The 52,497-nt window shown below is 71.4% G+C and carries 73 protein-coding genes and 2 tRNA genes (1 of these 75 only partly in view); 16 read left to right on the top strand and 59 right to left on the bottom strand.

What is annotated here, in order from left to right:
- Positions 1–431: the 5' portion of a nucleoside/nucleotide kinase family protein gene (locus tag AC3ERT_RS07630; protein WP_335981075.1), read on the bottom strand. 205 nt of this gene lie to the left of the window's left edge; only the first 431 of its 636 coding nucleotides appear in the window; its start codon is at positions 429–431; its stop codon lies off the left edge, out of view.
- A gap of 67 nt (positions 432–498) precedes the next feature.
- Between AC3ERT_RS07630 and AC3ERT_RS07625 the strand changes: the two genes are divergently transcribed.
- Positions 499–1,158: an O-methyltransferase gene (locus AC3ERT_RS07625; RefSeq protein ID WP_435173334.1), complete on the top strand. Its 660-nt coding sequence runs from the start codon at positions 499–501 to the stop codon at positions 1,156–1,158.
- A gap of 16 nt (positions 1,159–1,174) precedes the next feature.
- Positions 1,175–1,399: an FmdB family zinc ribbon protein gene (locus AC3ERT_RS07620; RefSeq protein ID WP_435173333.1), complete on the top strand. Its 225-nt coding sequence runs from the start codon at positions 1,175–1,177 to the stop codon at positions 1,397–1,399.
- Positions 1,400–1,635: 236 nt separating this feature from the next.
- Here the strand turns inward: AC3ERT_RS07620 and AC3ERT_RS07615 are convergent, their stop codons facing one another.
- Complete coding sequence (locus AC3ERT_RS07615) at positions 1,636–2,877, bottom strand: hypothetical protein (RefSeq protein WP_435173331.1); 1,242 nt, start codon at positions 2,875–2,877, stop codon at positions 1,636–1,638.
- A gap of 219 nt (positions 2,878–3,096) precedes the next feature.
- Between AC3ERT_RS07615 and AC3ERT_RS07610 the strand changes: the two genes are divergently transcribed.
- Together AC3ERT_RS07610 and AC3ERT_RS07605 are read left to right on the top strand one after the other, a co-directional pair.
- Positions 3,097–3,168, top strand: a tRNA-Val gene (locus AC3ERT_RS07610).
- Positions 3,169–3,697: 529 nt separating this feature from the next.
- Positions 3,698–3,937, top strand: coding sequence for a helix-turn-helix domain-containing protein (locus AC3ERT_RS07605; RefSeq protein ID WP_435173330.1), 240 nt, complete (start codon positions 3,698–3,700; stop codon positions 3,935–3,937).
- Between the two features lie 22 nt (positions 3,938–3,959).
- Here AC3ERT_RS07605 and AC3ERT_RS07600 read toward each other — a convergent pair whose 3' ends face one another.
- The 4 genes from AC3ERT_RS07600 to AC3ERT_RS07585 form a co-directional block, all read right to left on the bottom strand.
- Complete coding sequence (locus AC3ERT_RS07600; RefSeq protein ID WP_435173328.1) at positions 3,960–4,121, bottom strand: hypothetical protein; 162 nt, start codon at positions 4,119–4,121, stop codon at positions 3,960–3,962.
- A gap of 124 nt (positions 4,122–4,245) precedes the next feature.
- The gene (locus AC3ERT_RS07595; RefSeq protein WP_435173327.1) at positions 4,246–4,635 is read right to left on the bottom strand and encodes a hypothetical protein; all 390 of its coding nucleotides are present in this window, start codon (positions 4,633–4,635) and stop codon (positions 4,246–4,248) included.
- Entirely contained in the window at positions 4,632–4,847 is a 216-nt protein-coding gene (locus AC3ERT_RS07590; protein WP_435173325.1) for a hypothetical protein, read from the bottom strand. Before AC3ERT_RS07590 ends, AC3ERT_RS07595 begins: the two co-directional genes overlap by 4 nt.
- Positions 4,844–5,083 (bottom strand): hypothetical protein, encoded by a 240-nt coding sequence (locus AC3ERT_RS07585; protein WP_435173323.1) that lies wholly within the window; start codon positions 5,081–5,083, stop codon positions 4,844–4,846. The genes AC3ERT_RS07590 and AC3ERT_RS07585 overlap by 4 nt, the downstream gene beginning before the upstream one ends.
- Positions 5,084–5,347: 264 nt before the next feature.
- On the opposite strand from AC3ERT_RS07585, the gene AC3ERT_RS07580 reads away from it, so the two are divergent.
- From AC3ERT_RS07580 to AC3ERT_RS07570, 3 genes are read left to right on the top strand one after another with little or no spacing between them, the layout of a single operon-like run.
- Positions 5,348–5,584: a hypothetical protein gene (locus AC3ERT_RS07580; protein ID WP_435173322.1), complete on the top strand. Its 237-nt coding sequence runs from the start codon at positions 5,348–5,350 to the stop codon at positions 5,582–5,584.
- Positions 5,562–6,074, top strand: coding sequence for a DUF6879 family protein (locus AC3ERT_RS07575; RefSeq protein WP_435173320.1), 513 nt, complete (start codon positions 5,562–5,564; stop codon positions 6,072–6,074). The genes AC3ERT_RS07580 and AC3ERT_RS07575 overlap by 23 nt, the downstream gene beginning before the upstream one ends.
- Positions 6,075–6,083: 9 nt before the next feature.
- Positions 6,084–6,935 (top strand): helix-turn-helix domain-containing protein, encoded by an 852-nt coding sequence (locus AC3ERT_RS07570; RefSeq protein WP_435173319.1) that lies wholly within the window; start codon positions 6,084–6,086, stop codon positions 6,933–6,935.
- 106 nt (positions 6,936–7,041) lie between these two features.
- Here AC3ERT_RS07570 and AC3ERT_RS07565 read toward each other — a convergent pair whose 3' ends face one another.
- The 26 genes from AC3ERT_RS07565 to AC3ERT_RS07440 form a co-directional block, all read right to left on the bottom strand.
- The gene (locus AC3ERT_RS07565; RefSeq protein ID WP_435173317.1) at positions 7,042–7,302 is read right to left on the bottom strand and encodes a hypothetical protein; all 261 of its coding nucleotides are present in this window, start codon (positions 7,300–7,302) and stop codon (positions 7,042–7,044) included.
- A complete protein-coding gene (locus AC3ERT_RS07560) occupies positions 7,299–7,583 on the bottom strand; it encodes a holin (RefSeq protein ID WP_435173315.1) in 285 nt (94 codons plus the stop codon). Before AC3ERT_RS07560 ends, AC3ERT_RS07565 begins: the two co-directional genes overlap by 4 nt.
- 35 nt (positions 7,584–7,618) lie before the next feature.
- Entirely contained in the window at positions 7,619–8,542 is a 924-nt protein-coding gene (locus AC3ERT_RS07555; protein WP_435173314.1) for a glycoside hydrolase family 25 protein, read from the bottom strand.
- A gap of 17 nt (positions 8,543–8,559) precedes the next feature.
- Positions 8,560–9,549, bottom strand: coding sequence for a hypothetical protein (locus AC3ERT_RS07550; RefSeq protein WP_435173312.1), 990 nt, complete (start codon positions 9,547–9,549; stop codon positions 8,560–8,562).
- Positions 9,550–10,653 carry a hypothetical protein gene (locus tag AC3ERT_RS07545; RefSeq protein WP_435173310.1) on the bottom strand — a complete coding sequence of 368 codons (1,104 nt, stop codon included), beginning with the start codon at positions 10,651–10,653 and terminating at the stop codon, positions 9,550–9,552.
- Positions 10,650–11,675: a hypothetical protein gene (locus AC3ERT_RS07540; protein WP_435173309.1), complete on the bottom strand. Its 1,026-nt coding sequence runs from the start codon at positions 11,673–11,675 to the stop codon at positions 10,650–10,652. Before AC3ERT_RS07540 ends, AC3ERT_RS07545 begins: the two co-directional genes overlap by 4 nt.
- Positions 11,676–11,682: 7 nt before the next feature.
- A complete protein-coding gene (locus AC3ERT_RS07535; RefSeq protein ID WP_435173308.1) occupies positions 11,683–12,546 on the bottom strand; it encodes a phage distal tail protein in 864 nt (287 codons plus the stop codon).
- 11 nt (positions 12,547–12,557) lie between these two features.
- Entirely contained in the window at positions 12,558–17,900 is a 5,343-nt protein-coding gene (locus AC3ERT_RS07530) for a phage tail tape measure protein (RefSeq protein WP_435173306.1), read from the bottom strand.
- A 27-nt stretch (positions 17,901–17,927) separates the two neighbouring features.
- Positions 17,928–18,200 (bottom strand): hypothetical protein, encoded by a 273-nt coding sequence (locus tag AC3ERT_RS07525; RefSeq protein WP_435173305.1) that lies wholly within the window; start codon positions 18,198–18,200, stop codon positions 17,928–17,930.
- Positions 18,201–18,238: 38 nt separating this feature from the next.
- Complete coding sequence (locus AC3ERT_RS07520) at positions 18,239–18,850, bottom strand: hypothetical protein (protein ID WP_435173304.1); 612 nt, start codon at positions 18,848–18,850, stop codon at positions 18,239–18,241.
- A 2-nt stretch (positions 18,851–18,852) separates the two neighbouring features.
- On the bottom strand, positions 18,853–19,374 hold the full coding sequence (locus tag AC3ERT_RS07515; protein WP_488180725.1) for a phage tail tube protein: 522 nt from the start codon (positions 19,372–19,374) through the stop codon (positions 18,853–18,855).
- Position 19,375: 1 nt separating this feature from the next.
- The gene (locus AC3ERT_RS07510) at positions 19,376–19,624 is read right to left on the bottom strand and encodes a hypothetical protein (protein WP_435173301.1); all 249 of its coding nucleotides are present in this window, start codon (positions 19,622–19,624) and stop codon (positions 19,376–19,378) included.
- A gap of 31 nt (positions 19,625–19,655) precedes the next feature.
- The gene (locus tag AC3ERT_RS07505; protein ID WP_435173299.1) at positions 19,656–20,066 is read right to left on the bottom strand and encodes a hypothetical protein; all 411 of its coding nucleotides are present in this window, start codon (positions 20,064–20,066) and stop codon (positions 19,656–19,658) included.
- Positions 20,063–20,443, bottom strand: a complete 381-nt coding sequence (locus AC3ERT_RS07500; protein ID WP_435173297.1) for a hypothetical protein — start codon at positions 20,441–20,443, stop codon at positions 20,063–20,065. Before AC3ERT_RS07500 ends, AC3ERT_RS07505 begins: the two co-directional genes overlap by 4 nt.
- Positions 20,440–20,838, bottom strand: a complete 399-nt coding sequence (locus tag AC3ERT_RS07495; RefSeq protein WP_435173296.1) for a DUF6093 family protein — start codon at positions 20,836–20,838, stop codon at positions 20,440–20,442. Before AC3ERT_RS07495 ends, AC3ERT_RS07500 begins: the two co-directional genes overlap by 4 nt.
- Entirely contained in the window at positions 20,826–21,185 is a 360-nt protein-coding gene (locus tag AC3ERT_RS07490) for a Gp19/Gp15/Gp42 family protein (protein WP_435173295.1), read from the bottom strand. Before AC3ERT_RS07490 ends, AC3ERT_RS07495 begins: the two co-directional genes overlap by 13 nt.
- Positions 21,186–21,193: 8 nt before the next feature.
- Positions 21,194–21,400, bottom strand: a complete 207-nt coding sequence (locus AC3ERT_RS07485; RefSeq protein ID WP_435173294.1) for a hypothetical protein — start codon at positions 21,398–21,400, stop codon at positions 21,194–21,196.
- Positions 21,400–22,356 (bottom strand): SU10 major capsid protein, encoded by a 957-nt coding sequence (locus AC3ERT_RS07480; RefSeq protein WP_435173292.1) that lies wholly within the window; start codon positions 22,354–22,356, stop codon positions 21,400–21,402. Before AC3ERT_RS07480 ends, AC3ERT_RS07485 begins: the two co-directional genes overlap by 1 nt.
- Positions 22,357–22,409: 53 nt before the next feature.
- Positions 22,410–23,045 carry a hypothetical protein gene (locus AC3ERT_RS07475; protein WP_435173291.1) on the bottom strand — a complete coding sequence of 212 codons (636 nt, stop codon included), beginning with the start codon at positions 23,043–23,045 and terminating at the stop codon, positions 22,410–22,412.
- Between the two features lie 46 nt (positions 23,046–23,091).
- Positions 23,092–24,141: a VG15 protein gene (locus tag AC3ERT_RS07470; RefSeq protein ID WP_435173290.1), complete on the bottom strand. Its 1,050-nt coding sequence runs from the start codon at positions 24,139–24,141 to the stop codon at positions 23,092–23,094.
- Entirely contained in the window at positions 24,138–25,586 is a 1,449-nt protein-coding gene (locus AC3ERT_RS07465; protein WP_435173288.1) for a phage portal protein, read from the bottom strand. Before AC3ERT_RS07465 ends, AC3ERT_RS07470 begins: the two co-directional genes overlap by 4 nt.
- The gene (locus tag AC3ERT_RS07460) at positions 25,586–27,238 is read right to left on the bottom strand and encodes a terminase (RefSeq protein ID WP_435173286.1); all 1,653 of its coding nucleotides are present in this window, start codon (positions 27,236–27,238) and stop codon (positions 25,586–25,588) included. The genes AC3ERT_RS07465 and AC3ERT_RS07460 overlap by 1 nt, the downstream gene beginning before the upstream one ends.
- A gap of 4 nt (positions 27,239–27,242) precedes the next feature.
- Complete coding sequence (locus AC3ERT_RS07455; protein ID WP_435173284.1) at positions 27,243–27,845, bottom strand: hypothetical protein; 603 nt, start codon at positions 27,843–27,845, stop codon at positions 27,243–27,245.
- 209 nt (positions 27,846–28,054) lie between these two features.
- Positions 28,055–28,267 carry a hypothetical protein gene (locus AC3ERT_RS07450; RefSeq protein WP_435173282.1) on the bottom strand — a complete coding sequence of 71 codons (213 nt, stop codon included), beginning with the start codon at positions 28,265–28,267 and terminating at the stop codon, positions 28,055–28,057.
- Complete coding sequence (locus AC3ERT_RS07445) at positions 28,264–28,656, bottom strand: holin (protein WP_435173280.1); 393 nt, start codon at positions 28,654–28,656, stop codon at positions 28,264–28,266. Before AC3ERT_RS07445 ends, AC3ERT_RS07450 begins: the two co-directional genes overlap by 4 nt.
- Complete coding sequence (locus AC3ERT_RS07440) at positions 28,656–28,889, bottom strand: hypothetical protein (protein ID WP_435173279.1); 234 nt, start codon at positions 28,887–28,889, stop codon at positions 28,656–28,658. Before AC3ERT_RS07440 ends, AC3ERT_RS07445 begins: the two co-directional genes overlap by 1 nt.
- Before the next feature lie 147 nt (positions 28,890–29,036).
- Between AC3ERT_RS07440 and AC3ERT_RS07435 the strand changes: the two genes are divergently transcribed.
- The gene (locus tag AC3ERT_RS07435) at positions 29,037–29,489 is read left to right on the top strand and encodes a hypothetical protein (RefSeq protein ID WP_435173278.1); all 453 of its coding nucleotides are present in this window, start codon (positions 29,037–29,039) and stop codon (positions 29,487–29,489) included.
- 1 nt (position 29,490) lies between these two features.
- On the opposite strand, the gene AC3ERT_RS07430 is transcribed toward AC3ERT_RS07435, so the two are convergent.
- The 21 genes from AC3ERT_RS07430 to AC3ERT_RS07330 all read right to left on the bottom strand — a co-directional run bounded on the left by AC3ERT_RS07430 (position 29,491) and on the right by AC3ERT_RS07330 (position 43,362).
- Positions 29,491–29,907 (bottom strand): DUF6221 family protein, encoded by a 417-nt coding sequence (locus tag AC3ERT_RS07430; RefSeq protein ID WP_435173276.1) that lies wholly within the window; start codon positions 29,905–29,907, stop codon positions 29,491–29,493.
- A gap of 391 nt (positions 29,908–30,298) precedes the next feature.
- Positions 30,299–30,988, bottom strand: a complete 690-nt coding sequence (locus AC3ERT_RS07425; protein WP_435173274.1) for a PP2C family serine/threonine-protein phosphatase — start codon at positions 30,986–30,988, stop codon at positions 30,299–30,301.
- A 110-nt stretch (positions 30,989–31,098) separates the two neighbouring features.
- Complete coding sequence (locus AC3ERT_RS07420) at positions 31,099–31,806, bottom strand: hypothetical protein (protein ID WP_435173272.1); 708 nt, start codon at positions 31,804–31,806, stop codon at positions 31,099–31,101.
- Positions 31,803–32,306 (bottom strand): hypothetical protein, encoded by a 504-nt coding sequence (locus AC3ERT_RS07415; protein ID WP_435173271.1) that lies wholly within the window; start codon positions 32,304–32,306, stop codon positions 31,803–31,805. The genes AC3ERT_RS07420 and AC3ERT_RS07415 overlap by 4 nt, the downstream gene beginning before the upstream one ends.
- Before the next feature lie 8 nt (positions 32,307–32,314).
- Positions 32,315–32,470 (bottom strand): hypothetical protein, encoded by a 156-nt coding sequence (locus AC3ERT_RS07410; protein WP_435173270.1) that lies wholly within the window; start codon positions 32,468–32,470, stop codon positions 32,315–32,317.
- The gene (locus AC3ERT_RS07405) at positions 32,470–33,201 is read right to left on the bottom strand and encodes a helix-turn-helix domain-containing protein (RefSeq protein WP_435173269.1); all 732 of its coding nucleotides are present in this window, start codon (positions 33,199–33,201) and stop codon (positions 32,470–32,472) included. The genes AC3ERT_RS07410 and AC3ERT_RS07405 overlap by 1 nt, the downstream gene beginning before the upstream one ends.
- A 201-nt stretch (positions 33,202–33,402) precedes the next feature.
- Entirely contained in the window at positions 33,403–34,086 is a 684-nt protein-coding gene (locus AC3ERT_RS07400) for a hypothetical protein (RefSeq protein ID WP_435173268.1), read from the bottom strand.
- Positions 34,087–34,112: 26 nt separating this feature from the next.
- Positions 34,113–34,289 (bottom strand): hypothetical protein, encoded by a 177-nt coding sequence (locus AC3ERT_RS07395; protein WP_435173267.1) that lies wholly within the window; start codon positions 34,287–34,289, stop codon positions 34,113–34,115.
- Complete coding sequence (locus tag AC3ERT_RS07390) at positions 34,286–34,858, bottom strand: hypothetical protein (protein WP_435173266.1); 573 nt, start codon at positions 34,856–34,858, stop codon at positions 34,286–34,288. The genes AC3ERT_RS07395 and AC3ERT_RS07390 overlap by 4 nt, the downstream gene beginning before the upstream one ends.
- A 45-nt stretch (positions 34,859–34,903) precedes the next feature.
- Entirely contained in the window at positions 34,904–35,380 is a 477-nt protein-coding gene (gene ssb, locus AC3ERT_RS07385) for a single-stranded DNA-binding protein (protein ID WP_435173265.1), read from the bottom strand.
- 23 nt (positions 35,381–35,403) lie between these two features.
- Positions 35,404–36,744, bottom strand: a complete 1,341-nt coding sequence (locus AC3ERT_RS07380) for an AAA family ATPase (RefSeq protein WP_435173264.1) — start codon at positions 36,742–36,744, stop codon at positions 35,404–35,406.
- Positions 36,744–37,607, bottom strand: a complete 864-nt coding sequence (locus tag AC3ERT_RS07375; RefSeq protein ID WP_435173263.1) for a hypothetical protein — start codon at positions 37,605–37,607, stop codon at positions 36,744–36,746. Before AC3ERT_RS07375 ends, AC3ERT_RS07380 begins: the two co-directional genes overlap by 1 nt.
- A gap of 74 nt (positions 37,608–37,681) precedes the next feature.
- Positions 37,682–37,888, bottom strand: coding sequence for a hypothetical protein (locus AC3ERT_RS07370; RefSeq protein ID WP_435173261.1), 207 nt, complete (start codon positions 37,886–37,888; stop codon positions 37,682–37,684).
- A gap of 29 nt (positions 37,889–37,917) precedes the next feature.
- Positions 37,918–38,403, bottom strand: a complete 486-nt coding sequence (locus AC3ERT_RS07365) for an Lsr2 family DNA-binding protein (protein WP_435173260.1) — start codon at positions 38,401–38,403, stop codon at positions 37,918–37,920.
- 185 nt (positions 38,404–38,588) lie between these two features.
- On the bottom strand, positions 38,589–40,058 hold the full coding sequence (locus AC3ERT_RS07360) for a UvrD-helicase domain-containing protein (RefSeq protein ID WP_435173258.1): 1,470 nt from the start codon (positions 40,056–40,058) through the stop codon (positions 38,589–38,591).
- A 72-nt stretch (positions 40,059–40,130) separates the two neighbouring features.
- The gene (locus AC3ERT_RS07355; protein ID WP_435173256.1) at positions 40,131–41,372 is read right to left on the bottom strand and encodes an AAA family ATPase; all 1,242 of its coding nucleotides are present in this window, start codon (positions 41,370–41,372) and stop codon (positions 40,131–40,133) included.
- Complete coding sequence (locus AC3ERT_RS07350) at positions 41,369–41,599, bottom strand: hypothetical protein (protein ID WP_435173254.1); 231 nt, start codon at positions 41,597–41,599, stop codon at positions 41,369–41,371. The genes AC3ERT_RS07355 and AC3ERT_RS07350 overlap by 4 nt, the downstream gene beginning before the upstream one ends.
- 103 nt (positions 41,600–41,702) lie before the next feature.
- Positions 41,703–42,101: a hypothetical protein gene (locus AC3ERT_RS07345; RefSeq protein ID WP_435173252.1), complete on the bottom strand. Its 399-nt coding sequence runs from the start codon at positions 42,099–42,101 to the stop codon at positions 41,703–41,705.
- A gap of 91 nt (positions 42,102–42,192) precedes the next feature.
- On the bottom strand, positions 42,193–42,798 hold the full coding sequence (locus AC3ERT_RS07340; protein ID WP_435173251.1) for a hypothetical protein: 606 nt from the start codon (positions 42,796–42,798) through the stop codon (positions 42,193–42,195).
- Between the two features lie 85 nt (positions 42,799–42,883).
- Positions 42,884–43,153, bottom strand: coding sequence for a hypothetical protein (locus AC3ERT_RS07335; RefSeq protein ID WP_435173249.1), 270 nt, complete (start codon positions 43,151–43,153; stop codon positions 42,884–42,886).
- Positions 43,150–43,362 (bottom strand): helix-turn-helix domain-containing protein, encoded by a 213-nt coding sequence (locus AC3ERT_RS07330; protein WP_435173247.1) that lies wholly within the window; start codon positions 43,360–43,362, stop codon positions 43,150–43,152. The genes AC3ERT_RS07335 and AC3ERT_RS07330 overlap by 4 nt, the downstream gene beginning before the upstream one ends.
- A gap of 213 nt (positions 43,363–43,575) precedes the next feature.
- Here AC3ERT_RS07330 and AC3ERT_RS07325 point away from each other — a divergent pair, with 213 nt between their 5' ends.
- The 4 genes from AC3ERT_RS07325 (at position 43,576) to AC3ERT_RS07310 (ending at position 45,851) form a co-directional block, all read left to right on the top strand.
- On the top strand, positions 43,576–44,109 hold the full coding sequence (locus AC3ERT_RS07325) for a helix-turn-helix domain-containing protein (protein ID WP_435173245.1): 534 nt from the start codon (positions 43,576–43,578) through the stop codon (positions 44,107–44,109).
- Between the two features lie 127 nt (positions 44,110–44,236).
- Entirely contained in the window at positions 44,237–44,398 is a 162-nt protein-coding gene (locus AC3ERT_RS07320; RefSeq protein ID WP_435173243.1) for a hypothetical protein, read from the top strand.
- A 90-nt stretch (positions 44,399–44,488) separates the two neighbouring features.
- Entirely contained in the window at positions 44,489–45,739 is a 1,251-nt protein-coding gene (locus AC3ERT_RS07315) for a hypothetical protein (protein WP_435173241.1), read from the top strand.
- A gap of 34 nt (positions 45,740–45,773) precedes the next feature.
- Positions 45,774–45,851: transfer RNA gene (locus tag AC3ERT_RS07310), tRNA-Val, on the top strand.
- Positions 45,852–45,909: 58 nt separating this feature from the next.
- Here AC3ERT_RS07310 and AC3ERT_RS07305 read toward each other — a convergent pair.
- The 4 genes from AC3ERT_RS07305 to AC3ERT_RS07290 form a co-directional block, all read right to left on the bottom strand.
- On the bottom strand, positions 45,910–46,245 hold the full coding sequence (locus AC3ERT_RS07305; RefSeq protein ID WP_435173239.1) for a hypothetical protein: 336 nt from the start codon (positions 46,243–46,245) through the stop codon (positions 45,910–45,912).
- 187 nt (positions 46,246–46,432) lie between these two features.
- On the bottom strand, positions 46,433–47,275 hold the full coding sequence (locus AC3ERT_RS07300; protein WP_435173237.1) for a helix-turn-helix domain-containing protein: 843 nt from the start codon (positions 47,273–47,275) through the stop codon (positions 46,433–46,435).
- The gene (locus AC3ERT_RS07295) at positions 47,272–47,805 is read right to left on the bottom strand and encodes a DUF6879 family protein (RefSeq protein ID WP_435173235.1); all 534 of its coding nucleotides are present in this window, start codon (positions 47,803–47,805) and stop codon (positions 47,272–47,274) included. The genes AC3ERT_RS07300 and AC3ERT_RS07295 overlap by 4 nt, the downstream gene beginning before the upstream one ends.
- Complete coding sequence (locus AC3ERT_RS07290) at positions 47,802–48,011, bottom strand: hypothetical protein (RefSeq protein WP_435173233.1); 210 nt, start codon at positions 48,009–48,011, stop codon at positions 47,802–47,804. Before AC3ERT_RS07290 ends, AC3ERT_RS07295 begins: the two co-directional genes overlap by 4 nt.
- A 312-nt stretch (positions 48,012–48,323) precedes the next feature.
- Between AC3ERT_RS07290 and AC3ERT_RS07285 the strand changes: the two genes are divergently transcribed.
- On the top strand, positions 48,324–48,662 hold the full coding sequence (locus AC3ERT_RS07285; RefSeq protein WP_435126483.1) for a hypothetical protein: 339 nt from the start codon (positions 48,324–48,326) through the stop codon (positions 48,660–48,662).
- Between the two features lie 105 nt (positions 48,663–48,767).
- Here the strand turns inward: AC3ERT_RS07285 and AC3ERT_RS07280 are convergent, their stop codons facing one another.
- Both AC3ERT_RS07280 and AC3ERT_RS07275 read right to left on the bottom strand, forming a co-directional pair.
- A complete protein-coding gene (locus AC3ERT_RS07280) occupies positions 48,768–49,415 on the bottom strand; it encodes an HAD family hydrolase (protein ID WP_335981084.1) in 648 nt (215 codons plus the stop codon).
- Positions 49,416–49,490: 75 nt separating this feature from the next.
- On the bottom strand, positions 49,491–49,805 hold the full coding sequence (locus AC3ERT_RS07275; RefSeq protein WP_335981085.1) for a hypothetical protein: 315 nt from the start codon (positions 49,803–49,805) through the stop codon (positions 49,491–49,493).
- A gap of 123 nt (positions 49,806–49,928) precedes the next feature.
- Between AC3ERT_RS07275 and AC3ERT_RS07270 the strand changes: the two genes are divergently transcribed.
- The 3 genes from AC3ERT_RS07270 to AC3ERT_RS07260 all read left to right on the top strand — a co-directional run bounded on the left by AC3ERT_RS07270 (position 49,929) and on the right by AC3ERT_RS07260 (position 52,448).
- The gene (locus tag AC3ERT_RS07270) at positions 49,929–50,474 is read left to right on the top strand and encodes a flavoprotein (protein WP_335981086.1); all 546 of its coding nucleotides are present in this window, start codon (positions 49,929–49,931) and stop codon (positions 50,472–50,474) included.
- Between the two features lie 1,071 nt (positions 50,475–51,545).
- Entirely contained in the window at positions 51,546–51,668 is a 123-nt protein-coding gene (locus AC3ERT_RS07265) for a hypothetical protein (RefSeq protein WP_335981087.1), read from the top strand.
- 21 nt (positions 51,669–51,689) lie between these two features.
- A complete protein-coding gene (locus tag AC3ERT_RS07260) occupies positions 51,690–52,448 on the top strand; it encodes a bestrophin-like domain (RefSeq protein WP_435126478.1) in 759 nt (252 codons plus the stop codon).
- Positions 52,449–52,497: the final 49 nt, after the last annotated feature.

Raw genomic sequence — 52,497 nt, 5'->3', positions numbered from 1 at the left:
ATCTCGGACCAGCCGTCCGCGTCGTCGGCCAGGTAGTTCCCCTCGGTGACCACCAGCCGTACGGCCGCGGGCACCACCAGCTCGGCGGCGACCGGCTCGTCCAGGCGCCGGTCGAACCCGGGCGCGTAGACCGGCCCGGTGCGGGGCGTCGCGCGCAGGCGCCGCAGCAGGTGCAGATAGCCGTCGACGTCGAACGTCTCCGGCGCGCCCTTGCGCCCGCGCAGCCCCAGCCGGTCCAACTGGGCGTTGGACAGGTGGAACCCGTCCATCGGCACGTACGACGCCGTGTCCGGGCCGAGTCGGCCATTGACCCCGCTGACCAGCCGCTGCGCGAGCGTCGACTTCCCGGCGGCGGGCGGGCCGGCCAGCCCCAGCAGCAGCCTGCGACCTGGAATGCTGGGCACCATGGCGACCACGTCATCGACGAGCATCCGGCCAGCCTAGGCCAGCGCCGACCGGGTCAGGCCAGAGCTTCACACCCCCGACGGGAGACGAGCGTTGTACGAGACGAAGAACCCGCAGCTCACGCCGGAGCTCTACGCGTACGTCCTGGCGCACAATCCGCCGCTGAGCCCCACCCAGCGCGCCCTGGTGGACACCACGCACCGGCAGTACGCCGACGTCGCCGGGCTCCAGACCGCCGAGGAGCAGGGCGCCCTGCTGGCGTTCCTGGTCCGGCTCACCGGCGCCCGCCGGATCGTGGAGGTGGGCACGTTCACCGGCTTCTCCACCCTCTCGATGGCCGCGGCCCTCCCCGCCGGCGGGCAGGTCATCGCCTGCGACGTCTCCGAGGAGTGGACCTCGGTCGGGCGCGCCGCCTGGGCCGACGCCGGCGTCGCCGACCGCATCGACCTGCGGATCGCCCCCGCGATCGAGACCCTCCGCGCCCTGCCCGACGGCCCCTGGATCGACTTCGCCTTCCTCGACGCCGACAAGGGGTCCTACGTCGACTACTGGGAGGAACTGGTGCCCCGCATGACCCCCGGGGGCCTCCTCGTCGTGGACAACACCCTCTTCCACGGTGACGTCACCGACCCGGCCAAGGGCGGCGGCGCCGCCGCGATCCGCGCCTTCAACGACCACGTACGCGCCGACGACCGCGTCGACGACGTCCTCCTCACCATCGCCGACGGCACCACCCTCGCCCGCAGGCTCTGACGGCTACTCTGAAGCCATGCCCCGTTACGAGTACCGCTGCAAGGCCTGCGGCTTCACCTTCGAACTCCGCCGCCCCATGTCCCAGTCCGACGCCCCGGCCCCCTGCCCCCGCGGCCACGCCGACACGGTCAAACTCCTCTCCACCGTCTCCGTCGCCTCCTCCTCCACACCCGCCTCCGGCGGCGGCGAAGCCGGCGCGGCAGCCGGCGGCGGCTGCTGCGGAGGCGGCTGCTGCGGCTGACCCTCCGGGGCGCCGCGGCGTGCCCGGGTGGGTCCCGGGCGTGCCCAGGGGCGCGGGGAACGGCGCGACCAGCCACTCACCGGCGGGTGGTCGCGTGTCGGCGGGTGCGTACCCCCGTGGCGTCGGGGTGCCCGGGTGGGTCCCGGGCGTGCCCAGGGGCGCGGGGAACGGCGCGAGCAGCCGTCCACCGGCAGGTGGTCCCGGGGTGGGGGCCCGTACCCGTGCGGCGGGTCCGTTCAACGCCCCGCCGCGCGGTCCTCCCTGATGTTGGACACCACCCGGTTCGCCGTCTCCCGCACCGCGGCCGTCTCCGTGAGGAACGCCCAGTAATCCGGGTGCCGCCCCTGCAACGCCCCCACCGCCCGGTCCAGCCGCGCCACCGCCTCGTCGAGCGGCCGCGCGTGCCTCGGCTCGGGCGTACTGCGCCCCTGCATCGCCAGCCGCTGCGCGTCACGGATCGCGAACCGCGTCTTCTCCACCTCGCCGCTCGGGTCCTTGCTGACCTCGTTGAGCCGGCGCAGCCGATCCCCGGCGGCGGCCACCGCCCCGTCCACCTCGTCCATCTGGGCCCGTACGGTCGCCAGCCGCGCGGTGGCGTCGGCCCACCGCTGCTCCGCCCGCGCCGCGCGGGCCTCCGCGAGGGCCTGCTCGGCGCGCCGGACCGCCTGCGCGGCCTGGTCCGGCACCTGTTGCAGGTCCTGCCAGCAGGCCGTCGAGAAACGCCGCCGCAACTCGCTGAGCACGGGAGCGACCCCCTCCGCCCGGGTGCCGAGCGCCTGCACCCGGGTGCGCAGCGACACCAGCCGCTTGTCGATCTCCTTCGCCCGCTCGGGCAGCCGCTCGGCCTCGGCCCGGACCGCCTCCGCGGTGCGCCGCATCTCGTCGGCGCGGCGGACCGTCGCCTGGACGCCGTGCTTGCTCGCACCTTCGTTGAGCTTCGTCAGCTCCGGGCCGAGCGTGGCCAGCCGGGCCGCGAGGTCGTCCGCCTTGAGCCCGGCGGCGCGCACCGCGTCCAGCGCCTGGCTCGCCGCGAGCAGCGACTGCTTGGCGCGCTCCCGGGCCGGCGCGAGCTGGGCGAGCTGCGTCTCGGCCTTGTCGAGCAGCGGGGCGAGGCCGGACTTGTAGCGTTCAAGCTCCTTCTTCGCGCTGGCCAGCTCGTGCTTCGCCTGGGTGAGCGCGGCCACCGCGCGTGAGGCCGCCGCGTGGTCCAGGTCGTCCCGGTCGATGTCGTTGGCGTCCACCGTCTCGATGTACGCCGCGCTGACCCGGTCGATCTTCTCCCCGAGGGCGCGGAAACCGTCCAGCGCCTGCCGCGCCTGCGGGGTGTCGTCGACCGCGGAGATCGTCTCTATCGCGATCTCCAGGTCCCGCTGGGCCGTGTCCAGGTCGTAGAACTCCTGGGCCGCGGCGTCCTTCGCGGCCTGGGCCTCCGCACGCAGATCGTCGCCGCGCCGCCACCACGAACGTGCCGTCGTCACAGTGACTCTCTCTCCCCGTGTTCGCTGCTCACCGTCTTTCCGCCCATCCTCCCACCCACCCGGCCCGAACACACGGTCCCCTGCCACCCGCCCCGGGCCCGCGGGACGGCCCCGGCCGATCCGTGGCCGGGCCCCCGACCGATCCGCGGCCGCGCCCGGAACGCCTCGCTTGCCGAGCACGCCCCACCCCGGGGTAACCTGTGTCGTCGCAGATCCCGCGGGCGTGTAGCTCAGTGGTAGAGCGCCGCCCTTACAAGGCGGATGTCGGCGGTTCGAAACCGTCCACGCCCACCCCGTGTATCAGCGATGACGTGACGAAGGGCCAGGTCAGGGAGTATTTCCCGGACTTGGCCCTTCGTCTTGCCTGGAATCCGGAGACCCTCTTCCGGAATCTGCTGGAACCTGTGTCGCTCCAGGCGTCTCCCAGATTTCTCCCAAAAGATCATGGCGGACCCGCAGGTCAACGCCCCATCCACACCCACGACACGGCCCCCGTCTCCCATGGAGACGAGGGCCGGTCTGCGCCAGGGGTACCGACTGGGGGCGCCCGGGTCGGCCCCCGACGCGTCTGGGGGTTGCTGAATACGACTACTGCACTGTCCAACGAGTTGCAGGGGAGGCGGTAGTTCACTCGATCGGGTGAACATACGTTCGAATCTCGCGCAGCGATTCTAGCCCCGCGGCGTCTGACCTGGGCCGCAGGGCTGACTCGCGGTGGTCGCCCGGGGAGATACCCCGGACGAGCGCCGGTCAATCATGATCACAGAAAGCGTCTGCACCGGCGCAGACACATGATCATCCGCGCCTCGACCGTGGGCGAATGCCCTCGATCCCCGACGAGCGCCAAGTCATCGGCGACCGCATCCGGCACCTACGACTCCACGCGAACCTCACCCAGGACGAGATCGTGCGGCGGACCGGACTCGACCGACGCACCGTGCAGAGGATCGAGCGGGCCGAAACCGACGCCCGCCTCTCCTGGCTCCTCGCCATCGCGGCCGCCCTCGACGTACCGCTCGCCGAGCTGGTCGCGGACGCGCCGCTGCCGCCCCGCGGATGACGGGGCGGCAGCGAGGCGGGACCTACTGCTGCTGCCCGCCGTTCAGTCTCCGGATCGTAGCCGCGGCCATCAGGCGGATTTCCTCGTCGTGGGTGGGGTCGGCGGCGACCCGTCCGAGGTACGCCGTGTCGCTGATGTCGTCGTCCTCGTCAGGCCCGGGCGTGGGGGTCTCGGGGTCGGCCATGCGCGTCTCCTCGGTGATGGGCGGTGGGTGGCCCCGGCGTGCGGTGGACAGCACACCGGGGCCGGTTGGCCGTCGCCGGGGGGTACGCCGGCGGCGGCCTGCCGCGGACGGGGAACCGCGGCAGTCAGGAGCCCGGTAGGGACATACGGGCGAGCTGGGCGCGAGCCACGTCCAGCAGGGGGTCTCTCACCTGCCAGGTGTGGCCGCCGACGTGCCCGTCCGGCTCGGTGCACACGTCCATGCCCGTATCGGACCGGCCCGGGCAGGCCGGTATCACGATCAGGTGCGGTCCGCCGCCGTGCAGCCACACCGCCCACACCGCCGAGCCGTCCTCCGCCTCCAGGTCCAGCGCCAGCCCATAGTGCGGGCCGCGGTGCCGGGCCTGGAGGTAGCAGGTGGGCGTCCCGACGAGGTCGCCCGGCGTGACGGGGCTGCCAGCGCCGAGACGGAGGGCGGCGTCGGTCAGAGACGGTCCGAGGCAGGTGGTCGTCGCGCAGGTGAGCGGGCGGCTCATGTCGGCTGTCCGGGCCGTATGGGCGCGGCGTCCCGGCGGCCGACGAACGCGGCGCCGGTGCCGAGGCGCGGTACAGCGCCGTGCTCGCGGACGTGCGTGGTGCAGCCGTAGACGGGGATCTCGCAGCCGCCGCCCGGCTGGGCCTCCCAGTGGAGCAGGGTCATCTCCCGGTCGGGCATGGAGTGCTGCCCGAGCTGGCACCAGGCGCTCACCGATGGGGCTCCGCCTCGGGCGGCGCCGGCAGCAGCCGCACGAGGTGCTGAACGACCTCCATCGGGAGCGGCGGCATGTACACGTAGTCGTCGCCGGCGAGGCTGCCCATCGGGGTGACGCGCTGAACGCGGTCCTCCGGGGCTCCCAACGCTCGCAGCAGGGTCCGCAGTTGGAGCGCCGCGTGCTGTGCCTCGGTCAGCTCCCACTCGGCGGGCGGGTGCAGTAAGGTCCCCATGTCGCGCCCCTTTCCGGCGTGGCCGCACCCCGGACCGGTCGGACGGTTGCGGGGCTTTCTGCTGCCCGCCCCACCACGTCGGTGCAGTGGGACAGGAGCGGAACTCGACGGTAGGACCCGGGCCCTTGCGCGCGCGATCAACTTGCACCAACTTGCACCCGAGTTTCTGGCCAGGTCCCTTACTCTCAGGCCCTCTTGACGGGGCATCACGGTGGAAGGACCGTGGTGCAAGTCCGTGAAAGCAACCCGACGAGGGAGTTCGTCATGGCCCTACAGTTCATCGGCATCGACCCCAACACCGACAAGGACCACTGCCCGACGGTATGGGTCGACGACGAGACGCAGGAGATCGTCATCCAGGGCTGGAAGGCTGGCCCCGACCTCGAAGCGCAGGCCCGAGCCGCTGGCCCCCTGCCGGACACCGAGGCGGTCGTCCGCATCCCGGCCCGTATGGCGCAGATCATCAGGGAGGCCGCCGATGCCGCTGCCGGAGTTCAGTGACCTGATCGCCAGCGCGACAGCATCCGCCGTGCACTTGGAGACGCGGGACACCTACTACAGCAACCCGCGGTTCGAGGCGTGGCAGGACGGCCACCGCGTCGACTGGGCAGCCCGGGCCTCATGGTGGGGACCGTTCCACGACACGATCGCGGCGGCCGTCGCCCGCGGGGTCCTTGTTCGCCGAGCCCGGGTGGTGTCCGAGCCGGTCAGTGACTACATCCGGTGGGAGCACTACGTCACCCGCGCCAATGTCGAGGCGGGGGAGGATGTCCGCTGGCTGCCCCGATCCCAGACCACAGGCATGCTCTTGCCAGGGAACGACTTCTGGCTGTTCGACAGGACGCTCGCCCGAGTTCACCACTTCGCCGGTGACGGCGCCCACGTCCGCGATGAACTGGCCGACGACCCCAAGCTGACAGCTCAGCTCAGCAACGCGTTCGAGCAGGTGTGGAGCCAGGCAGTCCCGCACGACGAGTACAAGATCCAGTAGAACCGCTACATGCCGCCCACGTCCCCCTCGTCCAGTGTCCAGGCCGCCCGCGAGCAGCTCGCCGCACGCCTGCGGGAAGCCCGGCTCGACGCGGGGCTCACCAAGCGGGAGATCGCCGCCCGGTGCGGGTGGAGCGAGGCGAAATCAGGGCGCATCGAGAACGCACGCACGGCACCATCCGACCAGGACATCCGGGCCTGGTGCCGTGCGTGCGGAGCAGACGCTCTCGCCCCCGACCTGGTGGCCGCCAACCGTCAGGCCGACTCCGCATATGTCCAGTGGCGCCGCCTTCAACGCACCGGGCTCCGGCAGCTTCAGCGCGCCACCGTGCCGCTGTACGAGCGCACAACCCGCTTCCGGGTCTACTGCTCGAACGTCGTCCCCGGGTTCCTACAGACGCCCGGCTACGCGGCCGCGCTGCTCCGCTCGATCGCCGTGTTCCGCGGCCTGCCCGACGATGTAGACGAGGCGGTAGCCGCCCGCGTCGAGCGCTCCCAGATCATCCGCAAGAGCGGCAGGCAGTTCGCCATAGTGATCGAGGAGAGCGTGCTGCACCACCAGCTGGGCGACGCCTCGGTCATGGCCGGCCAGCTCGGCTACCTGCTGTCGGCGATGGACCTGCCCGCGGTCTCGCTGGGCATCATCCCCTTCGCCGCGCCGCGCAGCATGTGGCCGATCGAGACGTTCACCGTCTTCGATGACGACCGGGTCGACCACGAGCCGCTGTCCGCGTCGGTGAAGATCACAGCTCCCGACGAAGTCGACCAGTACGTGCGGGCCTTCGCCGCATTTCACCAGCAGGCCGTGTACGGGGCGGAGGCGCGGGCGCTGGTTGTGAGGGCGATCGAGGCCCTGCGGTGAGGGGGAGCAGACCTCGAGGATTCGCGTCAGATTGACGACAGCGCTCGAGCCCTGAACGCACGAAAGCCCCCGCCGCGGCCACGAGGGCCGGGCGGGGGCAGGGGGTTCAGTGCTGGAGCAGGGCTGCTGCGGCGGCGATCGCACCGCCAACTCCGGCGAGCGCGCCGATCGTTGGGAGCGGCCAGCGGGACCGCTCCAGCGACCGGAGGCGCGCCTCATGGTCGGACACGTCGGCGCGCATCTCGGCGGCACCGTCCCGCAGACCGTCCAGCTTCGTTTCCACCCGGGACACGGCGTCGTGCAGCGACCTCATCTCCTGGTACATCTGCGACGAGCTGATGTAGACCCCGGGGTCCTGCGGGGTCACGCGCTCGCCGGGGTGGCAGGGGCCTGCTCGACCGCAGTCTCCGGCGCGGTGACCGGCTCGGCCCTGGCAGGCAGTGCCGACGCGGTGCCGCCGGACAGCACGCTGCCGGCCAGCGCTGCCTTGATGACCGCGAGCGCGGCCGGCAGCGCGGCGGCGGCCGCAGCCTTGTCCGCACCCAGGTCGAGCAGGCCGGTGGAGTTCGCCAGCAGCAGGCCGGCCACGCCCTCCACGTAGGTGGCGGCGGTGCGCTCGATCAGGTCGAGCACGAAGCGCTTGTTCATGGTGAAGTTCCGTTTCTGCTGGGGTGGGTTGGGGGTCAGGCGTCGGTGGCGGGGGCCTGGAGACGGTCGCCCAGTTCGGCGAGCGCGGCCTGGGCGCCGGCCTCGGCCGCGGCCTGGACCTGCTCGGCCGTGATGCCGCCGCCGGACGCGAGCTTGGCGACGACGGACGACAGCGCCGCGAGCTGCGCGGTGAGCTTGGTGATTCCGTCGAGCGCCTTGCGGATGCCCTCGTTCGAGGTCTGCTCGGAGTAGCCGAGCGTCCAGGTGGTGTTCCCCTTCGCGTAGTCGTCGTTCGCGTAGGGCGGTCGGGCGGCCGGTACGGCGTCGCACGCGATGACGGCTGCGGCGATCTTCTTCGCGTCGGCGTCGGAGATGGTCAACGTGTCCTCCTCGGTGCTACTGCTGGTGGTCTTGTTGGCCCACGCCTTGAGCGCGGCGAGGTCGGCGAAGGCGGCGACGTTGCGGTCTGTGCCGCCCGCGCTGGAGTACTGGTGCATCACCCACGGGTGCGTGATGCGCGGGGACCCGGCTGTCGCGGACGGGTCGGCGATCCACAGGCCGTCACCGGCGAAGGACGTGGTGTCGCGGTGCAGCCAGAAGTCGAGGTTGCAGTAGAGCAGCACCCGGTGAGTCGGCTGCTTAGCCTGCGCGGCCTTGATCCAGGTGTCCTTGTCCGCACAGCTGACGCCGGTGTCCTCCCAGTCCAGGCACAGCATGTCCCCGGCCCGCAGGTCGGCGTGCGCGAGGAAGTAGGCGAGCTGCGCCGACATCGAGCCCGGACGCACGAAGTGGTAGTGGCCGACGACCGCGCCGGCAGCGCGGGCGTGCGCGATCTGCGCCGAGTACCGCGGGTTGACGTAGCCGGTGCCCTCGGTGCACTTCACCCACACGAAGGCGAGGCCGGACGTGGAGAAGGTGCTGGACTGGTACGACGCGACGTCGATGCCCTTGACGGTCAAGGTGCCCTCCAGGGCGGTTAGGGGATGTTGCCGAGGGGGAAGCGGCCGTCGAGGAAGACCTGCGTACCGGCCGCGACGGTCCACCCGGACAAGCTCGAACTGACGTTGATGACGCCGGCCTCGGTGACCTGCGCCCACCCGGACACTGGTGTCCCGGACCCCGAGGAGAAGTACGCACGGATCAGGCACCGCTTGTTCGTGGGCGGTCGGTACCCGGCCGGCAGGGTGGTGACGGTGGTGCCCGCGCCGGACGAGGCGACGGCCGCGCCGTACACCCACACCTCGTCCTCGGCGGTCAGCCGGTACTGGAGCCCGCGGAACGTGGAGTTGCCGCCGAGGGTGCCGCCGGACGCCCAGCCGGTTGCCCAGGTCGGCGTCTGCCACGTCACCGGCGCGTATCGGTAGGCGACCGGGTCCCAGGTGGTGGACTGCTTGACGACGGCGCCTTGCACGGCCACATCGCCGTCGACCTGCATCGCGGGATAGCTGGTGGTGCCGGTGGTCGCCGTCGAGCTGCCCGCCATCAGGCGCACGAAGGCGTTCATGTCCATGCCCTGAGCGGCGTCACTCGGCGACTGCCACACCGCCCCGAACCCCACACCCAGGACCCCGAGCAGACCGGCAGTCCCCAGCTCGATGTCTTGGCTGTTGCCGACACCCAGGACGAAATTGCCGATCCACATGGCGACGAACTCGCCGTCAGGCGTGCCGTCATCGTCCCATCCGGCCTGGTTCCAGATCGTGTTGTCCGCGCCGCCCATGTAGTTGGTGAGGTGGTCGTCGGCGTCGTAGATCTGGATACTGCCGTCGTCGGCGTCGATGACACCGCGGGCGCCGTCGGCGGCGGATTGGATGCGGGTGCCGGTGATGACGGTCGTGCCGCCGCCGATGTCCGCGTAGGAGGTGCGGCGGGACGCCCGCAGTTCGCGCACCGCCCGTTCCAGGGCGGCGATGCGCCGGGCGAGCGTCGTCGCGTCCGGCGGCAACTGGTCGGTCCTGCGGGGCATCTACGTCTCCTCGGAGTCGTCGTCGATGAGGATCGGCTGCACGGTGTCGGCGCCCGGGTCGAGCTGCCAGGCCCAGCAGCGGGCCACGGTGGACGCGCCGGTGGGATGTCGGGGTGAGGTGGTGATCTGCACCCCGACCGAGTCGCCGAGGGCGAAGTCGGTGCCGAGACGCGGGGCGGCGCTGGCGGTGGCGGTCACCGACCAGACGGTGCTGCCCGGGGCCATCGCGGCGAGCGTCCCGGCCGCACTGGCGTTGAGGGCGTCCGGGTCGGTGGTCGCGCTGGCGGGGGTGTACCGGTACTCGAACAGGGCGTACCCGGCGGCCAGCAGCTGGTCGGCGGTGTAGTCGTCGGAGTGGAGGCGGGCGTCGCCCTCGCCGTCGCCGTAGGCCCGGACCGAGGTGGCGCCCTTCTCTGCTTCGTAGGACTCGGTCAGCGTGTAGCTGGAGATGCAGCCGGGCAGGTCGAAGACCGCCATCGGGGCCGTGGTCACCTGGCCGATGCCGTTCGCGCCGCGTACCCGGACCGGCAGCGTGAACCCGTTCTGCGCGGCATTCCAGGCGACGTCCACGGTCCATTCGGGGCCGCCGTCCTGGTCGAGGAGGTCCTGCCAGACGGAGAGGATGGTGCGGTCGTCGCCGTCCGCGACCTCGTAGGTCGTCGTCACTCCGGTGGCCGGGGCGTCGAAGACGAACGGCGGTCCCTGGACGAGCAGCGGGGCGCCGGTGGTGGTGAGGATGACGGCCTGGTCCAGGCCGAACGCCTCGATCGGCGCCGCGTACCGGCGGTCGAAGTACGCCTCGGGGCTGACGATCCCGAGCGACAGGGTCGCGTCGGTGCCGCCCTCCCGGGTGGTGACGATCCCCGCGGTGATCGGCTGCCCGGTGGCCCGGTCCACGCAGACGAGCATCGTGCGGCCCGGAGTGGTGGCGGCCTCCCAGGACGGCGGCGCCCCCGCGAGCGGCAGCGACAGCGAACCGGTCGTTGACTCCCCGAGCTTGCGGGTGAGGGGCTGCGAGCACGACAGGCCGCGCAGCTCCTCGGTGATCTGCCCGGAGCGCAGGTCACACCCGTACCAGTCGAGGATCACAGGCTGACCGGTCATGCGATGGGGGTCACTTCCAGGGTGCCGCCGGTGAGCGCCGCGGTGCTGGAGCTGCCCGAGGAGATGTTCCACTGCGGGGTGATCGTCAGCGCGGCGCCGACAGTCGCGCCCTGGAGCAGACGCGTCCGCGACCCGGCCAGCCGCGAGCCGTACACCGTCAGGCTGTTGTACGGGCCGGCCGCGACGGTGAGGGCGCCGGACGCCCGCCACGTCGCGTGGCAGGTCGATGTGCTGGTGTTGGTGTTGGTGATGTCCGCGCTGATCGTGACCCGCACCATCCCGGACGGGGGCACGGTGACGGTGATCGGCGCCCAGGACGCGGCGAGGAAGTCGGTGAACGCGCCGGTGGTGTTGAAGGGCGGCGATGCCTGCTGGGTGTTGGCCACGGGCGTGTAAGCGAGGTACCGCCACTGGGTGCCGTCCCAGCGCTGCGTGCCGGTCCCGGAGTCCCAGAGCTGCCCGGTGTAGGGGCTGGGCGGGGCCACCGCGCCGACGGTCAGGCCGCCCGCGGCCGCGGTGTACGCGCGCGTGGCGGTGGAGACGACCGCAGAGCCGCCGCCGCTCTTGGGCACGGTGATGGTGGCCAGTGGAATCCAGGACGGCTGCGTCGGCGTCGGCGCCACCGGGGAAGCTGCGGGGGTGCCGGCGTAGTAGAGGATGTCGCCGGCCCGGGCCCCGGAGCCGTCGGCGTCCGTGTCCTGGATGCGGGCGTAGATCAGGTCGATCCGCGGGTTGGTGCCGTCCGCGGCCGTCAGCGTCTTGGTGACCGCAGCGTCCGACACCAGCATGTACGGGCCCTGCGCGGTCGAGCTGCCGCCCTGGATGACGGCCACACCGGGCGAGATCGTGACCGTGGTACCGGACACCGACACGTCCAGGCCGGGCCCGGGGCGAACGCCCTGCTGCACCTGGAGCCCGCTGGCGCCGGGCGACAGCAGCGCGGCCACGCTGTCGCGGAAGATCTGTGATGCGTAGGACGGGGCGCCGCTGGCGGCGTTCATCGGGAAAGCGGTGATCGTCACGACGGCCTCACATCCAAGCTGAGCGGTAGGTGATGGTGCAGGTGGCGGCCGGGCTGTCCGCGGCCGCGCGGAAGGTCACGAGCGACTGGCCGGGCGGCAGCACCGGCCACGAACCGACCAACAGGGCACGCCTGCTGGCGGTCCCGTTGTAGAGGACGGTGTGCGCATCCGTGTCGAGCACCAGGACGTCCCCGGCGGCGATGTCCCCGCCGTAGGTGAGCATCGCCGTCGAGCCGTCCGGGCCAGTCACCGTGATCTGCGGCTGGCTGACCGGCCCCGCGATGGTGATCACCGGCCGAGTCTCGAACGACCCCTCGTTCACCACGGCCATGTCGCCGACCACCACGGTCGCCGGGAACGTGATCGGGAACGTGATCGGGAACGTCAACCCGCCAGACACGGACGGCAGGCGCAGGACTGCCGAGGTCTCCGTGACCGCGTACAGCCGCGGATCAGCCGCAGTGACCTGAACGCTCCAGTCCACGACCCGGTCGGTCAGCCGCTGCGCCAACACCTTCCCGGAGCGGCGGACGGTCGCCTGCCGGGCGGTCGTCTCGTACACGGTCAGCAGCGTGTCAGTGAGGCCAGCCGCGGCCTTGATCTGCTCGATCACCTGGAAGGTGGTCGGGTAGTCCGGGCAGACGGCCTTGCCCGCCAGGGTGATGACCCGCTCGGACAGGTACACCGGCCCGGCGTAGGCGCCGTGATCCGCCTCCCGCTCCGTCAGCGTCTGCCGCACGTCCGGGCTCTCCCAGCCGTCCAGCGTCGCGCAATGCCAGTGCACCCCCGCGTCGTCCACCTGCCCGAGGCGCAGTCCTCCCAGCTCGATCTGGAGCTGGGAGAACTGGAACCCCGGCTGCAACCCGGCCATCGCGTCTCCCCTCAGCCGACGAACGACATGTGCCGGACGATGTCCGCGGCCTGCTCAGCGGCGGTTTGCTTGGCGCCGTTGAGCGTCACCGAGCGGTGGTTGTGGATGTGCTGCACGCTCTGCCCGCCGCCGCCCCGGGCCGTCATCGGCGTCAGGTGGTACCCGAACGCGGTTGCGGTCCTCGCCAGCAGCGCACGGGAGCGGGTGGTGGAGTCCCACGGAATCCACGACTCGGTCTTGCCCGCCTCCGCGGCCAGGACGTTGGTGGGCTGGGTGAGGATGCCGCCGCGGGCCATCGCCACGCCCTGCCCCCGCACCTGCGCCACGAAGTTCGCGCTGCCGTTGACGGCCTTGATCTGGCTCGCGATCTTCGGGACGAGCGCGCTGATCGTCGCCCAGTCCAGCCCGGCGGCGATCACGTCCGCGATGCCCGCGCCGGGCTTCGAGCGCAGCACCCCGAGCAACGTCACCGCATTCGACAGGTCGTCGCTGCTGAGCAGGGCGGCGTTCGCGGCCGCGGCCTTGTTTGCCGCTGCCGCCGCTGATGTCGACTTCACTGCGGCCGCCGCGACGGCCACCGCCGCATCGTCGCCCTGTGATGCCAACTGGCTCGCCAGCGCCGTGTCGCCCATCGCCGCCAACTTCAACAGATTCTGCTGAAACGCCTTGTTGGCCGTGTTGGCGGTGGTCATCTGCTGGGTGTAGTCGGCGATCGACGCCTGCGCCGTGGCATCCAACTTCTTGAGGTTGGCCACGATGGCGTTGAACTGGGCCGTCGACGCGCCCGCGAGCTGGTTGACCAGGCTGTACCCGGCCGTACCCATGTCCGCGAGCAGCTGCTCGACCTCGGAGCCCCCCTTCGCACCGATCTTCGCCAGGTTGGCGCGCCACTTCGTGGTCGCGGCGACGCTGTCGGCCAGTTGCTTCTGGTACGCCTTGAGGTTCAGCGTGGACGGCGGCGCGCTGCCAGACGGCAGGCCGAGCTGGGAGTCAAGGGACTTGACCTTGGCCAGGTCGGAGGAGACCGCCGCCTGCGCCGACTTCTTCTCTGCGGCGGTGGACTTCTTGTCCTTCTTCACCGCGGCCAGATCCTTGACCGCCTGCTGGTAGGTCGACCAGGCGTCCCGAAGCTCTCCCACGAGGTTGTCGAACCGCGCCCTCGGGTCGTCCGTACCGACGCTGACCAGGCCCGGGGTGTACGTGAACCCGCCGTCAGCGAACGCCGACAGGCCGCCAGCTGCCCAGGCGATGCCCTTCCCGCCAAGCCGCTTCACGGTCTCCTCGGCGATGGCCCGGGACCGCTCGCGCTTGGGGGGCGCCAGCGGAATGTAAGCTTCGCCGCCGGTCTCAGGCTCGGCCCACAACCGCCACGCGCCTGCCGGAGCAATCTGCGCCGTGTGGTCCTCGGTGCCGCCGTCCGCGTAGGCGCGGGCCCGCACGGACCCGTTGGAGTTGGTCTCGATGATGTTCTTCGCGGCCTGGCTGCTGAGCTTCCCGGCGGTCACCTGCTGCCGCACCGTCAGCGTCACGGTCTTCGAGGTCAGGGCGGCGATCTTCGCCCTCAGCTTGTCGACGGCGTCCTGTTGCTGCGACGTCGGCACCGAGATCTGGATCTTCTTGTTCGGCAGGGTGGTGACCTTGTAGCCGAGCGTCTTCAGGTCCTTCTGGGCGTCGGCGGTCAGGGCCTTGACGGTGACCGACTTGCCCTTCGTCGCCGTGAGCTTGTCCTGCACCGCCTGCAAGTCCGCGATGGCCGGGTCCGTCACGGTCTTCACCGTGACCGTCTTCGCCGGGATCTTCTTCGCGATCAGCGCGTCGAGCGCCTTCGCGGCCTTGTCCGTCGGCGCCGTGATCTCCATCTGCCGGCCGCCCGGCAGGGTGGTGACCTTGTAGCCGATGGCCTCGATGTCCTTCGTGGCCTCGCTGGTCAGCGCGGTGACCTTGATGCTGCTGCCCTTCGGCAGGTGCCCCGCGAGCCCCTGCACGTAGAGCAGGTCCTTCTCGGTCTGCGACAGGCCCGGCGTGGACATGGTCAACACGAGGTTCGAGGGGATGAAACCCATCTGAGCTGCCAAAACCTGCGCCTGATCGCTCGTCAGTCCGAACCCTTTCGCAGCCTTCACCGCCGCGTCGTAGGCCGTCTGCATCCGCGCCTCAGCCTGCTTCAACGCGGTGCTGGACTCCCCGTTCGCGTTGGCGTAGTCATACGTCGACTGCGCCGCGCTCGCGGTGCTCTGGTTGAGCGCCTGGAGCTTGTTGAAGAGGTCTTGCCCGTTCTCCGACGTGGTGTTGAGGCTGCCGTCGACCTGCAAGAGCTGGTCCTTCCAGCCCTTCGACTTGTCGACGCCGTCCTTCCAGGTGGAGTTGAGGTCGAGGACCGACTGGTTCATGTCGGCGACGGCGGCCTGGACGTCCAGTTCACCGCCACTGAGCAGGTCCAGGGCGGTGTGCAGTGCGCTCGCCTTGGTGGCCGCGTCCGAGGACGAGTCGCCCAGCGTCGAGATCGCGTCCTGGAGGCGCGACGTCGGCGAGTTCGCTCCGTCGGCCGCAGTCCCGCCGGCCTTGGTGGCTGCCGCGAGGTCCTTCTGCTTCTTGATCGCGTCCGGGACCTCGCCGGACATGTCCTTGAGCGCCTGCAACGCCTTGACCTGCGCCTGAGTGGTCGCGTCCATCGGGCCCTTGGCCTTAAGGGTCGCGGCTGCCGTCGCGCTGACGCTCGCGATCAACTTGTCCATGCCGCTCGACCCGCCGAGGTACGCGTCGGTGAGCTGCGTCAGGCTGACGCCGGACTTGTCCATGACGTCCATGAGGGCGGTCTTGCCGTCCTTGAGTTTGGCGTCTTGTAGGGTCTGCGCCGCAGTCGCCCGGACGTTGGCGTCGATCGCTCCGTTGGACTGTTGGATGGCTTCCGCGAGGGAGGAGATGCGTTGCTGGTGATCGGCCTCCGCCTGCGCGGCCTGCTGGTGCTTTTTCGCGAGTTGGTCCAGCCCGATCATGGCCCCGGCGATTGCGATGCCCCAGGGGCCGCCCAGGAAGGACACCAGGCTACGGCCGGCGCCAATCAGGCCCCTACTGGCGCCCACACCCAGTGCGGCCACAGTGCCGCCGACGGCCCCGCGGAAGGACGAGAGGCCCGCGCTGGCGACCAGCACGCGGCTCCGTAGCGCGGCGAACGTGCCACCCATCCGGGTCAGCTGCACACCCTCGCTGCTCGCCAGGCTCTGCTGGAGACGGACCTCGTCCCCGAACGCGCGGAACGACGACACGCCGCGCTGACCGAAGCCGACCACGGCACTCTGCACCGACGTCACCCGTCCGCGGAAGGACGACAACATGCCGTTCGAGTTTTGAATGTTGTACGACGTCGTCCGGAAGGCGGTGCCCATGTCGCGGATCACCGGGTACCGGGCTTGGAGATCTGCGATGCCGGCACCGAACCGGGTCAGGGCCAAGCCGGAGCTCGCAGCGAGGGTCTGCTGGTAGCGCAGGGCATCGCCCACCCCGCGCACCGCGGACACACCACGGCGCCCGTAGCCCACGATGGCGTTCTGCATGCTGGTGATCTGGCCGCGGAACGGGCGCAGTGCCAGCATGCTGATCACGGAGAGTTGGATCGGTCCGGGGAGCGCCGCGAAGTCGTGCGCGAGTCCGCCGGCGACGGACGCGATCGGCTTCAGCACGCCGGTCAGGTCACCGGCCCAGCCGACAGCGGCCTCCAGGCGCCCGGACAGCACACCGACTGCGCCGGACGTGCCCGTTACCGACGTGGCTGCCGACTTCAGGCCGCTCTCCAGCGGCACCGCCGCCGATCCCGCGTTGCGCAGGGCCTTGTCGACGGCCTTCACCGACACGACCGCCAGCCCGGCATCGTGCACCGCGACCCCGACCAGGGCCTGGTGCAGCGGCGCGGCGATCCCAGCCGCGGCATGCCCGATCCCGGCCTCCGCGGAATGCAGGTGGGACTCCACCGTCGGCCCGTACAGCGTCCACAGATCACCCGCGGTCTTGATGCCCCTCTTGACGTAGGGGATCGCGGAGGACACCGAAGAGGTCATGTCTCGGGTGATGTTCTCCAGCACCGGGGAGATCCCCAGGTACACCTGCAAGAACGTGCTGCTGATCTGCTTTCCGAGGCCGCGCATCGCGCCGCCGAGACCCTTGGATTCGGCCGCCGCAATATTCGCTGCGCCACCAACTCGGCCCACCTGCGTGCCGAATTGCTCGAATGCCTCGCCACCCTGATGTGCCAGCGCAGTCATCGCGCTAAGAGCCGGTTTCCCGAAGGCCATCGCCGCAGCAGAGGTGAATTGCTGCTGCGTCAAATGCTCCTGCGCCGTGTGGAGCTGGGTGATCATGTACTCAAGGCCCTTGAACTGGCCCTGGCTGTCAAAAGCCTGGATGCCGAGTTCCTTCAGACCCTTCTTCATCTGCGGCGTCGCCTTGGCCACATTGACCAGCGCCCCGCGCAGGGACGTACCGGCAGTCTCGCCGATAATTCCACTCTTGCCCAGCAAACCGACGGCGGTCGCCGCGTCATTCAGGCTGATACCCAATGAATGGGCGGTCGGCCCGAGATATTTCATCGCATAATACAGGTCGACCAATTGGCCGGACGCCGAATTTGCGGTATTCGCCAGGACGTCTGCGACGTGCGTCGCCTCGGTGGACTTGAGGGCGAACTGGTCCATGATGTCGCCCTCGATCTGCGCCGCCGTAGCGACATCAGTTCGAGCAGCAGCAGCGAGCTGGATCGTGCCCCGGGTGGCCTTGATCGCGTCCGAGGCACCCAAGCCAGCCTTGGCCAGGTCGACCATGGCGTCGGCGGCCTCGGCCGCATTCGCGCTCGGCAGTTTCATGTCCGCGCCGAGGGCCTGCGCCTCCCGGCCGGCGGACTGCATCTGCGCCCCCGAGGCCCTGGTGACCTCGGAGAACTTCAGCATCGAGTCGTTGTACTCGTTGCCCTGCTCCACGATCTTGTGGATGCCGTAGATCAGGGAGCCGCCGGCCAGCAGCAGGCCCAGCGACTTGACCGGGGCGAGAGCGGACGACGCCCCGCTGCGGATCGTCGCGAACGCCCCCCGGGACGCCGTGCCGGCCGCCGCCAGCCCGCGGCCAGCCGAGGCCGCCGCGGTCTCCGCCGCTCGCAGCCCCGTCGCACCCGCGCGGGCCCCGGTGCCCGCTGCGGCCAGACCGACCGCCGCAGCATCCGAGTCCGCGCCCAGCACCCGCACCCCGCGGCCGGCCGCCGTGGCGACCTCCCCGAAGCGGGCGGTGCTCGTGGTGGCCCGCGTCATCTGGGTGGTGTACGTCCCCAGGTCGGCCTGGAGCCGTACCCGGACAGTGCGGTCCGCCACGACGACCACCCCCTACTTACGTGCTGGTCAGTCGGGCAATACGGGCCGCCGTCCGGCGAAGGTGACGGAGAGCTTGCGGCCGGGGAGCGGCTTCTCCGCGGCCTGCTCGGCGCGCTCTTTCGTCTCGCACGCGAAGCAGGTGAGCTTGTGCAGCTCCCAGTCGGAGGCTTCGTCCATCGAGTCCGTGAGGGGCTGTCCGCAGCCGCCGCACGTCTCCGCCTGGAGCCGGGTCCACTCCACCGCGAGCGCGGTGTCCTCCTCGGTCCACCGAGGCTCACCCGGCCCCGGCACCCGACCCATGAACTCGCTGTACGGGATGCCGTGGGCCGCGGCGTAGCTCAGGTGGTCCCGAAGCGCCGCAGAATGTCGGATGCGGTCTCGGATTTTGGGCCCGGGTCAGTGACCCCCGTCTGGACGGCCTGAGCGCTCATCCAGATCTGCTGCATCTGCCCGTCCGACAACTCATCCCAGAACTGGTCGAACTCCCTGTCGGAGTCGATGACCGGAGAGACGAGCTGCCTACGCACCAACTCCGGCGCCAGGGCCTCCGCGTCGAACGGCGGCGCGTCCCCACCGGCGGCCGCGGCCTCCTGCCGCTGCTCGTCGGTCGGCGGGTGCTCCCCGACGAGCTTCTGGTAGACGCGGTGGGGCAACGCCTGGAGCACGAACACGACGCGGCTATCCTCGGCCCGGTTCTCCAGGTCGCGCAGGTGCCGCGCCAGCGCCGGCGCGGTGTCCGGCTCGTTGCTGGTCTCGTCGTAGGCGACGGCCCGCTCCAGGGCGTCGCTGGCCAGGGCGATCTCCCCGGCCAGCTCCGCGTCGAGGTGCATCGGCACCTGCACACGGGGGCGCTGGATCTTCGCCCGCACGTCGCTGAGCCGCAGCGGCTCCTCGGGTGCGGTCTTCGGGGCGGCGGCGAACGTCGCCGGTACCTCGGTCTGCTCGGTCAAGGTCAGCTCCCCGCCGCGACGACCGCGTCCTGCGCGGGCTCCGCCGTGATCGCGGCCTGCGCCGTGAACTTCGAGGTTTCGTTGTCGGCGGTGTCCGCCGGCGCGCGCGAGATGACGGTGATCGGGTAGACCTCGCAGCGGTCGCCGGCCTTCGGGGTGCCGTCCGGGGTGCCGAGGCCGCTGGTCGCGTCCTGCCCGAAGCCGGCACGCGCCACGATCAGGAACCCGGACGTGGCGAACTCCAATGTGGTCCACGCCAGGTCGCCGGTGGACTTGGAGTCGCGGTGGCCGGTGTACTCCAGCGCGTCACCGCCGTAGGTGCCCGGCGCCGTGCTGTTGAAGCGCGAGCCAGCGTCCGAGGCGTCGATGGTGTTGCCCGTGAACGGCGTCTTCAAGCCGTCCCTCGTCATGTGGTGGGTGAGGTTCACGGCGGCCGTCACCTCGGCGACGGTCGGCGCCGCCATGTCGACGATGGTCGTCGCGAACAAGACGCTGATGTTTCCGGTTGTCCCGTAGCGGGCCATGTCACTGCTCCTGGGGGTCGGCCGGGGCGTCCGGCGTGGTCGGGTCGGTCGAATCGGTGCCGGAGCCGTCGTCCGGCGGGGTGTAGAGGACCCACCCGCGCGGCTGCCAGATGATCGTGAACGCCATCCACGTCACACTGACCGGCGCGATGTCCGGCAGGCTGGGGTTGACCATCTGCACCCGCTCATACGGCGTGTGGTTCGGGTCGTCGGGGGAATCGGCGGGGGTTACGTCGGCAGGCGTGGTCACGCCCACCACCTCCAGACGGGTTGGCCGGCGCTCAGGCCGGGGTGAGGAAGTACCGGTAGACGTCGACCCGGAAGAAGGTCGGGGCCTCGGGCGCGGTGGGGTCGGTGGTGGCCTCGGGGCTGGTGCCGGTGCCGGTGACGTACTCCGCGGCCTGGAGCCACGCGTACCCGTCCGGAGCCTCCAGCGGCCCGAGCGCGACCGCCCGAGCAGCCTCGGCGACCTGGTCCGCGGCGAGCCTGCTCGGGCCCGCAGCGGTGATCTGAACCTCGGGCGACCGGTCGGCATTCGGGTCCGCCGCGGTGCCGTCGCCTCGGATCTCCATCCGCGGCCGCACCACGACGTACCGGCCCGTCAGGGCGCCCGACGCGTTGCGGGGCTCGCCGTCCCCGACCGCCAGACCGGCGGCGGTCAGCGCGGCCACCAGACGGTCAGTGGCGTTCACGGCAGGGCCTGTTGGAGCGCGATCTCGATCCCGCGGGTGAAGTCCTCGGCGTTCTCCTCCAGGGAGACGCCCAGGTGCTCGATCGGCGCGTTCTTCGAGCTGCCGTACTCGACCAAGTTCCCGAGCGGGCCCTGCGGCCGGTCCTTGTCCGGCCCGATCTCTGCCTCCACACCGACCGGGGTCGCCCGCACGTCGTAGGTGATGCTCTGCGGGTACTGCGGCAGGTACTTCCGGCCACGCACCCGGGCCCGTGCGCTCTGCTGCACCTTCCGGGCCGTCACCGCCGCCGCGGTGGCGCTGTTCTCCGCGAGCTTCGCCGTCGACCCCGCGAAGTCCTCGATGAGGGGGTCCAGGCCGACGATCACGATGCCGTTCACCGGCTCACCTCCGTACACCAGATCCGGCGCGCCGTGATGTGTGTCCCGCGGTCGATGTTGCGGACCTGCAAGCGCAGGTCAGCCAGCGTCGGGTCCTGCGAGCCGGTGATCGTGACCCGGTCGTTCGACCGGACGTTGGCGCCCTGCTCGTAGGGGATGGACAGCTTGTACTGCCACGTCTCCGAGGGCGCCGTGGCGCTCGGGATCACCGCGGCCGTACCGGCGGGCTTGACCCGGCACGGGCCCTCGTACACCAGCGTCGTCGGCGTCGTGTCCGTGCCGTCCTGGCTGGTGACCACCGGGCCGGTGCGTTCGATCCGGCAGGCGTCGGTCATCTGCTGCTCGGCCGCCGCCCGGCCGGCTGCCGCGGTGTCCGCGGCGGTCACGGCGAGCACCCCGGCACAATGCTGAACGCGCGGCCGCCGACCGCCGGTTGGAGCTGGGCGCGCTCCTGGTCCGACAGGTACAGCTCGCCCGAGCTGCGGGCCGAGTCGGTCGTGTACGAGTAGTCGTCGATGGACTGCTGCCTCTTCCCCTCGGGGTTGAGGACGACGCGCAGCACCATCGCGCAGCACACGCCGACGGCGGTGGCCGGCTGCCGGGTGTCGATGTCGGGCACCTGCTCCCGCATGATCGCGCTCGCGTCCGCGAGCAGCGCCGGAGCCTTGGCCCGTTCGTCGTCGGTGAGGTCGCGGCCGATCAGCCGCCCGGCCAGGTCGTCCACGGTCGCGAAGTCGGCCACGGCCCCTCCTACTTGGTGTCCTCGGCGGGGGTGTCCTTGACCTCGCTGACCCCCGACGCGTCGGCGTCCAGGGCCCGCAGGCGCTTGATGACCGCGGCGTCGGCGGTCTCCAGCACCCCGTGCTCGAAGCGGGCCCACACGCCCTCGGCGTCCTGGAGGACGAGGGCGGCGTACTTGCTGAGGAAGCGCACCGCGTTGGTGCTCGCGGCGGCCATCAGGTCAGGTCCTTGATCAGGCCGTGGTAGTTCTCCGGCCCGTACTCCAGGCCGACCTCGCCGTACAACTGCCATTTCTGCGAGGCGCCGGTCTTGGCGATCGGCTCGGCGAACAGCAGACCGCTGCCGGGGATCTCCAGCCACACCGGAGCGCACACCGACAGGTCCAGGACCGCGATCTGCCCGGCGGGCATCCAGCGGTCGGTCATCAGGCCGAACGTGCCGAAATCGGTGACCAGGGTGTCGACGGCGACACCGCCGACGGTCCGGGACTGGGTGGGCTGGTTCAGGGTGGGAGTCGCGTAGGCATTGCTCACCGCAACGCGCTGACCGGGGCCGCACATCAGGACGGTGGTGTCCTGGGTGAGCCGCGCCCCGTTCCCGAACATCGTCGCCAGCGTCGCGTCGATGATGTCCTTGGAGATCGCGCGGGCGGTGCCCCCGTTGGCGTTCACGTTGGTCGTGATCGCCGACAGGATGCCGCGGGTGGCCCGCTTCGTGGTGTTGTCGGTCGGCTTGTTGTAGACGCCGGACAGGAACGACATCTCGACATCGACGGCCATGGCCTCCAGCTCGGCCATGATCTGCGTGGTCAGCTCGTCCGTGACCGGGTTGTCGTCCTGGCCGATGTTGATGCCGTTGTACTGCGACGTGGCCGCCTGTCGCGTGTACGACACCTCGACCGCGGACTGGTGGATCTCCACGATGTTCGAGACGTTCGCGCGAGACCGGGCGGTGCCGGTCGGGGCCGCCGCGCCTTCCAGCGCCGTGTTGCCGGCGGTGGAACTGCGGCGGTCCATGGTCTGCCACTCGAACTCGACGCTCTTGGTGCGCCGGCCGCCGGTCAGGCCGCCGATCGCGGACAGGAACGGCGTCTCGGTCGGGGTGACCTGGTAGAGCTGGCCGTGGTAGTTGGGCAGGTTGTAGGTCGTGCCCTGACCTGTGACGGCTGCCATGGGGCGGCCTCCTTACGTTGTCGGGTCGGCGCCCGGCGACCGCCGGAACGCTGCTACTTGCTGGTCTCGCGGAGTTGCTGCGACTTGAGCGCGATCGCCCGCCGCACATCGCCCGCCTTCTCGGCCTCGGCGATCTGCTGCGCGAGGGTCGGCGTGCCGCCCGGGCGGGCGCCCTGCGACGGGTCCGGCTTCGGCACGGTCGGGCCGCCCGCGCCGGCCGCCCAGTGCGGCTTGCGGGCCAGCAGGTCGTCCAGCGCGCTCTTGATCGCGTCGGCGTCGACGCCGCCCTCCTCGGTGGTGTAGGTGCCCGCGGCGAGGGCGTCGACCGCGTCCTGCGGGTCCGCGAACTTCCCCGCCGCCAGGGCCTCGACCTTGGAGGCGACTGCGAGCTTCGTCGCGGCCGCCGCCCGGTCCTCGGCCGCCTTCGTCCGGTCGGCCAACTTCTCCGCCTCGGTCTTCTTCGCGTCCTCGATCGCCTGGAGCTGCGCGGCCTGGTCGGCGGCCAGCTTCTCGGCGGCCTTCGCGCGGTCCTTCCACGCGGCCAGGGCCTTCTCGCCGGCCGGGCCGAGGGCCGGGTCTCCGTCGCCCGTTGCGGGCTTGGGGTCGGTCGCGGGGTCCTTCGGCGGGTCAGCCGGCGGGCTGCCCGGGTCGGCGGAAGGAGTCGGACTCGGAGGTGTGGGCGTGCTCATCGGTTGCTCCCGTTGCAGGAGTCGGGACCCGGGCGTTGCACCCAGGTCAGGTCAGGTAGCCGAACCGGCGCAGGAGACGGATCACGTCGTCCCGGGACTCGGCCAAGCGGTAGATCTCGCCCGGCATCAGCCGGGGCGTCCGGAGGTTGAAGCGGGGCAGGCCACGCTCCAGGTCGTAGGCGTCACGGGCGAACGCGGTACCCGTGCGCTGCTCGGTCTCGCGCAGCATCTGCCGGTAGAAGGACCCGCGGCGCGTGGTGCCCTCCAGCGTCGCGACCACCTTCTGCCCGTAGGCGTCCAGCGTCGTCACCGAACGGCTCGCGTTCACCACCTGGTAGATGTCCGCGCCATCCCGGATCGCCCGGGCCCCGCCGACGGTGAACCGCCGGTCCTGCTCCGCCCGCGACAGGCCATGGAAGAACGACATCGGGTCGGTGGTGCGGCCGCGCCGCGCCGACGTGGACGGTACGCCGTAGCACTGGCACCGCTTGTGCCGCGCGAAGTCCGCGTTCCACCGGTACCAGCGGCCGGCGAGGATCGCGCACCGCGAGCACGCGCCCGCCCTCACCTGGCGGATGTACCCGGTCGTCGTGCGGTTCGCCGCGACCGCCACCCCGAACGCTCCGGAGCCGGCGTCGGCGACCTCGCTGGCCATGATGCGCTGGAGCGACATCCGCCCGGCCGCCATCGCCTCCGGCAGCGTCACCCCGGCGCCCAGCAACGTCTTCGTGCGGACGATAGGCGTGTACAGCAGGCTGTCGAGGGGCCGGCCGTCCGCAGCCACCCCCGTCAACGCGCGGGCGGACACCCGGGACGCACCCGGGTCGTACTGCGAGGCGAGGCCGTCGGCGCGGACCATGGCGTCCACGTAGGTCTGCGCCGGGCCTGCGGCGAGCAGCTGCGCGGCTGTCAGCAGCCGTACCAGCGCCGGGCCCACCCTGCGCAGGTACGACCCGGACAGATCCCCCGTGTCCAGCGCCGCCCACCAGCGGGCCGCCTGCCGCTCGGCCGCCAGGACCGCGCGCCGCTGCGACGCCCCGTAGGCCGCGACCAGTTGGGCATGGTCCGGCTCGGGGATCGCCGGCGCCACGGTCACGCCGCCGGCTCCTCAGGTGCCGGTTCGGCCTGCACAGGCGGCAGCGCGGTGGTGAGCGCGTGCAGGTCGGCGACCGAGGCGCGGGTGAGGGCGTCCTCGTCCATCTGCCGCATCCGCTCCCGCTGCACCATCGTGTACTGCATGTCCTCGCGGGCCTGCTCGATCGGGATGATCCCGGCCTGCACGAGTTTCACGGTGGCGTCGGCCTGCTGGGCGCGGGTCGGTGTCGACGGGTCGCGCCACACCGTCTCCAGGGACAGTGCCCGCGGGTCCCACGAGCCGTTGATCAGCCGCAGCACGATCCGGTTGACAGCCTCGTGGCCGCCCCCGAACGCGCGCTGCTCCCTCTCGGCCCGCTTGATCAGCCGGATCTCCGACGCCCGGATCGCGTCCGCCGACGGCGGGTTGTCCGTGGCCAGGCCCAGGAAGTGCGGCGGCAGACCGGACAAGCTCGCGACGAGCCGGGCGAGGGAGTTCAGGGTGTCGTGGAAGTTCGTGAGGTTGGCCTCGGGGAACTGCACGACATCGGCGCCGTCCCCGTCTTCGCCGCTCTTCCTGTTCTTCGCCGTCGCCCAGATCCGCCCGGCCAGCCGCGACCACACCGACACCTTGTTGCCCTGCTCGTCGGTGAAGTCGCTCTCGTCGAAGCCGAACGCGACCCGGCGCGGCATCGCGTGGTACTCCGCGGACACCATCATGTCGGTAGCGACCTTGCACGCCGCGTCGGACAGCGGGATCACGTCCGTCAGCTCGCTGCGGCCCTGCGGCGCCATGATCCGCGGACGGTTGACCAGCGGCACGACCGGCACCACTCCGAGGTTGTGCACGTCCTGCTCGGTCTGCTTCCACGCGGCCGCGCCGACCTGGTCGTACCAGACGGTGCGGTCCGGCAGGTACAGCGTCGCGTGCTGGTCCAACACGGCACCGGTCAGCGGGTCGTACTCGTGCCACCGCTTCAGCGCCGCCCGCACGGTGCGGGTCTGCGGGTCCCAGTCCGCCTGTACCTGGAGCGGGGACTCCGCGGTGATCAGCGGCGTGGACGCATCACCCGGCCGCGACCCGACGATCATGAACGCGCGGCCCATGACCATCGCGTCCACGTGCGCCTGCTGCCCGGCCTCGTCCATCCCGTTGGCCTGCCACACCCGCCACAGCTCATCCGACGTCGACTGATCCGCGTCCGCCTCGCCGGCAGTCGACCCCGGCACCGCGAACCGGAACCCCTCGACGTCCAGGCGCTCCTCCAGCGAGTCGACCACCAACCGGGGCCAGTTGATGACCACCTGCCGCAGCTGGTCGCCCAGCTCCGCCAGCAACTCCGGATGCAGGTAGGCGAGCGGCTGCTTCCCCTCGTAGAAGCGGTTCAGCTCCTCCAGCCGTGCCCGCGACGCCTCGTGCACACGGGACAGGTACAGCACCCAGTCGTCCGGGGTCTGCGGTGCCATCAGCGCATCACCACCATTCGACCAGAGCGTTTCGGCTTGTTCAGGCCGGCCGCGATCGCGTCCTGCCGGGCCTCCCACGACAGGCACCCGGCCATTGCCGTGTCGATCTTCAACGGCGACTGCGGGCGTTCCTTCTCGATCACCCACAGCGGCTGACCCTGGTCATCGACCATGGCGAGCTTCTTCTTCCGGGCGTTGCCCACATGCCGGCCGTACACCTCGTCACCGGAGTGCGTCAGCTCCCCCGACTGCATCGCCCCGCGGTACGCCCGCAGCGAGTACGCCATGATCTTGTGGCGGTTCGTCCACCACTCGGTGACGCGCTTGTCGCCCCACCGGCCCTTCCAGCGGGAGATGATGCTCTCCCAGTACGGCGGATCTGCGTAGACGCGCACCACCGACCACCGCTCGAACGCATCCTTCAACGTGGCGTCGACCTCGTCCTCGGGGCACTCCCAGCCCGGGCCGCCCTCGTCGTTCGCGCCCGGCGGGCACTCCCACACCCCCAGCGGCCACTGAAAGCCCGTCGCCAGATCCGTCGCGACCAGCGACGTCGCGTCGTGGAACTGGGCGCCGTCGAACCCGACCGTGATCCGCGCCCCCTTCGCCGGCAGCGCTTGGTCGGGCCGGCCCAGTTCCGTCCAGCGGGCCACGTCGAACGCCTGCCTGCCGGCCTGCACTCTGCGGTTCAGCCACACCCGCTCCCAGTACGACCGGTCGGTGTCCGGGGCGTTGTAGAGGCTGACGATCGCGTCGACCTGGCCCTCGAAGTCCGGCCACGCCGCGATGCTCGGCCCCGATGCCTCGCGGACCGCGGCACGGATCTGGTCGTCGTCGGCCAGATCCTCGTCCGCCTTCGGGGCGGCCTCGCGGTGGAAGAAGAAGAAATCCTTCGCCTTCGACTTGCCGGCGTCGATCAGCTCCGCGTACTCGTGCGTGCCCTGCGCCACCGAGCCCTCACCGGGCGTGTACGTGGTGGTCGTCTCCAGCGACCACGGGTCGAACGCCATCAGCTTCGGGATGTTCCCGATCATCGTCTGGTGCGCCTCCCGCAACCGCGGCAGCACGAACCGGTGCGTCTCATCGAAGTGCTGGAACGTCGTCCGGCCACCGTCACGGGCATCCGGCGCCGCCGCCAGCGCGGTCGCCTTCCCGCTGCCGCCCCACCGCATGATGCGGTCCAGGCCCGGGTCGAACAGGTCCACGTCCGGGCCCTCGGTCACCATCACGTACAGCGCACCGTAGGCCAGTTCCTCGGTCTGCTCCTCCGTGTACGCCACCATCGGGATGTACGGGTCCGACACCGCGACTCCGACCGGGTCGCCATCCGCGTCGAAGCCGTCCGCGCGCACCGGCCCCTCGGGGTGCAGTTCGGCGAACGCCACCGCCGCAGCGAGTTCGGTCTTGGCGGTGCCCTTCCGCACCGACAGGCCGACCCGCTTGAACCGCCGCTTGCCGGCTCGCGGATGACCCTGCGGGTACACCTCGTACCAGCGGTAAATCAGCGCCCGCTTCTCCGGATCGAGGACGTAGGGCTTCCCGCGCAGCGGCCCGGGGCCGTGCACCGCGCGCTCTTCCAGGAAGTCGCACACCTGGAGGCCGAGCGTCGGCCACGGCTCCGCATCCGGCGGGGGCACCATCAGTACGCCCACGGCGTCACTCCACCACGTGCAGCGTCGCCCGCGGATCGTCCGGCCGGCGACCGGACGACGCGCGGCGCTTCACCGGCTGACGCTCGGTGTCCTGCCCGCTGTCCACGACCTTCCACCGCAGCCGCAGCAGCGCGAGCGGCGTCAGCCCGAGCCGGTCACCGAGTTGCCTGGCTTCCTTCGCGGCGTCCAAGTCGCCCTGTTCAGCCCGTGCCTTCCAGCGCACGTACTGGGCGACCTCGCGCACCCACTTCTGCCGCTCCCACTCCTGGGCCTGCGGCAGCGCCCACAAGTCCACCCACAGCTCGCCCTCGACGCGTTCCTGCGCGGCGAGTTGCGCGGTCAGGACAGTGGCCTCCTCGCGGGCGGAGTCGAGTTTCCGCGTGAGCGTGGCGCGCTGCCGGGCGGACAGCTCTGGCTCTTGCAGGGACAGTTCGAGGTCATCCGCCTTCCGCTGCGCGGTGTCGCGCCGGGTGGACAGCACGATGTCGGGCAGCAGCGGCCACGCCGGCGCTGGTCCCTGGCGGCCGTCGGCGGGCAGTTCGACCATCGCGACGGTGGCGTTGCGCCGCCGTGCGTTCGGTTTCGGGGCAGGTCCCATTCCGGACATGCCGATCACCCCCACGGTGCCGTTGCGGCACGTCGGGCGCCCCGGCCGCTGCAGCCGGGCGCGATTACAGTGTGTGACTAAACGGGGCCCGGATCAGCCTCCGGGGCCACCCAGACCCGTACAGATGTTTATGTCCCTCCCCGGCGGTCCGCCGCTGATCATGGGGAGGGGGTCACCCCCCAGGGCGTGGCTACGGTGCGTAGTGGGCGTCAGTCCTCGAACTGCACGACGTAGCGGCCTTCCGGCATGTCGTTGGCGCTGCCCTTCGTGGGCTCCCAGGTCAACCTGAGGACCGAGTCCCTGAACGTCACCTGGGTGTCGCTGTAGCCGTCGATGATGACCCTGGTCTGGGTGGTGGTCTGGTGGAGGCAGTCGAGGGCGTCGGCGAGCGCGCGCAGGTCGGACGAGTCGAGCTTGATCACTGGTTCCAGCCTCCTGGCTGCTCGCTGCTGGTGTGCGTGGAGTGGCAAGGCGGGCACAAGCCGCGGCCGTGGCGCGGGTCGTCGGGGTCGAGGCGTGCGGCGACCAGCTCGCGGCGGTCCATGGGCCAGTGGTCGGCGTGGACGCTGGCGGCGGCGCACGGTCGGCCGGCCCCGGGCTGGCAGGACGTGCAGCCGGGGCAGGTGCACACCGGGTCGCGCTGGAGCACGCCGGGCCGGAAGCGCTGCTCGTGCCGTCGTCCGTATCCGCGTTGCCGAGCGGTGCCGCGGGCGTGGTCGGCGGCTCGTGCGTGGTCGGGGCAGCGGCTGTCCTGGGTGTACTCGGGGCAGCCGGGCACGGAGCAGACGCGCCAGCGTGCGGCACGGGACATCAGGCGTCGGCGTCGAGGCGGGCGCGGACCGCGGCGTCCTTGCTCTCCAGGAGCTTGCGCAGTGCGACGGTCAGTTCGGGTCCGTCGTGCTGCACGGCGTCGAGGAGTCGCTGTGCGGCGTCGGTGAAGATCGAGGAGACGGCGGCGAGGTGGGTTGGCAGGTGGTCGTGGGTGAAGTGCCGTGCGGCCTGTTGGGTGGCGGGGTGCCTGCCGGTGGTGTCGGGCGCGGGCATGGGTACTCCCTTGGTCACGGTTCGGGCACGGGCGTGTGGACGATCTGTGTGGGCTGGGATGCTGCCCGCATGTCTGACGAATCGTCTGCAAGTGCTGTGGTTCCGCCCGTTCCCGATGTGCCACCGGCGGCGGTGGTGGCCGGTGGTGTGGGCCGGTCGCGGTGGCGGCTGGTCGCGCTGGGCGCGGTGGCCGGCCTGGTGGTCGGCGGTGGTGGTGTGGGTGCAGCATGGGCCGCGTCCGGGTCGGGGTCGTCCTCGGCGAAGTCGTTCACGCTGCGAGGCGCGCTGGATCTGGAGGACGCCACGGATCTGACGCCGGAGGCGACGAGTTGCGCGGGCACGGGCGGCTACGACGACATCGTGGAGGGGGCGTCGGTGACGGTGTACGACGCTGCGGGTGCAGTGGTAGCGGAGGGCGCGTTGGGTGCGGGGAGCCGGGCGAAGGCGGGGTACGACGATTCGCCGTGCCGGTTCGCGGTGACGGTGCCCGGTGTGCCGGCGGGCAGCAAGTTCTACTCGGTGGAGGTGTCCCACCGGGGGAAGCTGACGGTGTCGGCGGCGGACGCCCAGGCCGGCCGGTTCACCGCGACGTTGGGCTGACTCAGCTTCGCCATTCGTCGCGGTAGTCCGAGTGGTCGGCGTACACGGCGGCTAGCGCTTGGAGAGTCTGGCAAGGGAACGGCGTAGGGGCGATATCGTCCGGGCCGGTCTCCTGCTCGCAGGCGAGCGAGTCGTCTGTCCATCCGCTGCCAAGGATGTCCTTCGCGCGGATCGGCCGATGCATCGCCATCAGCGCCCGCTTCGCCTTGACCTCGCGGAGTGCCCGGGCGGCGTCGTAATGGGCGATGTACTCGGCGGGAGAGCCGGGCTCGGCCACGACATCGGTGAACTCCAGCGACCCTCGGATCGCATCGTCCACGACCGTCCATGTGTCGCCGAACGCCGTGGCGGCGTCGCGGGCGATCTGCTCGTCTTCGGCCACGCGTTCCCGCAGGAACGTGGTCAGGTCGGCGCTCATGCGCTCATTCTTCCACGGTCGGGTGGAATGCCCGCAGGCCCCGGCTCGGTGAGCGCGGGGCCTGCGGTACGTCTGTGTCCGGGCACGCCGGACTTGCGGCCCATGATGCACGATCATGGGCCGCCCGGCAACTACTCGTATGGTCTGTCGACCGGCAGTACGTAAGGGGCCGCGATGTCGGCGATCCCGTCTTCCCCACACCGACACTTCCAGTGCGTCAGCGTGCCCGGGATGATCGCGCGGGCGCTGAGGCTCCAGATTCCGCAGCGGGGACAGGCGGCTGGCACCTGCGGCCGGTACGGGCCGAGGTACCGCAGCAACTCGATGGCCCGAGCGTCGTCAGGATCTTCGAGGCGTGGAAACCCGGGGATCACAAGCCAGATCTCCATGGCTACGGCGCCGGTCGGTTCGCGATGATGATGACGGTGGTGTCGTCGCGGTAGCCGTCGGGACCGGCCTCGGGGGCGGCCACGAGGGCCTCGGCGAGGGTCTGGGGGTCACCGCCGTATCGGCGGGTCAGGCCGAGGACCTGATCGCCAGTGAGCGCGTCGAGGCCGTCGCTGGCCAGGATGACGAGCGGGTCGGTGGTCTCCACGGTCAGCACGGTGGCGGGGGTCGCGGTGGCCAGGCTGGTGGTGAGGACGTCCTCCAGCGCCGGGATGTCCACACCCCAGCGGGTCTTCGCCTGGTGCGCCCAGGTGTGCGGGGTGGTGAGGCGGGTGAGCCGACCGCCTTCGGCGGCGTAGGCGTGAGCGTCACCGACCCACGCGATCCGGGTCTCGCCGTCGGGGAGCGCGCGGGCGCAGACGGCGACGCCGTTGGGCTCCGGGTCGGCGCTGGCGCCGCGGTCGGCAACGAGCAGGCCGGCGGTGCAGAGCGCGGCGAGCGTGCCGCGCTGGGGTGCGATGCGGGCGGCGGTCTCGGCGCACAGGCGGCCCACGAACGGGGCGCCGGAGTCGTGGCCGGCGATGTCGACGAGCGCAGCCCCGACGGTGCCGTGCTCGCTGCGGAACACAGCTGTGCTGTCCGCGTTGTTCGGTCCGGTGCCCTGGCGGGTGGCCACGGCGGTGGTGATGGTCATTGTCCTGATTGTCCTCTCGGGTCAGCTGGTGTGTCCGCAGTTCGGTCGGGTCCACCAACCGCACTGCCCGCAGTAGGTGAGGCCGGCCGCGAGGGCAAGGAGTCGGCGCATCATCGGACCGCCTCCTGCTGGAGGGGCGCGTTCTTGATGACGGCGCCCCCTTCTCCGATCCGCTCGACGTGGGGCGTGTTGGTGTTGTTGTTGTCGTGTTGACCTGCGGCAACACCGTCAACAGGGGCGCCGGGAGAGGGGTCGGGGAGGGGCGGCAGGTCGGTGTGGTGAATGCCGGTGGTGACGGCGGGTTGGGCGCCGGGCACCCGGACGCCGGGCCGGGTGGGGATGCCGGCGGCGCGGCAGAGCGCGGTCACCTCGTGGTCGGCCCAGGGGCGTTCGGTCTCCTCGATCAGCCTCATGCGGATCGTGCGGAGGTGGACGTTGGCGCCGCAGGCGACGTCGAGCACCAGCTCGGTGAACGCGTCGACGTCGAGCAGCTGCTCGTCACTGCCCGGTTCTTGGTCGTCGGGCTCGACCTCGTCGTCCTGGTCCTCGTCATTGTCCGGGTTCGGGGTGCCGGCGACCCAGACGGACAGCGCGGTGAGGACGCCAGCGGTGGCCCAGGCGATCGGGCCGAGTTCGTAGGCGACTCCCCCGGTGAATCCGGCGGCGATGATGCCGCCGAGGGCGCGGCCGATGCTGGCCGGTACCCGTTCCTTGGCGGGCAGGTCGGTGGCGGTGAGCCACGCGGTGCAGGACCGGCGGAGTTGGTCGCAGCCGCGCACGATGCGGTTCTCGGTGGGGCTGAGGTCGTCGTCGGTCATACGGCCATCGCCACCGTGAACACCGAGCCGAGGCTGTTGACGGACGAGCCGAGTGGGACGGCGGCCGCACCAGCCACCGTGCCGGACAGGGCCAGGCAGATGCCCGCGACCAGGCCCACAGCCAACTTCCACGAGCGGAGCTTCTTCGCGAACTTCCACAGGCAGACGAGAACGACGGTGATGAGGAGGACAACGACGTGTCCGCCCGGGTCGAGTACCAGCTCGCGGGCGCGGGTGACGTCCATCGTGGTGCCGCCGACGCCCCAGCGCAGGGAGTGGTCGCCGACGAGGTTCGCGCTCCACAGGGTGGTTCCGGCGGCCCATCCGAGGATGCCGCCGCCGGACAGGGTGATGAGCATGCCGTAGGCGGCGGAGAGGATGAACGGCATCAGCGCGGCGGCCTTGTGGTGTTCGCGGAACCACCAGTAGATGGCCTGGGCGACAACGCAGGCGGAGCCGACGGCGACGCCGCCGAGGGTGACAGTGTGGTTGATGTGCATGGGTGTCCTCAGCGGAGGAGTGCGGCGACGTAGGCGCCGGCGGTGACGAGGATGGCCGCCGTGGTGAGGGCGGGCGGCAGGGCTCGGCGGTCGACGCGCAGGAGGAGCAGCGCGGAGCCGAGCATCAGGAGCAGCAGGAGACCGAGCACGATGGCGGTGGCCATCAGCTCGCGGCGTTCACCACGGGCGGGAGCTGGGCGGGGTCGTACATGTTGCCCAGGCCCGGGTCCTTGAACGCGGGTGCGAGACGACCCCGTTGAACCCAGGTGCCGACGGTGCTCGGCTTGACGCCGTAGCGGGCTGCGACTTCGGCGGTGGTGAGGAATCCGCCGCTGGGTCCGTCCGGGCCGGGCTCCTTGTCCTGGTCGTCGTCCGGCTGCGGCTGCTCGTCCGGCTCGCTGTCCGTCTCAGTCGTCTCGGCGGTCTGCTCGCCCGGCTCGGGCGCGGTGACAGCCGGTGCGGGCACGGGTGTGGCGGCGAGGTGGAGGAGGTGGCCGAGGACGAGGGGCGGGACGCACGAGACGGTGATGACGAGTGCGATGGGCGGCCGCGGGCTGGCGGTGAGCCAGCCGGTCACGAACAGGTGGCTCACGGGTTGGGCGGCCGCGGCGGCGGTGAGGCTGATGGCGGCGCCGATGACGGCGCTGGCCTTGCCGGGTGCTCCGGCGGGGCGGGCTCCGGCGACGGCGGCGGCGATGCCGGCGTAGGCGGCGAGGACGGCGGCCATGCCCCAGGCGAGGCGGGAGGACCAGCCGGCGAGTTCGGCGAGGTGGTGTTCGCCGGGTGCGCACATGCCGAGGACGGCGAGGGCGACGGCGGGGCGGCCGGTGGCGGTGAAGGCTCGAACCCACAGGGGTGAGCTGGGCTGGGATGCGGCGGGGCGCGTGCGCCTCACGGACCGCAGGATACGATCACGGATAGCCACTGCTGAGACCTCGAATCTCGGTGGTGGTCAGGCCCCGGCTGGTGTTGGTAGCACCGGTTCGGGGCCGCTTTTTTGTTGTACTGGACTGTATATCACAGTAGTTGATGTTTCGTCATGCTTTGTTCGCATACTGAGCTGGGCGGGCTGGGTGAGATGCCCGCCCAGCTCAGGTCAGGCGGGTTGGTGCGCGCGCCGGGTCCAACCGCAGTCCTCGCAGCGGACCGCGGGCGGCTGACCGTCGCCGCCGGAGACGGTGAGCTGTCCGCGGCAGTGCGGGCAGGGCCAGCGGACGGCGGTGGTGCGTCTCGCCATCTCAAGGGATGTCTCGATGCGGTCAGCGGCCCGCCGGGCGGTCGTCTCGATTGCCGCGCGGTGCCGCGAGTTGAGCCGGAGGAACGGACCGGGCGCACCCGCGAGTCGGGCGGTGAGCCAGGCCGCGGCGAGGGGCGCCGTCCGTGCGCCGGGGTATCGCCAGCGGCGCGGGTCGGCGGCGTCTGCGGCCGCCAGCTGGTCGCGGCGGGCCCGGTCGGCAGCCAGCCAGTGCCGGGGCGCGCGGGACATGGCTGGCCGCTGCACCTCCGCCGCCACGATGTCGGCGGTGTGCACCAGGTGCTGCTCGACTTCGCGCATCGTGTCGAGCAGGTCGAGCCGGATGGGCGCCGGCACTTCGCCGAGCTGCGCGGGGTCGCGGTCGAGGTAGCGGTGCGCCGCCGCGTGCTCGCGCTCGTCCGCGTCCAGCAGGCGGGCGACGCCCATGGTGGGCGGCCACGTGGCCTGCTGCCGGGCGACCAGGGCGTCGGCGAGGTCGGGCCACAGCCGGATGACGGTGGCGAGGTGGGCGGCGGCGTCGGCCACGTGGTGCTCCTGTCGGGTGGTGCTGGTCAGTGGTTGCGGTAGTGGCCGACGTGCCAGTGGCGGCAGAACCGGCAGCGGTAGACGGTGAGTCGGGTGTCGCCAGCGGCGATCAGGCGGGCGCGATGCCGGAGGGCCGCGGCCCGGTCCTGGTGGGCGAGCTTGCCCAGGCAGGACCGGGCGCGGGTCCGGGTGCGGCGCCTCACGGCCGCGCGGCGTCCTCGGCGGCGTCGTGCGCGTACTCGGCGTCGCGGTCCATCTCGTGCAGCTCGTCCTCGGTGAACACGTCGGCGGTGGCCGCGTCGTCCGGTCCGGCGAGCGTGCGCAGGGACGCGAGGGCGGCCTCGTCCGCGTCCGTGAACCCGTCGCGCTCGGCCATGATGTCGGCGGCCTCGTCCAGCGCCCACGACAGGAACGTGCGCTCGGCCGCGGACAGCAGCGGCGCGGACTGGACGGCGGCGCGCACGGCGATCGCCTGGTGCTCCCAGTACCGGCGGACCTCGGGGTCCAGGTCGGCCCACGGGATGTGCACCTCGCTGCCGAACAGGTACCGGAGCTGCTGCGGCAGCCCGTCGCCGTCCGGCTGGTGGCCGGGGCAGGGCTCGCCGGTCGCGGTGGGCCGGCCGCACGTCGGCGTCGGGCCGGACTGGTCGCCGACGGGGTGCCACTCCTGCACGGTCACGTCGGCGGGCGCGGGCGGGACGTGGTTGCAGATGCCGGTCTCGTCGTGGTCGATGGCGGCGCCGCCGCTGCATGTGGTCTTCGGCTCGGGCATGGGTTCCTCCGGGTCAGGGTCGGTGCTGTGCGGGCGTGTGTGGATCTAGAACGGGGGCTCGGCCCCGGCGGCGGGGCCGGTGGCCCACGGGTCGTCAGCGGGCGCCTGGCGGGCCTGCTGGGGCCGCTGCTGGGCCCGCTGGCCCTGCGCCGGGGCGTTCTCGCGCGCCGACTTCGCGACCTGCGCGACCGCGTACGCCAGCGACGGGCCGATGCTGCGGATCAGCAGCGAGGGCATCTCGTGCTTCTGGCCGTCCTTCTCCCAGCGTTCGGTGCGCAGTTCGCCGGTGACGACGACCTCGGCGCCCTTCTGCAACGACTCGACGGTGTTCTCGGCGAGGTGTTCCCACGCCTGGCCGCGGACGAAGAACGTGTCCCCGTCTTCCCACTCGTTCGTCTGCCGATTGAGACGGCGGGAGTTGAAGGCAAGCCGGATGCTCGCGACGGCCTTCCCGGAGCTGGTGAAGCGCAGCTCCGGGTCGGCGACCAGGCGGGCGGTGCCGGTGATGGTGGGCAGGGGCATGAGGGTGTGTCCTCTCGGGTGGGTCAGCTGGTGGCGCCGGTCGCGGAGCGGCCGGTGAACTGGTCGGCGTCGATCGGGCGGTACTCCACCCACGGCCAGGGGTTGGTGCCGAGCCAGCCCTGGCGGATGAACTGCGGGAACTGGCGGTCGTCGCGCATGCCGCGCCACGGGACGAGGCGGCGCGCGCGGTCGTCCTCGGCGCTGCGCTCGTCCTCGACGGGGCGCAGGCCGAAGCCGAACTCGGGCCAGCGCATCCACAGCGACGAACCGGCGGGGCGGAGTGCGCGCGGGCCGAACCCGTTCGCGTGCGGGGCGTGCGCCTCCATGAGCAGCGCGCACCCGGCGGTGACGCGGGCCTCGGTCAGCGCGATGGTCACCTTGCGGGCGTGTTCCTCGCTCGCGGGGTCACCGGAGTGCAACTGGTAGACGGGCCCGATCACGAGCACGTCGGGCATGACGGTCTCGACCCGGCGCATCAGCCAGGCGCGGCCGTCGGCGCGGGTCAGGTCGATGCCCTCCGGTCGGCAGTCGATGTGCAGGGCGCCGCGCTTCACCGGCAGGTGCGCGGCAGCGGCACAGTTCATCAACGGCCGGTAGCGGCGCCGGTTCTGCTGCTCGCTGTTCTCGCAGTCGAGCACCAGAACGCGCGCGGGACCGACCGGGTTCGGGGTGTGCTGGAACGGGTGGATGCCGGCCGCGAGACACACCGCGAGCTGCCGCATCAGCACCGACTTGCCGCCGCCCTCGCCCCCGGTCAAGATCAGCCGGTCCATGCGCTCCAGCAGCCCGGGCACGATCCAGTCGGGCTCGTCGTCGCCCGCGTCGAGGAAGTCCCACATGTCGGTGACGGGCGTGTCCTGGGCGGCGCGGCCAGCGTCGCGCACCTCGCGGGCGAGCGTGACCGCGTTCTCGGCGAGGTCGTCCGGCTCGGCGGCCGGGTCAAAGGCGCGGCGGGCGATCTCCGTGCCGGCCTCGATCAGGGCCCGCCGCAGAGCGAGGGCCTTGATGCGCTCGGCGTACTGCGGGGCGCTGCTGGCCAGGGTGACCTGGGTCATGCAGGTGGTGAAGTACGGGGTGCCGCCGATCTTCTCCAGCTCGCCGACGCGCTGGAGTTCAGCGGCGAGGGTGATGGGGTCGATGGTGGCGGCGCGGTCGAGGATCGCGGCGGCGGCCTGGTGGATGGTGCCGTGTCCGAGGCGGTAGAAGTCGCCGGCGGCGAGCAGCTGGTGCACGCGGCGCTGGTCGCGCGGCGGGGTGAGGATGAGGGCGCCGAGGTACGCCTGTTCGGCATCGAGGTCGCGCGGCGCGGAGGTGCCGGCGTCGGCGGGGTCGGCGTCGTACGGCGCCTGGTAGTCGTCGGTCATCAGAAGATCCCTCGGTCTGCGTAGGTGGCGCCTTGGTCCTGGCGGGCAGCGCGGGAGGCGGCGGCCTGTTCGCGCTCGCGCTCGCCCATGGCCTTGAGGCGCAAGGTGTCGTATTGCTTGCGGAGCTTCGGCATGCTCCGGACGTTCGCTCGCCAGAACGCGTCCTGCTGGCACCAGTCGATGGCGCGCAGCACCTGGTCGACGGTGCGGCCGTCGCGGTCGAGCAGCAGCCGGGCCTCGCGCCGCCAGGTGTCGGTGATGGTCGGCCGCTTGCTGCCGTTGGCCTCGACCCGGTCGGCGAGGTGCTTGCACACGCGCTCGATGTCGTCGCGGGTCTCGCTCGGAGAGGACGTAGTCCTCTCTTTGGGGTTGGGGTTGGGAGCACCCGTTACGCCGCTGTTAGTAACGCCGTTACTCGAACCGTCACGTTTCGAGGCGTTCGGCGAGTTCTGGTGGCGCTCGCGAAAGGCGGCCTGACGTGCAGCGTTCTTGGTCCGGCTGGCGCCGATCTGGTCGGCTGACTTCTGGTAGTCGAGGTAGTCGTGGACCCGATATCCGGTCTCTTCCTCGATCCACAGGCCAGCCTTGACGAGTCGATCAGCGGCGAACTTGGCCACGCTGGCGGTGACGTCGTTGTTATGGGGGGCGTTAGTAACGCCGTTACGGTCGTCGGCGGCATGCACGGCCTCGGCTGCGTCCTCGAAGTCGAGGAGGCGTCGGGCGGCCCGGTGTGGGATCACGCCGTCGGTGAGGTTGCGGTTGCACCAGGCCAGGCCGGCGACCCACAACGCGATCCCGAGCGAGCCAGCGGCGTCGAACTTCGGGTGGTCGTAGAAGTCGTCCGAGATTCGGACCCAGGCCATGGTGCTCCAGTCGGTCGGTGGTTCGGGGGTTGGCGGCCGGGCCCGCGGCCGGTGGCATCCGCGGGCCCGGCGGTCTACGCGGCGGGCTCCGGCTCGATGCCGGTCAGCTCCGTGTAGAGCGCCCGGCAGGCGTCGCAGCCGCACGTCTCCATGCCGCTGTTGCCGCCCTCGGTGGCGAGCCGGTCGCCGGGCGGCACAACCCTTTCGATCTCCTTGCCGCTCAGCTCGAACGTGGGCCGCAGCACGGGGGTCTCGTCGTCGCGGTGCCGGATGTAGGCCATGGTCGGAAGTCCTTTCTCGGTTGGTGGGGTCAGCTGGCGGTGGCGAGCTGCTGGGGCTGCTGGGCGGCGTGGTAGGCGTCGACCACCTCGCGTTTCGGCCGGCCGACCCGGCCGACCTCGATGCCCTGCTCCCGCGCCCAGGCCCGGATCGCCGCGTAGTCCTCCGCCGGCGCCGTGGTGCCCTTCGTCTTCGGGGCGCCCTTCGCGGACGCCAGGTCGTGCTGCGCGTTCTCCAACTGCGCCTTGAGGCGGGCGACCCGGGCCTCTGCCTCGGCCACCTTGGTCTCACGCTCGGCGGCCTGGCGGAGGTCGGTGAGGGCCCCGCGGGCCTTGCCGGCGAGGGTCTGCATGCGACTGGACTGGTGCGCGGCGCCCCAGAGGATCAGCCCGTCCGGGTCGGTCGGGATACCGGCAGGCTCGGCGGCCGACGGCGTGGGCGGCTGCGGGGCGGCCTGCTCACGGGGTGGTGCCGGGGCGACCGGGGTCGAGTGCGGGGTGATGTCGGTGATGGACATGTGTGCCTTCCGGAGTGCTCGGCTTGATGGCGGGGTGACCCGGTCGTCGCAGGTGGCTGCGATCGGGCACCGGGCGCACAGGGAGCTGGCGGTGAGCTGCGCCTTGGTACGGCGTGCCCGGGAAGCGCGGGGGTCGAGCGCGGCGTCGTAGACGGCGCCCTGGCCCCGGCACGGGGTGATCTCGGTCATCCGGTCACCGCCGTGATGGTGTCGATCCAGGCGAGCGCGGAGCAGTCGAGCTGCTGGCGGGCGCGGGTGACGGCGACGTAGGCGAGGCGGGCTTCCTCGCGGCGGAGGATGATGTTGCCGGTCTGGGGGTCGGGCTTGGGCTCGCGGAAGTCGGTGTGGATGCGCACCTTCGGCCACTCGCGGCCCTTGGCCTTGTGGGCGGTGCTGACCACCAGTTCGGCGGCGTCCTCGCCCGCGAGGGCGTCGGCGGCCTTGATGATGTCGGCGGTGCCGTAGTCGTCGATGAGCTTGACGAGCACCTTCAGCGAGCCGTCTTCCTCCTCGGCGTACTCGCGCACGGCGGCCCAGGAGGGGAACGCGAGCAGGTCGGGGTGGTCGGTCGGGCGGCCGGCCTGGAGCGCTTCGGCGGCCCAGGCGAGGCGCTTCAGCTCCGCGCCGCCGCCGACCAGGGCGGTCTTCCGCCCGGCCGCCAGCGATTCCAGCACGATGCCGACGGCGCCGGCGTTGGTGCGGCACAGGATCGCGTCCGGCTCCTCGACCGGGCCGACGGTGGACTCGGCCGCGGGCCAGCCGGTCAGGCGCAACGGCGTCCCGACGTGGTATAGCCACCGGTTGGCCTCGTCGGCGATGGCCGGCCCGAACCGGAAGCTCTGGGACAGCTCGCGGACTTCGGCGCCCAGCTCGCGCTCGAACTGGGCGAGCGCGTCCTTGGCGCCGCGCCACTCGTAGATCTGCTGGGCGGAGTCGCCGACCGCGATGCGCTGCGCGTGCTCCTGGTCGAGCAACACCCTGGCCAACACGTCGTTGGTGTCCTGCGCCTCGTCCAGCAGCACCACGTCGGTTGCCAGCGTCGGCCGGCTGAGTGCCCAGATCTTGAGGTAGACGTCGTGGCTCATCTTGAGCACGCCGTCGTCGCCGCGGGTCAGGTCGGCCCAGGCGAGCCGGGCGACCGGCAGGGCGAGTTCGGCGATCTGGTCGCGGGTCTCGGGCAGGGTCAGGCCGTCGTAGCGCGGCACGTGGCGGCGGCTGATCTCGTCGTCTGCGCTGTGGCAGTACCGATCGACGGTGTCGAGCGCGATGCGCATCACGAGCTTGGACGTGAGGGCCTTGGTCTTGCCCTGGTCGGTGAGGACACGCTGAATGCCGCCCGTGATCCGCTCGATGCCGAGGGCCTTCGCCGCGTCGAGGGCGGTCTGGCGGGGGCGTTGGATGCGCGGCAGGTACTGCGGGTCGAACGCAAGGCCGTGGCCGGTCTTCGCGACCACGTTGGTCGGGAAGCTCTTCGCCGCGTCGGCCGCGATCGACCTGTTGTAGGCGATGTACGTCATCGTGCGGCGCCGGTCGCTGCCCGCGATCAGCCGCAGCGTGCTGGACTTGCCGCAGCCCGCCCCGGCCTGGAGGACCAGGTCGACGCCGTCGCCGTAGGTCTCGATCGCTTCGCGCTGCTCGGGAGTTGGGGTCACCATCGAGTGCACCTCCTTTCGGGGTGGTGCGGGCCCGGCGCCGGGGGAAGGCGGCGCCGGACCCGGAATCGGGGGTCAGGCGGCGCGTTGCCGCAGCTTGGTGACGGTGTCGGCGAACCGCTCGCGGCCGCCCTCGCCCTCGAACGCGCCCAGCACCTCGATCAGCTGGTGGCCGTCCGCGGACGCGAGTTCGTTCATCGAGCCGACCGGGCGGCCGAGCAGCAGGCCGACGACGTCCAGGCGCTCAGTCCGGTCCTCGGGGCCGCCGACGGCACGCAGCAGAGCGAAGATGCGCCGCATCTGCGGCGCGGACACCGCGCCGGAGGCGGCCGGACGCTCGCCCGGCGCCGGGGCCGCCAGCTCGTCCGCGTGCTCCTCCAGCGCCTGCCGGGCCGGGCTCGGCTGCTCCGTCGGCGCCGGGGCAGCGTTCGGCTTGAGCGCGACACCCACCGCCTTGATGGCGTCGCCCAGCGGCATGACCTCCCCCGTGGTCGGGTGCGCAGCCGGAAGACCGAGCTGCCCGCGGCGCTCCGCCCGGCCATAGATCTCCAGCGCGCCCTGGTACGTCAGGCCGTCCGCGCGCAACTCGGCGAGGATGGCCTCGACCGGATCGACGCCTTGGCCGAGCTGGTCGAGGATCACCTCGGCGAGGTCCGCGCCCGGGTGGTGAACCGTCATGCCCTCAAGCGGGGCGTACCGGGTCTTGGTGACCGTGCCGGTTCCCTCGACCATGTCCACGATCAGGCCGAGTTCGTACTCGGCGCCCTCGCGCTGCACGGCCTTGACCCCGAGCTTGGTGACCTTTTTGCCCTCGATGCTGTAGTCGCCCTTGGTGCGCATCGTGCAGAGGACGTGCCCGGGGTAGTTCAGCAGCGCTTCGAGCATGTCCTGCTCGATGGGGTTGCCCTTGCGCCAGCCGCCGAAGCTGCCGCCCGCGCCGGGGGCGTTGCCCGCTTCCTCCACGATCTGGAGCAGGCCGCCCTTGCCGTTCCAGAAGTGCGACCACGAGTCGATGATCAGGACCGGCAGGCGGGCGGCGGCCGCGGCCCGGGTCGCCTCGATGAGGTTGCGGGGGTCGTAGTTGTCGAGGGGCAGGTGCAGGAACTCGATGCCGCCGAGGTCGGGGCGTCCGGGCACGGGGGCGTAGGTGAGGGCCGAGCCGCGCTCGGTGTCGATGACGCCGAGCGGGCCGCCGTTGGCGAGCCGCTGACCGATCTTGAGGGCGGACATGGTCTTGCCGGAGCCGGCCGGGCCCTGGAGCCCGATGCGGGCGTAGGCGCGCTCCCTGGTGGCGGGCGCGAAAGTGAACGTGGTCATGCTGATTCCTTGTTGAGCAGCGGAGACGGGTTGTCGGGGGGTTCGGGCAGGCCACGGAGCGCGGCGGGAGTGTGGGCGGGGCAGCGGTGACCGGGGATGTACGGGCGGACGCCTTCTCGGGCCCAGCAGTACCGGCGGCGGGCGCCGATCCAGTGGGAGCACGAGCCGTCGGTGGGCCGGGTGGTGACCGGCGTGCGGCCGGGGGTGTCCCCGGCCGCACTGGTCATCGGCCGCTCCGGTCGCGCCGCTCGGCCCGATCCCGGCGCGCGTCGTCCGCGCCGGCCGCGACGAACAGCACCAGAACGACGACGCCGAGGCCGATCAGCCACATCACGGGCGCTCACCGCCCGTCTCCATCTGCTCGGCGAGCGCGGTGGCGGCGTCGAGCGCGGCCTGCGCCGACTCGTACTCCCACCGCCCGACCGGCCCGGTGACGGGCAGGGCCTGCCAGCGGTCGCCCACCCACGCCATGCGGTTCCCGCCCGACCGGCGCCCCGCGAGAATCGCCCACCGGCTGCCGGCCGCCAACTCCCGCACTCCCGCCCTGATCGGCCACGAGTAGTCGGGGCAGTGCCCCTCGGTCTCCTCGTAGACCTCGACCGTGCCCTGCTCGGCGGCGGCCTTCGTGGCGTACAGGCCGCGCAGGGGCCCCTCTTCCTCCCAGACGCACCAGACCGACAGCCCGGTGTGCGCGGGGGCGAGCAGTCCGGCGTGGTGAAGGGCGGTCACGATCGCATCCGCGGGACCGTACGCGACGTCCCTGCTCTCCAGGGCGGCGCGGGCCACGGCAGGGCCTCGGCGCGCTCCGGCGTCAACCCGGTCACCGCGCACCGCCCGCGTTGCAGCCGACCTGGCACACGAGCTTCTGCGCACCGGACGGCCACCGGGCACCGGACGGGTCCGGTGCCCACGGTCCGACCGGGTTGCCGCACCGGTGGCACTCGGGCATCTCGGGCTCGGAGTTGTTCCAGGCGGAGAGCAACGCGGACTCCAGCGGGTCCGGACGCTCGGTCAGCGGCACGACCACCGTCGGCGCGGCCAGCTGCTGCGCGGCGAGCTGCTGCTCCAGCTCGGCGACACGCGCCCGCAGCGTCTCCTCGGTGGACAGACCGGGCGCCGCGAGCGTGAAGTCCAGCTGCGCGCCCTGCCAGTGGGTCGTCGCCTTGTGCCACACCTGGCCTTCGCCAGCCGGGCCGTCCGGAACGAGCTTGCCGCCAAAGGTGGCCGTCACGCTGTCGAGGACCGACTGAGGGTCGGCCGCGTGGACGTGCTGGAGCAGGCGGATGAACGCGCCCAAGCTGTTGCTGTGCACCGTCCAATTCCCGTCGTGCGCCAAGGGCGCCAGCACCGGGTTGGCGAGCAGGGTGTCGATGAGGGAGTCGAACGCGGCGATGACCGCCGGGCGCTCGGTAGGCTGGTCGGACAAGGCGATACCTCTCTTTGATCTGCGGTGAGGTGGAGCCGAGGGGTCGGTCCGGATGGCAGTCCGGGACGGCCCCGATTTCGTGTGGTCAGGCGCTGAGCACGAGCGGCGCGACCTGCTCGGCGGCGGTGATGGCCGCGAGGTCGGCGAGCGTGAAGTAGATCCGACCGGTCGGCACACCGCCCTCGCGGTGGTGGCGGATCTGGTGCCTCTGCGCCAGCTTCTTGAGCGTGCTCGGCTTGTAGGTGGTCAGCCTCTGTGCGAACGCCTCCTCCGGCGTGAACCGGAGCAGGCTCTCGATCGTCGGCTGCTCGATGACGGCGGGGGCCGTCTTGGTGCGCGTGGCCTTGGCGGTCACAGCGTCTCCTCGGTCAGGGTGGCGATGGCGCCGACCGGCACCATCAGCCCGTCCGCCAGGCGCTGGATCGTCTCGTCGCTCGCGCCGGCCAACCCCCGCTCCAGGCGGGACAGGTGACTCGGGTGGCAGCGGGCCTGGCGAGCCAGGCCGCGGAGCGTCAGATTCTGCGCTTTGCGGATGGTGCGGATGGCGATGCCGTTCGGTCTCACCGTCAGAAACTAACGCTCGACTCGTGGAATATGCAAGTCGCACGATGGAATCTGGCGACATTTTCTAACGGTGACCACCGCTCGAAACGATCGCGGTTGCATGCCGGGGCGCACGGCATGCAACACCCGCGCCCCCCATGCGCCGCCAATCCGCAGGTCAAAGGCTGGAACCTGACTCGCCTGTTGCATGACGGTGGTGCATCATGGACAACCATGGACAGCGACTGGACGCGGGTGGGTGCGGCGGTACGGACCGCTCGCAACCGTCAGAACCTGACGCAGCGAGAGCTGGCGGCCGAGGTAGGCACCAGCGAGCCCACAATCCGCGCGATCGAGCGCGGCACCGAGTACGCCAAGATCACGCCAACCCTGCGCTCGATCGCGCGGTACTTCGGCTGGGCCGAGGGGTCGATCGAGGCGATCCGCGACGGCCGCGAGTCCGCCGGAGGCGATCTTTCGGGCGAGACGGGCGAGTCGTCCCGCGCAAGTCAACTCGCGCGGGACGGCTCGCGCGAGGCCCTTCCCGACGGCCTACCGGTGCGCGTGGTGCGGACTCTCGCCGAGGGCACCGCACTGGACACCCGCGTCGTACCGCTCACTCCAGATGCCGACATGGTCGTGCTCGTCATGGGCAAGGGTGGCGCCAGCCCGGAGGCGATCCGGGAGGCTCTGGAGGCGTGGGAGCGGCGCGAGGGCCACCTCGACCGCCTCGGCGACGTATCAGACGAACCGTCAGAAAATACGTGAATTATCTTTCTGGTCATCAGATGGCCAGAAACCTTCACACACTGCACACACCTGTGCCAGCATGACCGGACCGACGGGGGGCGCCCAGCTCGGGGTAAGGGGCCGCAGGATGGTCCGCGTTCTACGCGTGTCCAGCATGCCGTTCGGTGTGCTGGTGTGGGTGCGGCCGGTGCCAGGACGGATCGGCGACTATGTGATGTACGTGTCCGACGCCGCCGCCCAGGCCGGGATCGTCCCGCCCTGGAAGACGGATCTCGGCCACAAAGGGCCGCGCGAGGGCGGCGCCTGACCATGGGGGAGACCGGCGGCCCGGGGGGTATCTGGGCCGCCGTCCCCAACACCACACCCACACCCACACGCACCTCACGGAGGTGACCCGATGGCGTATGCCGAGAAGCGGGTCAGCACAGCCAAGGGCAGCAAGGGCAAAGTCACCTGGCGAGCCCGATACCTGAAACCAGACGGAACCTGGGGGAGCGAGCCGGGATTCCCCACCAAGAGGACCGCCGAGGACTGGGGGGACGCCCAGGAAGCGGCGATCCGCGAAGGCCGCTGGATCGACCCGGCGTTGAGCCGCGGCCCGTTCGGCGAGTGGGCCCGGAAGTACATGGCCGACCGACAGCCGCGCGGCCGCACGCGGAACACCATGTGGGAGAAGTTGGAGACCCACATCTTGCCCCGCTGGGAGTACGTGCCGCTGCAGGGGATCACCTGGTACGACGCAGAGTCCTGGGCCAACGGCTTGTCCTGCGACGACAGCACGGCGACGAAGTGCTTGACGATCATGTCGCAGATCCTCACCGGCGCGGTCGACGCGAAGCGGCTGCTCGTCAACCCGCTCGCGAACCGACGCCGATCGAGGCCGGCTTCGGTGAAGGCATCGGTGCGGGCGAAGGCTGACACGGACCTCTGGATTCCACCCAAGGAGCTGCTGCTGTGTGCTCGGCGAGCCGGGCCGCTCGACGGGACGCACATCTTGACCACGGGGTTCGCCGGACCGCGCTGGGGGGAAGGTCTGGCCCTGCGGCCGGAGTCGCTCGGCATACGTCAAGAAGGGGACTTCTCGTGTCCCACGCTGGCCATCGTAGATGAGGTTGCCGAGTACACCGTGCGTAACCCCGATGGGACGAAGGCCGGTCAGTTCCTCGGAATCGAGCCGCTGAAGACGGCGGAGTCCAAGAGGGACGCGGACCTGCCGCCCTTTCTCCACGAACTTCTCGTTGACCAGGTCGAGCGGGTCGAAGCGGCGGGGTTCCAGTGGCTGTTCTGTACGCGGACTGGCGGCCATTGGCGCCGGGCGAACTTCGGGCGGCAGGTGATGCGGCCCGTCGCGGACGGCCGGACGGCGCTCCCCGCGACCAAGGGGCACGCCCCGCGGGCGGCATGGGAGCCCATCAAGCCAGGTGCGACGATGCGAGGGGCGCGGCACACCCACGACTCGCTGCAGGAGCAGATCGGCGTGAAGCCGGCCTTGGCCTACGAGCAGGCTGGCCACAAGCGCCCGGGTATCAAGTCGGTGTATCAGCACCCCACGCCGGCCATGCGGCAGGCTAGGCTGGACGGGCTTCAGGAGGTCTTCGAGCGCACGATGTGGGCACTCGGATGGTCGAGGATCTGGGATGAGAGTTGATCTCCCAGATATCTCCCAAATGATCTTCGTTGATGGGTGCTTCGCAGGTCACAGGAGAATGAGCGCCGCCCTTACAAGGCGGATGTCGGCGGTTCGAAACCGTCCACGCCCACCCCCGTCGCGAGCGCAGGTCGAAGCCCCTCCCGTTGGACCGGGAGGGGCTTTCCTGATCACGCGGCGGTGCGTGCCGGGACCGCGTCCCGCCCGCGCGGCTTCCTGGTGGACGGGGCGGCGGGTGCCGCCTCGATCGCGGCGCGCAGTTCCTCGGTGAGGGCGAGGGTCGCGCCGGCGCGGTGGTAGAGCGTGGAGACCAGCACGTGCAGGCTGCGCTTGCCCTCCCCGTCGAGCGGGCCGTCCAGCGCGCCGCGGATCTCGCCGAGCGTGACGGTCAGGGGCCGTTCCGCGATCACGTCGCAAGTCGCCTCCAACGACCCCACCCGCGGGGCGCTCAACTCCTCGTCAAGCAGCCGCCCGACAGCGGACCGCCGCACCGTGCACCCCTGCATGCCGCGCCCCTCACGTACGTAGCCCCACCCCGCGCCGCCGCTCGCACGGCGCGGGGCCTCTCCCCGCCCGCCCCACCACGTCGGCGCAGTGAAACGGGCGCAGTTCGACGCTACGGCGGCGTGTTTCTCGCTGACGTCCGTGTTTCTCAGTGTTTCGAAACGACGGGCGGGTGATTCCCGTTGTTCCTCACGGGATGTCGAGAGCGCTCCGCGCGCGGCTGATCAGGCGGTGCGCGACTCGCTCACTGACGGCCGAGGCGTCGAGGGCATCCCACACTTTCCGGTACAAGGCGACGTCCTCAGGCGAGTCGAGCCACATCTCCGCGTGCCACGTCTCAGCGACGACGAGCCGGTCGTCGTGAATCCAGAAGTCGTCGCCGGCGGCGATCTGCACGTCGGCGGTCAAGGGGATGATGCCGAGACGCACCGACGACAGGCCGTTGATGGACATCAGCCGGTCCAACTGGTCGGCGAGGACCGCAGGCGGGCAGATCCGGACGTGCAGGGCCGACTCCCATATCAACACCCGGTAGGTCTTGCCCGCCGCGTACAGGCCCTCCTGGCGGCGTATCCGCGACGACACCCCGGCCTCTATGTCCCGGGTCACTCCGTGCAGGTTGGCGTACCGGGTCAGCACGCAGCGGGCGTACTCGGGAGTCTGGAAGATCCCCGGCATGACCGATGCCGTGAAGCCCCGGAACACGCGTGTTCTCTCGTGCTGCGCGCCGAGTGCGTCCTGTACCGCGCGGTGGCCGCCGGCCAGTGCGCGGCGCCATGAACGGTAGGTGGATTCGAGGCCGGCGAGGCGGCCTTTCAGTTCGGCCGCGGACTCCGGCTTGCCGACTCCGGCGGCCCACGCTTCAAGGTCGGCCGGGGTGGCGGTCTGCTTGCCGGTCTCCAGCTTGCTGACCTTCGACGGGGCCCAGCCACATGCTCCGGCGAGTTGCCGTACGGTGAGGCGGCCCTCGGTGCGCAGCTCGCGGAGCCGCACGCCGAGGGCCTGTCGGGCCTGCTGGAAGTCGGTGCTCACATGGGGGACGGTACCCGCGCCCTGAACGTCTCGTACCTGCTCGCATAGTGCCAGGCCGCGTCGCGGATCTGGCAGGCTCGCAGGACGTGGTCGGGGTCGGTGGTCAGTTCCAGTCGCCGCCCGGAGTCGGTCCAGTTGAAGCGGGCCAGGGTGCGGGAGTCGAAGAGCCAGAAGTCGTCAGCGGGCAGTCCGATCCGTAGGGCCTCGCGGCGGAACAGGTACCGGATGTCTTCGCCGGAGTGGAGGTTGTCCGGTGTGGTGGCCAGGAGGTACCGCTGGTTGGCGGTGGGCGGCTCGTCGACCAGGCGGACGCGTTCGATGCGCTTGCCGGCTGCGGTCTGCTCGCGGGCGTTGGCGAACCACGGGCTGCCGTTGTCGCGAGGCGGTGCGATGCCTTGGAGGAAGCGCTGATACTCCTCGGTCTGCTGGTCGGCCGCGTACTCCCGTTGGGCTTCCAAGCGCCAGGCCGTGTGCTCGAAGCCGTCTCGGAAGTAGTCCAGGATGCCGGCGGCTGGTACTGCGCCGGTCACGACTTCGGGGCGAAGTTCACCAGCAGGGCGCGGTCTACGACGACCAGCGACTCGCCTTCCAACGGGTTGACCATCTGCGCGAGGGTGTCGGGGTCGGTGACGGTGTAGCCCTGCACCAGGATGTCGCCGGTCTCGGTGTCCTCGTACAGCGTGGGGCACTCGCCGGTCTTGCTGTTGGTGCCGAGCATGCGCAACTTGCGGGCCATGTCGCCTCCCTTGTAGGTCCGGCGATCGCCGGCGCATGCACGGTAGCCCGGTGATCAAGAAACACGACAGAGTGCCTTGGGCGAACGCACGAAAGCCCTGCCAGGAAGGGGCCGAGTGGGGGCAAGGACAGTAGCGGCCGGGTGTGATGGCAGCGCCCCGCCAGGAGGGGAGGCTCGGCGGGGCACCGGCGGGTGTCCCGAACGCCGGCCCTGGGACCGCTGACCCGCGTCACAGCTCGGCCACATCCCAGCGCCCGACATCCTCGCGGCGCCACACTCCCTCTGACCACACGAGGGGGAACCATGCACCGCATGCACCGCACCACTGCAACCGCCGTGTTCGGGCTGCTCGCCGCTGCCGGGCTTCTGCTCGCCGGCTGCTCGTCCAGCAGCAGCCACGGGCACCGCGTTGTCACATACAGCGGGAAGTACACCCCGCTCAGCGTCATTACGTCCGAGCCGCCGATCCCGTCGGACTCGAAACTGGCCAAGGGCCGCACTGCCGCGTGCTGGAAGGCGATCCGCGACCAGTACACGCCCGGGACGGTGCAACTCACCGGGGCACCGACGACGCCGCCGGAATGCGCGGGCCTCACCGCAGACGAGGTATCCGCCGTCGCATCCGACGTGCTCGCCCACCAACTCGGCTGACACGACCGCCCCGTCACCGTGCCGGCCGTGCTGGTGACGGGGCGGCCGCACGTCTCAGGTTTGCCGGGGCGGGCCGAGCCCGAGGGATGCGGAACCGAGCCGGTTTCAGCGGCGGTTCGTGAGCTTGTTGACGAGGTCGGTGAGGGAGTCGACGCGGAGGTCGGCGGTGAGGGCGACGTCGGGGTCGTCGGCCCAGAGGTGGCCCCAGGGGCCGCGGCGGAGGTGGGCGGTGGACAGGCCGGCGGCGGCTGCGGGGAAGGTGTCGTTGTGGGGGTGGTCGCCGACGTAGAGGACGTCGTGGGGTTCGCATCCCGCGAGGCCGACGATCTGGGCGAAGAAGGCGGGGTCGGGTTTGGCGAGGCCCCACTCCCCGGAGGTGGCGACGAGGTCGGCGGGCAGGTCGAGGGCGCGGAGCAACTCCGCGGCGCGGGCGCTTTGGTTGCCGGCGACGATGACGCGGTAGCCGGCGGCGCGCAGGGCGCCGAGGGCGGGCCGCGCGTCGGGGTAGAGGTCGGTCTCGTCGAAGTGCTCGCCGCGGCCGGATGCCTCCATCGCGGCCTGCGCCGCGGCGACGTCCAGCCCGGGCCGGAGCAGCCGCAGCGCGTCGTTGCAGTCCTGGCCGCGCGAGACGACCGCTCCCACCAGGGCCGACACCGTGTGCCGGGGCACCCCGAGCCAGTCGGACCACATCCCCCACACACGCGTGTCGGACGTTAGCGTCTCGCCGATGTCGACGGCCACGGTGTGGATCATGCGCTCCAGCGTATCCACCGGGCCGCCCGCCGGCGGGACGACGCGACCGCCTCCCCGGGTTCGACCGGGTCGGCGTCAGGGCGCGGAACTCCAGGCGTTGAAGGCGATCGCCCACGCGGTGGCGGCCTGCGCCTTGCCGGGCTTGACGCTGACGGTGGTGGTGCTGCCGTCCGCCGCCGCGAGCACCATCGTCAGCCGGCCCGTCTTCTTGCGGGCCGCGAGGGCGAGGGGGCCGAGAGCGACGATCCGGGTGGCGGTGATCCGCTTGCCGGTGCCGTCGACGGTCTGGACGACCGTGCCCTTCGCAGGAGCCGACCAGGCACCCGCGCTGATCGTGGCGTTGTCCACCCGGATCGGGACCCCGCCCGGAACTGCCGGAGGTTTGCTCATGTGGGCAGTGTCACGCCGGCCCGGCCGGGGGAGCACCGCGGGCGGCAGCCTTTGGGACGGAAGCGTTACGGGGGAGGCGGGGGCGGGTTGCGGTGGGACGGGTGGGGCTGTTGGGTGGTGGTCATGATCGCTCGAACGCTCTATTTGCTGGCCTCCGCCGCGCCCCCGGTCTTCGACGTGGCGCGGGTGGTGGAGTCCGCGCAGCGGGCCGGGTGGGACGTCTGCCTAGGGCTGACCCCGACCGCGGCACGGTGGTTGGCGGAGTCGCTGGAGGGGCTGGCGGTGCTGACCGGCCACCCGGTGCGCTGGGAGTACAAGTTGCCCGGGCAGCCTGACGTCTGGCCGCCGGCCGACATGGTCGTGGTGGCGCCGGCGACGTTCACGACGGTCAACGCGTGGGCGGCGGGTATTTCGGACAAGTTCGTGGTCGGGGTGGCCGCGGAGGCGATCGGCAAGGGCATTCCGCTGCTCACGATGCCCTGCCTGAACTCGGCGTATGCCCAGCACCCGGCGTTCGAACGGTCGATCGGGGAGCTGCGGCAGGCCGGCGTGCGGGTGCTCTACGGTCCGGGCGGCTACGAACCGGGCCCGCCGGAGGGCGACGAACCGGTCGCGTACCCCTGGGACCTGCTGCTGGAGGCGCTGGGGGAGGCCGGCGCGCAGCGGTAGCGGACGCCCTCAACCGCGCCTGGCGAAAAGGGCGTTGCACATCACACAGGCAGGTTTACGGGTGATGTGAACCTTTCGGGTGAACGGGTGGCCTTCGCGCGGGCGGGTCCCGGCGGCGCCGCGAAGCATTGGGGGGTGAGAACTTCAAGGGGGAGGCTCGCCCGACTGTGGGCGGCGCTCGCCGTGGTGGTGGCAGCGGGTTCGTGGGGGCTGGGCGGCGTCGCCGCGGCGACCCCCGGACCCGGCTGCGCCGACGGCATACGCGCGGCCCGCACGTGTACGACCTCCCGTCCACCAGCCCGCCCGGGCACCGAACACGTCACCGACGGCCCCCCGGGCCCGGCCCGTTCGCCTGAACCCTCCCCGTCCCCGACCGTTACCCGCACCCCGTCCCCGGCGCCTACGGCCACGCCGACCCGTACGGCGGCCCTGGCCCGTACGGCGGCCCCGGCCCGTACCGCCGCGCCGGCTCGTACAGCGGCCCCGGCGCCTACGGCCACGCCGACCCGTACCGCCGCGCCCGCTCGTACGGCGGCCCCGACCCGTACGGTCGCACCGAAACCGCACCCGACGCGGCACCCCGCGCCGACGCCCTCGCCCACACCCACACCCACGCGAGCCCCCGACCCGCACACCGGGCCGCTCAAGTGCGTCCCCTGGCCCTGGCCTTGGCCTTGGCCTTGGCCGTGGAACCGGCACGACGGCTGGTCCGGCTCATGGCCCTTCCCCCCGAGCTGGCCGTGGCCATGGTGCCACCCGCAGCCGCCGCCCTCGGCGCCCCCCACACCGCCGCCCACCCAGTCACCCACGCCGACCCCGACCCCGACGAAGACGGCCACCCCGACCCCGACCCCGACTCCAACTCCAACACCCACGCGCACCAAGGCCGTTGCCCCGGCACAACCGCCACCTGCCCCCACCCCGTCCAGCACCCCCGCCCCGACACCCACCCGCACCCCGCCAGTGACACCGTCGGCCACCCCGACCCCGAAACCCACTCCCACCCCCGGCCCGACCCGTGCCGCCGCCCCGCCGCAACCGGCCGCCTGGCCCACGCCTGCGCCGAAAGCCGTGCACACACCGGCCCGGCACACCCGCACCGTGATGGAGACGATGCTGCTCACCACCGTTCCCGCCCTGCTCGCCGTGGCCGTCCTGCGCCCCGGCTCCCGCACCTACCGCCGTAACCACTAGCCGAAGAGGGGGAGTTCATCCATGTCACAGTGGTTGGCGCTGGTCATCGCGATGGTCGCGGTGTGCGCTGTGGTGATCAGTGTCGTGGTGCTCCGGCAGCGCCGGATCACCGCGGACGACGACCCGTCCGAGACCCCGGACGTCATCGAGTACATGGTCATGATGATCGGCGTGGTCTACGCGATCGTGCTCGGTCTGGCCATCGCGGGCGTGTGGGAGAGCCGCGGCAGTGCTCAGGCGGAGGCGCTCGCCGAGGCGCAGGCCCTGCACGAGATCAAGGCGCGGGTGCAGGTCTACCCGGCCGGCGTACGCGACCAGGTGCGCGCGGACGTCGACACGTACGCGGCTTTCGTGGCCGACAAGGAGTGGCCCTACATGCGCCACCACGAGGAACTGTCGCCCAAGGCCACGCAGTTGCTCGACAAGGTGCGCAGCGACGTCACGAGCTACGACCCCAAGGACGACCTCGGCCAGCAGGCGTACCAGCCGCTGCTCGACCAGGTCACCGCGGCGGACCAGGCGCGGACGGCCCGCGGACAGGACCTCGGGTCCTCGATGCCGGGCATGGTGTGGTTCGGCCTGATCACCGGGGCTCTGGTGACCGTCGGGCTGATCTTCACCCTCCAGATCCGGCGCTCCGGGCGGGAGTTGCTGCTCGCCGGGCTCTTCAGTGCGCTGATCGCCTTCCTGCTCTTCCTGATCTGGGACCTGGAGGCGCCGTTCGGGGACGGCATGGCGGTCAGCGCGAACGTCTTCCGGGAGATCGTGCTCCGCACGTGACGACGTGACGACGTGACATTGCGCGCCCGGACGCCACGCCTGACGCGCA

The organism is Actinacidiphila sp. bgisy145 (assembly GCF_057708125.1).
Note: the sequence above shows the minus strand (reverse complement) of the source record. Positions and strands in the feature narration are given on the sequence as shown.

Coding starts and splice junctions, on each gene's coding strand:
- AC3ERT_RS07550 (WP_435173312.1), bottom strand. CDS start 9,549: ATGCCCCGCAGGACCGACCAGTTGCCGCCGGACGCGACGACGCTCGCC.
- AC3ERT_RS07445 (WP_435173280.1), bottom strand. CDS start 28,656: ATGTCCCGTGCCGCACGCTGGCGCGTCTGCTCCGTGCCCGGCTGCCCC.
- AC3ERT_RS07410 (WP_435173270.1), bottom strand. CDS start 32,470: ATGGCCACCGCCATCGTGCTCGGTCTCCTGCTGCTCCTGATGCTCGGC.
- AC3ERT_RS07585 (WP_435173323.1), bottom strand. CDS start 5,083: ATGGGGACCTTACTGCACCCGCCCGCCGAGTGGGAGCTGACCGAGGCA.
- AC3ERT_RS07425 (WP_435173274.1), bottom strand. CDS start 30,988: ATGACCATCACCACCGCCGTGGCCACCCGCCAGGGCACCGGACCGAAC.
- AC3ERT_RS07325 (WP_435173245.1), top strand. CDS start 43,576: ATGGACAGCGACTGGACGCGGGTGGGTGCGGCGGTACGGACCGCTCGC.
- AC3ERT_RS07575 (WP_435173320.1), top strand. CDS start 5,562: ATGCCGCTGCCGGAGTTCAGTGACCTGATCGCCAGCGCGACAGCATCC.
- AC3ERT_RS07270 (WP_335981086.1), top strand. CDS start 49,929: ATGATCGCTCGAACGCTCTATTTGCTGGCCTCCGCCGCGCCCCCGGTC.
- AC3ERT_RS07370 (WP_435173261.1), bottom strand. CDS start 37,888: ATGGCCTACATCCGGCACCGCGACGACGAGACCCCCGTGCTGCGGCCC.
- AC3ERT_RS07390 (WP_435173266.1), bottom strand. CDS start 34,858: ATGCCCGAGCCGAAGACCACATGCAGCGGCGGCGCCGCCATCGACCAC.
- AC3ERT_RS07420 (WP_435173272.1), bottom strand. CDS start 31,806: ATGACCGACGACGACCTCAGCCCCACCGAGAACCGCATCGTGCGCGGC.
- AC3ERT_RS07280 (WP_335981084.1), bottom strand. CDS start 49,415: ATGATCCACACCGTGGCCGTCGACATCGGCGAGACGCTAACGTCCGAC.
- AC3ERT_RS07415 (WP_435173271.1), bottom strand. CDS start 32,306: ATGCACATCAACCACACTGTCACCCTCGGCGGCGTCGCCGTCGGCTCC.
- AC3ERT_RS07515 (WP_488180725.1), bottom strand. CDS start 19,374: ATGGCCCGCTACGGGACAACCGGAAACATCAGCGTCTTGTTCGCGACG.
- AC3ERT_RS07465 (WP_435173288.1), bottom strand. CDS start 25,586: ATGGCACCGCAGACCCCGGACGACTGGGTGCTGTACCTGTCCCGTGTG.
- AC3ERT_RS07475 (WP_435173291.1), bottom strand. CDS start 23,045: ATGAGCACGCCCACACCTCCGAGTCCGACTCCTTCCGCCGACCCGGGC.
- AC3ERT_RS07570 (WP_435173319.1), top strand. CDS start 6,084: ATGCCGCCCACGTCCCCCTCGTCCAGTGTCCAGGCCGCCCGCGAGCAG.
- AC3ERT_RS07480 (WP_435173292.1), bottom strand. CDS start 22,356: ATGGCAGCCGTCACAGGTCAGGGCACGACCTACAACCTGCCCAACTAC.
- AC3ERT_RS07360 (WP_435173258.1), bottom strand. CDS start 40,058: ATGGTGACCCCAACTCCCGAGCAGCGCGAAGCGATCGAGACCTACGGC.
- AC3ERT_RS07535 (WP_435173308.1), bottom strand. CDS start 12,546: ATGGCCGGGTTGCAGCCGGGGTTCCAGTTCTCCCAGCTCCAGATCGAG.
- AC3ERT_RS07380 (WP_435173264.1), bottom strand. CDS start 36,744: ATGACCGACGACTACCAGGCGCCGTACGACGCCGACCCCGCCGACGCC.
- AC3ERT_RS07275 (WP_335981085.1), bottom strand. CDS start 49,805: ATGAGCAAACCTCCGGCAGTTCCGGGCGGGGTCCCGATCCGGGTGGAC.
- AC3ERT_RS07580 (WP_435173322.1), top strand. CDS start 5,348: ATGGCCCTACAGTTCATCGGCATCGACCCCAACACCGACAAGGACCAC.
- AC3ERT_RS07595 (WP_435173327.1), bottom strand. CDS start 4,635: ATGAGCCGCCCGCTCACCTGCGCGACGACCACCTGCCTCGGACCGTCT.
- AC3ERT_RS07485 (WP_435173294.1), bottom strand. CDS start 21,400: ATGGCCGCCGCGAGCACCAACGCGGTGCGCTTCCTCAGCAAGTACGCC.
- AC3ERT_RS07455 (WP_435173284.1), bottom strand. CDS start 27,845: ATGTCCGGAATGGGACCTGCCCCGAAACCGAACGCACGGCGGCGCAAC.
- AC3ERT_RS07600 (WP_435173328.1), bottom strand. CDS start 4,121: ATGGCCGACCCCGAGACCCCCACGCCCGGGCCTGACGAGGACGACGAC.
- AC3ERT_RS07545 (WP_435173310.1), bottom strand. CDS start 10,653: ATGACCGGTCAGCCTGTGATCCTCGACTGGTACGGGTGTGACCTGCGC.
- AC3ERT_RS07620 (WP_435173333.1), top strand. CDS start 1,175: ATGCCCCGTTACGAGTACCGCTGCAAGGCCTGCGGCTTCACCTTCGAA.
- AC3ERT_RS07285 (WP_435126483.1), top strand. CDS start 48,324: ATGCACCGCACCACTGCAACCGCCGTGTTCGGGCTGCTCGCCGCTGCC.
- ssb (WP_435173265.1), bottom strand. CDS start 35,380: ATGCCCCTGCCCACCATCACCGGCACCGCCCGCCTGGTCGCCGACCCG.
- AC3ERT_RS07525 (WP_435173305.1), bottom strand. CDS start 18,200: ATGGGTCGGGTGCCGGGGCCGGGTGAGCCTCGGTGGACCGAGGAGGAC.
- AC3ERT_RS07430 (WP_435173276.1), bottom strand. CDS start 29,907: ATGAGCGCCGACCTGACCACGTTCCTGCGGGAACGCGTGGCCGAAGAC.
- AC3ERT_RS07355 (WP_435173256.1), bottom strand. CDS start 41,372: ATGACCACGTTCACTTTCGCGCCCGCCACCAGGGAGCGCGCCTACGCC.
- AC3ERT_RS07350 (WP_435173254.1), bottom strand. CDS start 41,599: ATGACCAGTGCGGCCGGGGACACCCCCGGCCGCACGCCGGTCACCACC.
- AC3ERT_RS07440 (WP_435173279.1), bottom strand. CDS start 28,889: ATGCCCGCGCCCGACACCACCGGCAGGCACCCCGCCACCCAACAGGCC.
- AC3ERT_RS07560 (WP_435173315.1), bottom strand. CDS start 7,583: ATGAACAAGCGCTTCGTGCTCGACCTGATCGAGCGCACCGCCGCCACC.
- AC3ERT_RS07365 (WP_435173260.1), bottom strand. CDS start 38,403: ATGTCCATCACCGACATCACCCCGCACTCGACCCCGGTCGCCCCGGCA.
- AC3ERT_RS07375 (WP_435173263.1), bottom strand. CDS start 37,607: ATGGCCTGGGTCCGAATCTCGGACGACTTCTACGACCACCCGAAGTTC.
- AC3ERT_RS07305 (WP_435173239.1), bottom strand. CDS start 46,245: ATGCAGGGGTGCACGGTGCGGCGGTCCGCTGTCGGGCGGCTGCTTGAC.
- AC3ERT_RS07260 (WP_435126478.1), top strand. CDS start 51,690: ATGTCACAGTGGTTGGCGCTGGTCATCGCGATGGTCGCGGTGTGCGCT.
- AC3ERT_RS07290 (WP_435173233.1), bottom strand. CDS start 48,011: ATGGCCCGCAAGTTGCGCATGCTCGGCACCAACAGCAAGACCGGCGAG.
- AC3ERT_RS07315 (WP_435173241.1), top strand. CDS start 44,489: ATGGCGTATGCCGAGAAGCGGGTCAGCACAGCCAAGGGCAGCAAGGGC.
- AC3ERT_RS07605 (WP_435173330.1), top strand. CDS start 3,698: ATGCCCTCGATCCCCGACGAGCGCCAAGTCATCGGCGACCGCATCCGG.